The sequence below is a fragment of the Mycobacterium sp. Panama NTM2 genome (assembly GCF_054355555.1).
Genome location: NZ_CM135953.1, coordinates 5288395 through 5342628 on the forward strand (window position 1 = coordinate 5288395; position 54234 = coordinate 5342628).

A 54234-nucleotide genomic window follows, 5' to 3' on the forward strand; every position below is an offset into this window, starting at 1 on the left:
ACCCAGCTGCTGGGCACCGCGGAACTCGACGTCGATTTCACCGTCCCGTTCGATGCGATGCGGGCCGAGCTGGACCGGTTGCTGCGCAACAACGACAAGTGGGATGGCCGCGTGGGCGTGCTGCAGGTGACCGACGCCGTCGACGGAGTCGTGCGGGTTCGCATGTTGGTCAGCGCCTCGAACGCGGGACAGCTTTTCGACCTGCGCTGCGATGTCCGCGAGGGAATGGTGGCCTGGCTGCAGCGCAGCAACCCCGGTGCGCTGCCGGTGCGGCGCATCGAGCACCAGACCGACAGCGACCGGGCAGGCCTTCGGAACAACGGGTATCACCATGGTCCACAAGCAGATTCGGGCCTGTTCAGCGGCAGCGCGGATGCCGAGCGCCGGAACCGGGCTTTCGAGAAGACCGGTTAGGCGAGCGGCGTGACCGTGGTGCTGTTGCCGGAGCCCGTCGTCAGGTACGGCGTGCCATCGGCGCCGATCACGACGTAGTACACGGGCATGCCGGCAACGAAGGGGATGTCGAGCAGCGTGCTCACGCCCGATGCCGACAGGGCGTACACCGCACCGCCGCTCGGACCGTAGTCGACGACGTAGCCCGTGCCGTCCGGGGCGAACAGCAGGGGTTTCGTGCCGTCGACCGCGAGCGGGTCGGCCAGTGTCAGGCTCGTGCCCGTCGCGCCGAGCGCGTCGAAGCCGGTGACCGTGATGCTGCTCGGCGAACCTGCCCTCGTCAGGAGGTAACCGGTTCCGTCGGGCGCGAACTGGATGTCGACGAAGCCCGGGTTGCGCCCGTCGGGTACGGACGGGGTGAGGGTGTCTGTCGACAGAGACAGGACCTGGGTGGCCAACGTGCCCGGGGGCAGGGTGCCGGCGGGGTACCTCACCACGGCATAGGGCGTGCCGTCGGGCCCGAAGATCACCGGACCGTCGACGGTGGCGCCCGCCGGCAGGTCGACGGTCCGCACCACGGTCCCGTCGGCGCCCAGGACTGCGACATGGTCGGCAACGCCTGCGGAGTACCTGACGTAACCGAACTCGTCGGCATGCGGGCCGGCGCCGATTGCCTGAACGAATCCGGGGTCGGCGGGCGTCGTGCCGGGCAGGACGATCGTCGTGCGGTTGCCGGCGGAGTCGAACACCGCAACGGCAGTGGTGTCCGCGGTCGGATCCACGATGGGGGCGTACACGGCTCCCGCCGGCGTCACCTGGAAGCCTGTCAGCGTCGAGATGCGGCCGTCGATCGGGTCGAGGGTGTCGATGCTGGTCCGGGTGAGCTTCGAGATGTAGGTGGTCCCGTCGACCCCGTTGTCCTTGGCACCGTCGAAGGTGTGCGTCTCGAGGTAGACGCCGTCGTCGGTCACCACGGTGAAACCTGCCAACCCCGACAGGGTTCGCACACTGCTCGAGGTGCCGTTGACCGTGTACAGCCGGGTGGTCTGGCTGCCGAACAGTCGGACGTCGGCGGTCAGATAGAGCGTGCCGTCCGGACCGACCACCGGCTCGCCCAGCGCGGAGGCCGAGTAGGGCACGAAGATCGCTTTCGACTTCCCGGCGGTGTCGAATGCCCGCAGCGTGGAGCTTCCGAAGCCGCTCGACAGCAGGTAGGCGGTGCCGTCCTCGGCCAGCGTCAACGAGGTGCGGGGCGGCAGTGACCGCACGGTGTCATCAGGCGAGATCCGGACGAAGCGGTAGGAGTACGAGCCGTAGGGGATGAAGGGCACGGTGATCGTGGTCTCGGTGTACACCGACCCGTCCGCACCCACGGTCAGGCCACCCGCGCCGCCGACGAGACGTGCAACGGTGGTGACCTCGCCCTGGTTGTCGACCGCCGAGATGGTCGACCGGTTCCTCAGGCCGCCGTTGACCGTCGACACGAGCAGCGTGCCGTCCGGCCGCGCCGCGATCGAGTCGACACGCGAGTTCGCCGTCCCGCCCGGCAGATAACCCGTGGTGGTGACGACGTTCCCGTCGCTGTCGAGGATGCTGACCCGTGTTCCTGTGGCGTCGGAGGTGACCTGATACAGGGTTCCATCGGCGCCGACGACGACCGGACCGTTCGGTCGGCCCGGGACGGCCACCGATGCAGCCTCCGCGGCCAACGTCTGGGAGGTGCTGGTCTGCGGGCCGGTGGTCCCGACGTCACTGCCCTCGGCGACCTGCCGTCGGGCTTGGGCGAGCATCGTCCAGATCAGCGGCGCAGCAGCCGGGGCGTCGGGCTCGTCGGAACCGTGTGCGGGGGTGTGCGGCGCGAACAGCGACCTCAACACCGTGACGCCGGGATGTGCCTGTGCAGCGGGGCCGGTCGAGTCCGGTACCGAGGACGAACTCGCAGGCGCACTCGAGGAGATGGGCAAACTGGCGGCGACCGATCGCCGCGGCGTGGGCCGAGGTGCTGCGTCGTCGCGGTCGGAGGTGCCTTCGACCCCGTGGTCGGCCTCCGGGGTGGCCCGCCGAGTGGCCTTGGGACGATGTGCGTGCCGGGTGACGGTGCCCTCGGCGGCGGAGTCGCCGGATTCTGCGGTGGGATGTCCGGATTCTGCCGTTCCGCCGCCGACATCGGTTTTTGACGGTCGCGCAGGCTTTTTCGGGCCGCGCTCACGCAGAGGGTGGGCGACACGGTTGGTCATGCCGTCAGAAGCGGCGGACGTGCCTGCCCCACTGCTCGTGTCGGGTGCCGCCCACGCCACGCCCGATGAGGCCGCGACCGCGTACCCGATGCCGAGCGCGACCGCCAGCGCCCCTACCCGACCGATGTGCTCACTCGATGCCATTGCCAGACTCCCCCCGTGTTGCCTGGCAAACATAACGCCTCCCGGGGCCGAACACCCGCACATCGCGAAGGTCGGCTAACGGATCGTGTAGCCGCCGTCGATGAGCAGGTCTGCGCCGGTGATCATCGCCGCCGCGTCGGAAGCGAGAAAGACTGCCGCTGCAGCGATTTCGTCGGGATAGGCGAAGCGACCGGCGGGGATCTGCTTTTTCAGCTCGTCGCCGCGCGGGCCGTCCCAGGCCTTGCGGCCGAGTTCGGTGAGCACCACCGTCGGTGAGATCGTGTTCACCCGCACCCCGCGCGGGCCCCATTCGGAGGCCAGCACCTTCGACACCCCGACGACGCCGAACTTCGACGCGCAGTACGCGACGTGCTGGTCGAGCGCCACCGTCGCGGCCTGCGACGCCATGTTCACGATGGCGCCCCCGCCCGCCGCGAGCATGTGCTGTCCGACGGCCTGGCAGACCAGGAACGTGCCGGTGAGGTTGACCGCGATGGTCTTGGTCCACGCGTCGAGGCCGAGATCCTCGGCGGGGGCGAGCATCACGATGCCGGCGCTGTTGACCAGGATGTCGATGCGGCCGAACGCGGCGACGACGTCGTCGACCGCCGCGGTGACCGACGCGGGATCGGCGACGTCGGCGGCGAACCCGCTGCTGTCGGCGCCGAGGTCGGTCGCCCGCGCCCGGGCCGCATCCCCGTCGAGGTCGACGACCGCGACGCGGGCACCCTTGGCCGCGAACGCGGCGGCGATGGCTGCGCCGATGCCCGACGCACCTCCGGTCACCATCGCGGTCTTCCCGGTCAACGGGAAGTCCAGGTCGACTACCGGCTCGGTCATGGTGAAGTCCTTTCGCTGTGTGGGACGAGGTCCTCATCCAGGACAGCGGCCGCGATCTCGGTGTCGGTCACCAGGCCGGAGATCAATCCGGAGCGCAGGACGGCGCGGGTGGCGACGATCTTCTCGGCTCCGGCGCAGATCGCGATGACGGTCGGGATGGCGCGCAGACCCGCTTCGGTGATGCCCATGCGCCGCTCGTCGAGACCGGCGATGCGCCTGCCGTTCTCGTCGAGCAACAGCCCGCAGGTCTCGGCGCGCACACCGGCGTCGTACAGCGCGGCGGCCTCGTCGTCGGGCACCGAGGTGTACACCTGCGACGCCTCGGCGGTCCAGCCGCCGACGGAGACGAGGGCGCAGGTCACCCGGGAGTGGTTGGCGAACGCGTCCTTGATCGGCGAGGTGCTCGCCAGGCTGCGCGCTGTGCGGGCGTCGGCGACGACGTAGGGGGCGTAGAGCGGCCACGACTTGCCACCGGTGACCTCGGTGATGCGCCGGGTCAGGTCGGCGCCGTTGGAGGTGAGCCCACCGGCCAGGCCGGTCAGCTGCACGACGTCGCACCGCGGTAGATCGTGCAGGTAGGGGGCGATGCGGGTCATCGTGCGGCCGCAGTCGATGCCGATCACATCGCCTTTGCGCAGGACGGAATGCAGCAGGTCGGCCATCGCCTTCGCGACGGCTTCGACCCGGTCGGCGGTGTTCTTGGACTGACCCACGACGGCGTAGGCGTGCTGCAGCGAGTAGCGCTTCTGCAGAGCGGTGGACAGCTCGACGTCGATCGCACCCGGATCGTGGATCGTGATCTCGACCATTCCGGATTCCAGCGCCTCTTCCAGCATGCGGGCGACTTTGAAGCGGGACAGCCCGAATTCCTCGGCGATCTCGACGCGGGTGCGTCCCTCCAGGTAGTAGCGGCGGGCGATGACGGCGCGCTGGAACAGCTCGTCCGGTCCCATCTCGCCTCCCTGCCCACCCGATCATCAACACTGCTCATATGAGCACAGCCGCTTGACATGTGAGCATAGCCCAGAGAATGATCCACATCACAAGCATCAAATGAGCGGTTTGTGTAACAGATGAGCGCGAGGGAGTGCGATGTGACCGTGGCCAGTTCCGGGACCGTCGAATCGACCCCGGCCACCATGCGGGCCAGTGTCATGACCGGCGTCGGCGCCCTGCAGATCGAGGACAGACCGGTACCCACACCGGGCGATCACCAGGTTCTCGTCGAGGTCGCAGCCGTCGGCGTGTGCGGCTCGGACGTGCACTACTACCGGCACGGGCGCATCGGTGACTTCGTCGTCGAGCAGCCCATGATCCTGGGTCACGAGCTCTCCGGGCGCATCGCCGCGGTGGGCGCGGGAGTCGACCCGACCCGCGTCGGCCAGCGCGTCGCGGTCGAACCGCAGCACCCGTGCCGGCGGTGTGAACAGTGCCGGGCGGGCCGCTACAACCTGTGCCGTCACATCGAGTTCTACGCCACCCCGCCGATCGACGGAGCCTTCTGCCGGTACGTGCTCACCGACGATGACATGGCCCACCCGGTGCCCGATTCGATGTCCGACGATGCCGCCGCGCTGCTCGAGCCGCTGTCGGTCGCCATCGCGACCATGCGCAAGGCGCACGTGGCGCCCGGCACCTCGATCCTGATCGCCGGTGCCGGACCGATCGGTGTCATCTGCGCGCAGACCGCCCGCGCGTTCGGGGCCGCCCGCATCGTCGTCACCGACCTCGTCGCCTCCCGCCGGGAGAAGGCGCTGCAGTTCGGCGCGACCGAGGTGCTCGATCCCACCGCGGTCGACGTCGCGGCGATCGAGCCGGTGGACGCGTTCGTCGACGCCACCGGCGTGCCGGCCGCGGTGGTCAGCGGCATCAAGGCCGTCGGTCCGGCCGGGCACGTGGTGCTGGTCGGCATGGGCGCCGACGAATACCCGCTGCCCGTAGCGCACATCGCGAACAACGAGATCAACCTCACCGGCGTGTTCCGCTACACCGACACCTGGCCTGCGGCCATCCACCTGGTCTCCAGCGGCGCTGTCGACCTCGACGCGATGGTGACCGGCCGCTACGACCTCGAGCACGTCGGCGAGGCGCTCGACAGCGATTCCGACCCGGCCAGCCTGAAGTCGATCGTGGAGCCCCGATGAGCACCACCGGGAAAGCGCTGTTGCGCTGCAACGACATTCGCAAGGGCTTCGGCGGAGTGCCTGTGCTGCAGGGCATCACACTCGATCTGCAGCCCGGCACGGTCACCGCACTGGCCGGGGAGAACGGTGCGGGCAAGTCCACGCTGATGAAGATCATCAGCGGCCAGTACAGCGCCGACCACGGCACCGTCACCGTCGGCGACGCCACGCTGGCACCGGGCAACACCCGCGACGCGGTGCGCCACGGCGTGGCGATCGTGCCACAGGAACTGGCCTCGATCGAGAACATGTCGGTCTACGAAAACCTCTTCGTAGGGCGCGAACTCACCGTCGGCCCGTTCCTGAACCGGCGCGCGATGATCGACCAGGCACGCGACGCGCTGGCCGTCTTCGGCGTCGCGATCGATCCGTCCGCACGGATGGGGAGCCTGCCGGTGGGGTTGCGGCAGATCGTCGAGATCGTCAAGGCCGCCAGCACAGGCGCGCAGGTCGTCATGCTCGACGAACCGACCTCCGCGATCTCCGAACGCGAGGTCGAAGGCCTGTACAAGGTGGTGCGGCGGCTCCGCGAGCACGGGGTGGCGATGGTCTACACCACCCACAAGATGGCCGAGATCCGTGCGATCGCCGACCGGGTCGTGGTGCTGCGCGACGGCGGGCTGATCCTCGACAAGCCGATCGGCGACGTCAGCGACGACGACATCGTCACCGCGATGATCGGCCGCGAACTCGACGCTCTTTTTCCCGACCGCCCGACACCGGGCACCGACCCTGTTCTCGAGGTGCGCGACCTGCAGGTCGAGGGCGCCTCGGGACCGGTGTCCTTCACAGTGCACGCCGGCGAGATCGTGGGTTTGGCCGGTCTCGTCGGCGCAGGCCGCACCGAGTTGCTGGAGGCGATCTTCGGCGCCCGGTCCAGCAGCGCCGGTCAGATCACCGTGCGCGGCAAGACCGTCAAGCGCAATCAGCCCGCGGCGGCCATCAGCGCCGGCATGGCGATGGTGCCCGAAGACCGCAAGCTCTCCGGGGTGGTGCTCTCGATGAGCGTGCTCGACAACGGCACCCTGCCCCGGCTCTCGTCGTTCTCTCTGGCCGGCTGGCTGCGCGCCCGGGCCCGCAACAAAGCGGTGTCCGACGTGATGTCGTCGGTGCGGCTCAAGACGCACGGGCTGAGCCAGGAAGTCGGCACGCTCTCGGGCGGCAATCAGCAGAAGGTGGTGTTGGCGCGCTGGCTCACCGGCGACGTCAACGTCCTGCTGCTCGACGAGCCGACCCGCGGCGTCGACGTCGGTGCGCGTAGCGAGATCTACCGCATCGTCACCGAATTCGCGGCGAACGGGATGGCGGTGCTGATGGCGTCGTCGGACATGCCGGAGATCGTCGGGCTCTCGCACCGCGCATTCGTCATGCGCGACGGCAGGTTCGTCGGCGAACTCGACCGCGACGCGCTCGACCACCCCGAGGTCCAGGAATCGGTCTTCCGCCTGGCCACCGCCCTCGACACCCGATCAACGACGACCCCGAAGCAGGAGGCTTCATGAGTACCGACGTCGACAGCAGCGCGCAGCCGCCCGGCCCGTCGGCTGCCCCGACCGTCGTCTCGCCGATCACCGGCGAGCCGGTGAAATTGTTCTCGCGGCAATGGATCTCGGGCATGCTGCTGCGCTACTCGATGGTGATCGTGGTGCTGCTGGTGATCGCCTACTTCAGCTACCGCAGTGCACGCTTCTCCACCCCCGACAACCTGGTGACCATCCTGGTCGCCGCGGCGCCGTTCGCGTTGATCGCGCTCGGTCAGACGCTGGTGATCCTCACCGGCGGGATCGATCTCTCGGTGGGCAGCGTGATCGCGGTGTCGGCGATGTCGGCCGCGGCGACAGCCAAGGCCAACCCCGGCCAGGTCTGGCTGACCGTGCTGGTCGCCGTGCTGGTCGGCCTGGCCGTCGGCTGTGTGAACGGAATCCTGGTCTCGCGCATCAACGTGCCCCCGTTCATCGCCACCCTGGGCACTCTGACGGCGGGCTCGGGTCTGGCGTATGTGATCGGCGGCGGCGCACCGATCAACGGGCTGCCCTCCGAATTCGGCTCGATCGCCAACACCAAGATCCTCGGCCTGCAGATCCCCGTGCTGTTGATGATCATCGGCATCATCGCGCTGGCGATCATCATGAAGCGCACCACCTACGGCATGCGGGTGTACGCGGTCGGCGGCAACCGCAATGCCGCGGAGATCGCCGGCATCAACGCCAAGAACGTGCTGTTCAGCGTGTACGCGATATCCGGGCTGCTGGCCGGACTCTCGGGTGTCATGCTCGCCTCCCGCGTGATCTCCGGGCCGCCGAACCTGGGCCAGGGCTACGAACTCGATGCCATCGCGGCCGTCGTGATCGGCGGTGCCAGCCTGATGGGCGGGCGCGGCAGCATCTGGGGTACCGCGCTGGGCCTGTTCATGATCATGACCCTCAACAACGGCCTCGACATCCTGGTGGTGCCCGCCTACTGGCAGGACGTGATCAAGGGCGTGCTGATCGTCGCCGCGGTCGCGGTCGACGTCTGGTCCTCCAGGAGGCGTACCTGAGGCGAGCCGAATCACCCATCTCCGCACCACGTTTCACTGTCGAAATCGAAAGAAGAGAGAACCCATGAGATTGATCACCAAGATCGCGGCGATGGCGTCGGCGGGCGTACTCGGCGCCTCACTGACCGCCTGCGGGGCCGGCGACACCACGTCCAACGCGGACACCAAGCGCATCGGCGTCACGGTGTACGACATGAGCTCGTTCATCACCGCGGGCAAAGAGGGCATGGAGGCCTACGCCAAGGACAACAACATCGAATTGGTCTGGAACTCCGCCAATCTCGACGTTTCCACGCAGGCCAGCCAGGTCGACTCGATGGTCAATCAGGGTGTCGACGCCATCATCGTGGTGCCGATCCAGGCGGATTCGCTCGCTCCCCAGGTCGCCAGCGCGAAGGCCAAGGGCATCCCGCTGGTGGCCGTCAACGCCGCGCTGAACAACCCCGACGTCGCGGGCAGCGTACAGCCCGACGACGTCGCCGCCGGTGAGCAGGAGATGCAGATGATGGCCGACCACCTCGGTGGTAAGGGCAACATCGTGATCCTGCAGGGTCCGCTGGGCCAGTCCGGCGAGCTCGACCGCACCAAGGGCATCAACAACGTGCTGGCCAAGTACCCGGACATCAAGGTGCTCGCCAAGGACACGGCCAACTGGAAGCGCGACGAAGCCGTCAACAAGATGAAGAACTGGATCTCCGGCTTCGGCCCGCAGATCAACGCCGTCGTCTCCGAGAACGACGACATGGGTCTCGGTGCGTTGCAGGCACTCAAGGAGTCCGGCCGCAACGACGTGCCCATCGTCGGTATCGACGGCATCGAGGACGGCCTCAACGCGGTCAAGAGCGGTGAGTTCATCGGCACCTCGCTGCAGAACGGCACCGTCGAGCTGTCCGCCGGCCTGGCCGTCGCGAATGCGCTCGCCAAGAAGGAAGAGGTGAACACCAAGCCGGTGTACGTGATGCCGGCCATCACCAAGGACAACGTCGACGTCGCGATCCAGCACGTGGTGACCGATCGGCAGAAGTTCCTCGACGGGCTCTCGGAGCTGACCGCCCAGAACCTCAAGACCGGCGACATCGCCTACGAGGGAATCCCGGGCCAGAAGCAGCCCTGACACACCACCCCAAGTGGGGCCGGTCGCACCGCGACCGGCCCCTCTTTCGTCAGTCCTTCCCGGACGCCTGTTGCCCGTAGCCGGACAGCAGCCTCCCGACCTCGGCGATCTCGGCGTCGTCGAGGATCCGCACCGGCGCCCCGGTCGCCATCGCCCGCAGCTGCACGTCGCACACGTACTCGAGGTAGGGCACCAGATTCAGAACCTTGGGCAGTGCCGCACCGGCCAGCACGGCGCCGTGGTTGCCCATCAGCGCTGCGGTGCGGTCCCGCAGTGCAGCGATGACGTTGTCGGCCAGCTGCTGGGTGCCGAAGGTGGCGTACGGGGCGACGCGAACGGGGCCGCCGAACAGCGCCGAATAGTAGTGCGACGCAGGGACTTCGTCGACGACGGTGGACAACGCCGTCGAAGCCGGCGCGTGGGTGTGCACGACGGCCGTGTGCGCTGTTGAGCGGTACACCGCCAGGTGCAGGGCCAGCTCGCTCGACGGCGCGAGCACGGCGTCCACGGCGTTGCCGTCCAGGTCGTGGATGCCGACATCGCGCGCCGACATCGCCTCGTAGTCGACCCCGCTGGGTGAGATGACAACGATGTCGTCGACCCGGATCGACACGTTTCCTGCGGTGCCGACGACCAGGCCCGAGCGGCTGAGGTACTGGCAGGCGTCGACGACCTGCTGCCGCTGCTCTTCGAATTTCATGGTTCGAGAATGTATTTCGATCCGCGGCCGGCGGCCATGTCCTCCAGGCTGGGCACCAGGTCCGACAGCGGCCGACGCTCGGTCACCAGCATCGAGCCGTCCACCTTGCGGCTGGACAGCAACTCGACGGCGGTACGGACGTAGTTCGGCGTGTGGTGGAAGACCCCCTTGAGGGTGTATTCCTCGTAGTGCATGGCGCTGGAGTCGACGGAAAACGCTGCGCCAGCCGGTGTTCCGCCGAACAGCACCGCTGTCGCGCCGGGCCGCAGCGTACGCACGGTCTGCTCCCACACCTGAGGCAGGCCGACGGCTTCGATGCCGACGTCGGCGCCGCGGCCATGGGGGGTGTGTCGTTTGATCAGCGCGACGCGGTCCTCGAAGTCAGTCACCTCGGACAGGTCGATGGTGTCGACGGCGCCGGCCCGCAACGCCTGTTGCAGCCGCCACGGCGACTGGTCGACGGAGATGACGTTGGCCCCCCGCAGTGTGGCCAGCCGCACGAACATCAGCCCGATCGGGCCCGCCCCGTGCACCACGACCGTGTCGCCGAGTTCGATCCCCGTTTCGGCCATCCCGTGCACCACCGTGGCCAGCGGCTCGAGTGGCGCCGCGTCGGCGAAATCGAGATCGTCGGGCAGCGTGTAGGTGTTCCTGGCCACGATCGCGGCCGGGATCACCACTTCCTCGGCGAAGGCGCCGTTGAGGAATTCCAAGTTCTCGCAGAGGCTTTCGCGATGGCGGATACACGCCCAGCAGTAACCGCATGGCACGGTGTTGGCGGCGGTGACGCGGTCGCCGACCGCGAACGTGTCGACACCGTCACCGACCGCCGTGACGACGCCGGCGAACTCATGGCCGAACCGCGACGGCAGGGTCGGGAACAGCTTGGGGTGGCCGCGGCGGTACGACTTGAGGTCGGTGCCGCACGTCGCGGCGGCGCGCACCTCGACGAGGATCTCTCCCGGTCCGGGCTCGGTGGAGCCGATGTCCTCCAGCCTCAACTCGCCGGGACCGTAGAACATGGCGGCTCTCACGCGGGATTCTCCTTCGACAGCTGGTGCAGAGGTGTTTCGTGCAAGGTGTGCAACAGATCTCGGGTCTGCTGGTAGATCCGCTCATAGAGGGTGCGCAGCCGGCGGTAGGCAGCGGCCGCGTCCGGGCGCGGAGCCACCACGGCGTCGGTGACGCTCACCGCCGCCGCGGCTGCCGGCAGCGACTCGTAGGCGCCGACCGCCGTCAGCGCGATCGCGGCCGCGCCGAGCGCACTGACCTCGCCGGTCGCGCACACCTGCAGCGGCCGATCGAAGACGTCCGCCAGTATCTGCGTCCACAGCGGACTGCGCGCCCCGCCGCCGGTCGCCCGGATCACCTCGACGCGTTCGCCGCGCGCGGCCTCGAGTCCATCGAGCTGCAGGCGCAGTTCGAGTGCGATGCCCTCCAGCAGGGAGCGATAAAAGTGCGCGCGGGTGTGACATCCCTGCCAGCCCAACGTCACTCCCGAGGCCTGCCCGTCCCAGTGCGGAGTCTGCGCGCCGTTCCAGTACGGCAGCGTGACCAGCCGTTCACTGCCGATCGGCAGCGCCGCGGCCGCCTGCTCGAGCGCGGGATCCGGTGCGCCGACCAGACCGGGGTCACCGAACTCACGGCGGAACCAGGTCGACAGGTAGGTGCCCGAGGAGCTGAATGTCTCCACGGTGCACTGCCCCGGCATCGCCGAGATCATCGATCGGTACGCCCGTGCCGGAACGTAGGACATCGTCTCGCTGCCGATCACGACGGCCGTCCCGAGCACCAGGTAGGCCGCCCCCGGATCGGTCACCCCGAGGCCGATGCCGCCGGCCTGACCGTCGCCGGTGCCCGCGATCACCGCGACGTCGCGGCGCACGCCCCACCTGTCGGCGATGTCCGGGAGCACTGTGGCGATCGTGGTTCCGCTCGTGACCAATTCGGGCATCTGATCCCGCCGCACCCCCGCGACATCGAGCAGCTCGTCGCTGTAGTCGCCGGTGCTCTGGTCGATCACGGCCAGCGGATCGACCGACGCGGTGCTGGACACCCAGCGACCGGTCATGGCGTGCACCAGATAGGTGTGCACGTCGGCGACGCGGTGACAGCGCGCCATCGTGTCGGGTTCGTGGTCGCGCAGCCACAGCAGCTTGTAGAGCCCCGGGGTGATGTCGGCGGGCTTGCCCGACAACAGTTCCACGCGCTCGGTGCCGTAGGCACGGACCTCGGCCTCGGCGCGGCCGTCGAGCCACAGGATGGCCGGCCGTATCGGCACGCCGGCGCTGTCGAGGCAGACGAAGCTCTCCCGCTGATGGGTCACGCAGATCGCTGCCACCGTGCTGCGATCCGAAATCTGTTGCAGCGCAGCTGTGATCGCCGCATCGGTGGCAGTCCACCATTGGCGGCTGTCCTGCTCGAACCAGTGCGGGACCGGACTGCGTGTATCCAGCGCCTGGCTCGCCGAACCCACCACCCGGCCCGTGGCGTCGACCACGATCGCCTTCGCGGCGGTGGTCGAGCAATCGACCGCGATGACCAGCGGCGCCGTCGGGGAACTCACGGCCGGGCCACCAGGACGTTCACTCCGGCGTCGGCGAGACGACGGTGCTCGTCGGGGTCGATTCCGGCGTCGACGACGACGACGTCGAAGTCCGTCAGGTCGCAGACCCGATGAATGGCGCGGCGGGCGAATTTGGTGTGGTCGACCAGCAGCACGCGCAGCTCGGCGCCGTCCATGAAGGCGCGCTTGAGTTGCGCTGCGGCGCTGGAGGGATGAAAGCACCTGCCGCGCGAGAGCGCCGGCACCGACATGAACAGCACGTCGTAGTGCACGTCGTTCAACGCCCTGGTGGCCTGCGGGCCGAGGAAGGAGGAGAACTCGGGGACGAAGTCGCCGCCGATCGCGTTCAGATGGACCCGCGGGTCGGTCGCGAGGTCGTTGATCGCGGGCAGGAAGTTGGTGAACACGGTGAGCGGCAGGTGCGGGGCGAGCAACGGCACGACGTGCAGTGCGGTGGTGCTGTCGTCGAGTGCCACGGCCGTCATGTCGACACGGTCGGTGGCCCAGCCCACGGCGGCTCTGGCCACCGCCTGCTTTTCGTCGAGGTTCAGCATGCGGCGGAGCCCGACGTTGCGTTCGAACGCCTCACTGGGCGGCGCCTCGGCTCCCGAACGCACCTTGCGCACCATGCCGACCTGGTGAAGGTGGTCGAGGTCGCGGTGGATGGTCATGGTGCTGACGCCGAATTGGTCAGCCAGCTCGTCGATCCGGGCGGTGCCCTTGGCGCGGACGAACTGAGCGATCTCGGCGCGGCGGGAGGCGTTGCCGGTGGCGCGCGCAGGCGGCATCGCTGTCACCGCACCTCCTCGCAGGCCACGACTTCTCAGGAAACATCACAAAGCTAACAACTATGTTGTGACATCTGCAAGGAGGTGGCTGCTCGTCAGTTCGGTAGCTGATAGTCCATCGGCGGACCGCCGCCGTTCGCCGAGTCGCGATCGGCGATCGCGGTGGCCACCAAAACGCCGTCGCGGACGGCACCGACCACGACGACGTGCTGGGCGGGTCGCACCGTCGTCGATCCCGGGGGAAGCACGCGTGCGGTGTCCGGCGTGATGGCGAACGTCGTGGTCTTCCCGTCGGCATCCACGGTGGTCAGCGAGTGAGGTGACACGGCGGTCACCTGCCCGGCACGCTGGACGTCCTGGGTGACGGCAACGGGCGCCACCGGCTGCGGCATCGAAACGGTCGCCGGCTGTGCGCCGTCGGGCCCGGCGACGGCGAGCAGCCATCCCGCCATTCCACCGGCCACGATCATCGAGAGCAGGCCCCACCGCGGACCGGCGTGCGCCGGTGCGGTGGAGCGTCGATGCCTGCCGTGCAGGTGTGTCGTGACCATCGAGCACGGGCTACCCGGCGCGCCCCCGGCAGAAACACCGGCGTCGGCTCATCGCCACGCGAACACGGGCTGTTCCAGCTGGTCGACGGGATCGGCCCGGCCTTCCAGCCCCAGCCACCTCAGCTGCAGCAGCACGGCTCCGGTCGGGGCGTGGATCAGGTCATTGCCCAGCGGGATCTGTACCACCGGGCGCGGGCTCTCCGGGATCGTCACGAACCGCGGCGAGTCTGCCCTCAACAGCTGGTGAAGTCCCACCCGATACACCGCGACCACCTCGTCGGGCGCCGGGCGCAGGTCGAGCCGGCCACCGCCCCAGACCACGACGGGGGTGATGACGTACCCCGAGCGGGTCGGATAGTCGTCGAGCAGTCCGAGCACCGCGTCGTCCGGCAGCGCCACGCCGACCTCCTCGTCGAGCTCGCGCAACGCCGCGTCGACCGCCGTCTCCCCCGGGTCCAACCGACCTCCGGGCAACGCCCACTGAGCGGCGTGAGTCGACAGACGAGATGCCCTGCGGCACAGCAGGAAAGCCGCACCACCGGACACATCGACCATGCGGCCGTCCAAGTTCTCGGGCATCGGCCGCCCGGCGATCCAGTCGTCCACCGGAGCCGGATCCACCCGGTCCTCTCCGACCACGGAGTCGACCAGCACCACGGCCACGGCAGCGCGGCGCTTGTCAGGATCGGTGACGATGCGCCGCCGATGCCCGATCAGGTTGTCCCTGATGCGGTCCCGCAGCGCGTCGTCATAGCCCAGGGTCACCGCTCGACAGTAGCCCCGGCGACGGTTGAGGCCGGTGGTGACGGGTATGTCGGCCGACCATGACCAGTGTCCTGACCCGACAGAAGCGTGACCACACCGAACTCGATCGACTACTGCACGAGATCGAAGCCACCTCGGGAGCGGACCGGCAGGACGCGCTGAATCGGCTGTGCCGGCTGGTGTTCCCGCACGCATTCGCCGAGGAATCGGTGCTGTGGCCGGTTGTGCGCCGCGTTCTCCCCGACGGAGCCGAGCTCACCCTGACCATCGAGCAGGAACACCAGCAGATCAACGAGCTGTTCACCCAGCTGGAGAAGCACCCGCCGGATAGCGCAGAACACCGCGAATTGTGGTCCCGGATCGTGCCCCTGCTGCGTGAAGACGTCCGCGACGAAGAAGACGTCCTGTTCCCCAAGTTGGCGGCGGCGCTGTCGACCCGGCAGCTCGCTGCGCTCGGCCTGGCATGGGAAGCGGTCCGGCGCACCGCACCGACGCGTGCCCATCCCGTCGTCGCGCGCCGCCCACCCGGCAATGTGCTCGCGGCAGCGCCGCTGACCACGATCGACCGGCTCCGCGACCGGTTGGATGGTGCCGCGCGCAGTGGGTCGGGCACTCCTGCCGTCGTGGCCGAGCGGCTGTCCGGCGGACTGGCCCGCACCGCCGGGGTGATCGAGCACGCCCCGCCCCTGACCCGCGGCGAGGATCCCAGCACGGAGGCATCTCGATGACCGTCACCGACCAGGCCCAGTTCGACCGTCTCGCAGCGCAATTCGCCGAACAACTCGCCGCGGTGCAGGATTGCACGACCACCCGCTACGTGCGAGCCGACTGGGCACAGCGCAACGCGGACCTGGCCCGCTTCCTGCTGCCGGTACCACCGTGGGATTTTCTGCGTCACCCGGCCATCCGCTATCAGATGTTCGTCGGCGAACGCCTCCTCCCCGAGGAACTCCCCTACGTTCTGGCACATCTCGACGATGTGGAGCTGCTGGCCGAGGACCCGGTGGGCATGCCGCCGACGGTGGCTGTGCCGGACACCTCTGTCCTGACGTCGTCGAACACCGTCCACCAATTGCATCACCTGGCGCGCTATCAGGGGACCACCGGCCGAAGCCTCCGCGACGTGGACACCGTCGTCGAATGGGGTGGAGGATTCGGTAGCCTGGCCCGTCTGCTGGTCCGCTGGCATGGCAGCGGACCGACCGTGGTGTTGATCGACACGCCGGTCTTCTCCGCGCTGCAGTGGCTCTACTTGAGCGCCACCATCGGCGCGGACCGGGTTGTGCTGCATCAGAGTGCCCCGGTCGCTCTGAGCCGCGGCAAGGTCAACGTGGTCCCGATCGGCCTGGTGCCCGACGTGGACGTCACCGCCGATCTGTTCATCTCGATGTGGGCCTTGAACGAGAGCACGTCCGCGGCGCAGCGCGACGTCGTCCAGCGCGAGTGGTTCAGCGCCGAACACCTGCTCCTGGCGATGCACGCCGGGGACCCGTTCGCCGAGACCGTGCGCTCCCACGGGGCCCGCGACGAGTTGCTGGGCACGTTCATGCCCGGTCAGGAGTACCTGATCAGGTAGGGCTACCGCCCGAAGACCAGCGACACGTTGTGACCGCCGAATCCCAGCGTGTTGGACACCGCGTAGCGGTAGTCGCCGGAGCGGCGTTCACCGGCGACCACATCCAGATCGATGTCGGGGTCGGGAGTGTCGTGGTTCAACGTCGGAGCCAACACCCCGTCCCGCAGCGACTGCACGGCCAGTGCAGCGGCCACCGCGCCCGAGGCGCCCATCGAGTGGCCGAGTGCGGCCTTGGGGGCGGTCACGGCGGGCCTGTGGTTTCCCAGGACGGCGTGCAGCGCGCGGGCCTCGGCGAGGTCACCGACGCGCGTGCCGGCAGCGTGGGCGATCACCGCGTCCACATCGCCCGGGTCAACGCCGGCGAGCTCCAGCGCCCGGCTCAACGCCGCGGCGGCCAGCTGCCCGTGGGGTTCCGGCTCGATCAGGTCGACGGTGTCCGAGGTGGTGCCCACGCCGAGCAGCCGACCCAGGATGGTCGCCCCGCGTGCCCTGGCGTGCTCCTCGGTTTCGAGCAGCAGCAGCGCCCCGCCCTCACCGAACACCATGCCGTCGCGGTCCTTGTCGAACGGGCGGCACGCGCCCCCCGGGTCGTCGTTGCGATGCGACAGCAGGCCCATGTTGTCGAAGGCGGCGATGGGCAGCGGTTCGATCCGCTGCTCCACCCCGCCACAGATCGCGACGTCGGCCTCGCCCAGCGTGATCAGCCGCCAGGCCTCGGCGATGGCTGCCGCCCCAGACGCATCGCCGCTGGTGGGGGCGATGACGCCGGCCTTGGCGTGCCGGTCCAGGCCCACGGCGGCAGCCGGCGCGTTGGGCATGTGCATCTGAACCGCCAGCGGAGAGATCGCGCGAAGTCCGCGAGACTTGAACTCCTCGTATCCCGTCCACAGGTCCATCGTCGAGCCGTACGCGTGGCTCACCGACACCAGCAGGCGCCGGGTGTCGACCTCGGGTGCACCCGCGGCCTCCCAGAGCCGGCGGCTCAGCAGCAGGGCCATCTTCTGCGTGTAGGACAGGCGGCGGACCTCCACCCGGCTGAGCTGAGGATCGAGCTCCTCGCGGATCAACCCACCGATGGTCACCGGCAACGGGAACTCGTCGATGAGACGGTCGGCGATGGAGCCGATCCCGCTCTTGCCGTTGAGCAGCGCGGCCCACGATTCCTCGGCGTCAGCGGCCAGCGCCGTCGTCGCGGCCAACGCCGTCACCACGACGGCCGGCCGGTGAGCTGTGGCTGTCATCTCGTCCGATTCCCCTCGACCCGTCGGAATGTCACCAAAGATTCTCTAACGAGACGTGCAGGCAACGTCAAGGCAGCCCCTGCCGAAGGGCGTGCGCGACTGGTGAGACGCCGCCGGCGCGACACCCTGTGGGGGTCGCGCCGACGGGTTGCAAGCGTGCATGATCAGCTGATGCCGACCACGTCCTGAGCGATGGCGGCCAGGCGGGTCTGCGCGGCGGACACGACGCGCTGACGATTCTTGTGCGCCTCCTCGTAGGCCACGATCACGCGGATGTCGGAGGCCTCGGTCAGCTCCTTGACCGCGGCCACCGCATCGGTCTGGTTGAGCTCGTCGTACTCGGCGATCGGCAACTCGTCGCTGTCCAGGACACCGGCGGCGCCGCGCGCGGCGTGGATCACGTCGGCGACGTCCTGCGCACCCTGCTCACGCGTGATGCGCTCGGCGGCCTCCAGTGCGGAGTTCCGTGCTCCGGCGAACGCCTTCGCGGCGATCTCGCCGCTGCGGGCCCCGCGGTCGACGATGCCGCCAACCGCCGGACGCACAGAGCGCACCGCTTCCACGGCCCGGTCGGCACGTTCCACCGACCAGGTGAACGGCAGGTTCAGCAGCTTGACCGTAAGCCCCGCCGCGGCCTGCAGGGGGGTGCGGCGCAGCGCCGCCGGACCGCCGAGCGCATCCTCGGCGAGCACGGTGGTCAGCCAGTCGACGGTCGCCGAGTGGGCGGTGATCAGGCGGTCAGCCAGCTCCTCGACGTCCTTGTGCTTGGCGGCGACGGCCAGGGCCTTGACGTAACGAGAGCGGTCCAGGAGCTGATCCTCGAGCGCGAGGTCGCCCAGCAGCGCCTCGTCGAACGGCTCCGCCTGCTCGGTGAGCGCCTTCACCGCGGCAGCGGCGCGGCCCAGGAACGGCCCGATGACATCGGGGAAGCCGCCGAGGTCGCGGATCGCGGCCTCGATCTGCTCGGCGCGCGCCCGGCCGTTCTCGGCGTTCTGCGTCAGCTCGCGTCGCACCGCGTCGGTGCGCGCCTGCACGATGCGGGTCTCGGCGACCTGGATCTCGGTGTTCGTCAGATCGAGCAGCGTACGAAGCTGGGCGATCAGCGTGGCGGTGATGGATTCGGTGGTGACGGTGGTGGCCATGTGTCGTACACACTCCTTCGGGAGTCGGCTTCTTCTTCGGTCGCTGGCACTGGTGTGCGCCTGTTTCGTGGGCTACCCAGCGATCGGGGGGTCTGACAGCTGCGCTGCCGAAATGTGAAAAAGGCAGCACCAGGTGTGATCAAGACCCCCAAGTGGGTACGCGCGCACACCGTTTGGCGCGATGCCAGGGGGGTATGTCGCAGCCGTGATGCCGACGATGGTTCAACCCCTGCTGCCCGAACCGCGCGGGCCGATCTCGCTGTCCGTGATCGAGCTGCTGGCCGAGCGGGCACCCCTGCGCTACCTGACGAAAGTCGAGACGTCGCTGGCCGACGCCGATCCCGCGGGCATCGATCTGCAGCTGGCGCTCTACCTCTGCTATGAACTGCACTACCGAGGGTTCGCGGGAGTGGACGCCGGATGGGAGTGGAACCCCGGGCTGCTGTATCTCCGCGGTCGCCTGGAGGATCTCTTCCTGTCCGACGTCCACCGCGGCGTCGAAGACATCGAGCTCGGAACCAGCGCGCTCGCTGAGCTGGACGCTCTCTGCACCGAACCCGTCGGTGGCACGGGCCCGTCCTACTATCTGCGTGACAGCGGCACCTGGGATCAGATGCGGGAGTACTTCGCTCACCGCTCGCTGTACCACCTCAAAGAAGGCGATCCGCATGCGTGGGCGATCCCACGCCTGACCGGACAGGCCAAGGCGTCGTTCGTGGCCGTCGAGTTCGACGAGTTCGGTGCGGGCAAGGGGCCCAGATTGCATCAGCAGCTGTTCGCCGACCTGATGGCGGCCGCCGGGCTGGACACGACCTACCTCGGCTACCTCGCCGACGTCCCGGCGCAATCGCTGGCCGTCGTGAATCTGATGTCGATGTTCGGCCTGCACCGACGGTGGCGCGGCGCTGCCGTCGGCCACTTCGCAGCCACGGAGGTGACGTCGCCCCCCGGGTCCAAGCGCATGGTGGCCGCGCTGGAGCGCATGGGCGCACCCGAAGAGTGCGCGGCCTTCTACCGCGAACACATCGAAGCAGACGCGGTACACGAACAGGTCGTCCGCACCGATGTGGTCGGTGACCTGGTGGCCCGCGAGCCCGAGCTGGACGCGGACGTGGTCTTCGGCATCCGGGCCTTCGACCTCGTTGAGGGCCGCCTCGCCGATCACCTCATGGAAAGCTGGACCGCGGGGCGGAGCTCACTCCGCCGCACCCTGGACTGAATCCGCCTCCGCCGCCGCCGGGCGTTGCCGGCGGCGGTGGCTGGTGTCGCAGAGCGGATACGTCTTCGACCGCCGGCAGGCGCAGATGGCCACCATGAATCTGTCCGATTCCACCACCGCACCGTCCGGGAGTTCCACGCGCACAGGGCCTTCGATCATCACGGGCCCACCCGGCACGACGCGTACGGTACGCGGGGTTTGGTCACTCACGGTGCATCCGCGCGGATCACGACGATGCGTTCCATCGTGCAGCCCTGCGGGAGCAGGCCCACACCCATCAGCCACTGCGCACGCGCGGTCATCACCGGACCGAACGGAATGAGTTGCTGCGCAACGATGTCCGCCGTCATGCCCTGATGGCGCAGCGCGGCGAGCGTCCGATCGGCGTCCGAGCATTCCGAGTGCACGATGAGCATCGTGCCACCCTCGGCGAGCAGCAGCGGCGCTGCGGCGCACATGGGGTCGAGCACCAGACGCCCGTCGGCGCCGGCGTTCCATGCCTGCGCAGGTCCGGCGTCCACCGGGATCTCGTCTGTGTCGTCGATCGGTGCCTGCGGAACGTAGGGCGGATTGGCCAGCACCAGGTCGAAGGGGCCGAATTCGACTGCGCGCGCCCAGGACCCGCGATGGACCGACAGGTCGGCACCCGCGGTCAGCGCGCTGCGTCGCGCGTGGTCGACGGCTTTCGGGCAGATGTCGAACGCCGTCACCTCGGCCGCACCGGCTGCGGCGGCGGCCAGAGCGACCACACCGCTGCCGGTGCACAGATCGGCCACCTTGGCTCCGGGGGCAAGCCCGGCCGCCACCATCGCGTCGATCAGCAGCTGCGAATCTTCCTGTGGCGGATAAACTCCGGTCGGGGTGGCGCCTAAATCCGTGTATGCGGTGGTCACGTGTCCCTGATGCCCCCTCTCCAACCGGCCAAACCCCTGTTTGTCTGACCACGCCGCGGGAATCCCGCCCGCGGCGGTCGATCCGGCCGGCCCTACCACCTCAGAGAGGCTCCCCATGACCATCTGCGCGACGTGCGGCAACGACTACGACAAGGCATTCACGGTGACCTGGCCGGACGGTCGTTCTGCGACGTTCGACAGCGTCGAATGCGCCGCGATGCAACTCGCGCCGGAATGCGGACATTGCGGGTGCCGAATCCTCGGTCATGGCATCGAGACCGACGAGGGCATCTTCTGCTGCGCCCATTGCGCCCGCAAAGACACCAACGCCGACGTCAACGACCGCTATCCGGTGCCTGCGGGGGCGTGAGGCGTCAGAGCCGACCCACGGCGTACGCCGCTCCCTCGTTGACCATCCCGTTGACCGGGTACAGGGCGTGCGCCACGGTCGGGCCACCGTCAGGCGCGCCGGAGCAGATCGTGTCACCCTGCGCGCACAGCTGGAGGGTCTTGTCCGCATACCGCGGACCGATCGTGATGGCAGGTGCGCCGTAGCGCTCCAGGAACGGCCCTGAGGGCGTGCCGAACAGCACGACGGCGGCGACATGGTCGGCCACCTCCGGTGGCATCGGGCGCGGCGCGATGGCGGTGGGCACCATGTCGGGCACGACATCGATGTCGTGAAGCCGGTCACCAGAGCGCCCTGGGAGTAGCCACCGAGCACCATCCGGGTGTTCGGGCAGTTCGCCGCCATCGACTCCACGTGGTCGGCTTCGTCGCGGATGCCGTCGATCACGGTCTGCGCGATCTCGGTGCGCGCTGCGAAATTGTTCGACGCGGCGTAGTCCACCGCGTACACGCCCACCGTCCGAGGTGCCGCCTGCGCGCGCACCGCGTCCACGAAGGCCTGCCCGACGCCCCCGACACCGGGTTGCTCACTGGTCCCGCGCGCGAACACCACCTCGACGTCCGGACATCCTTGGGCGGCTGCGGTGGGTGCGGCGGCGCCGGCGGACACCGCGGCGGCACCCGCGATCAACGAGGCGGCGACTCGCGCCAGCCGGCGTCTTTGGGTGGAGGGTGTCATGGGGGCTTCCTCTCTCGGGCTGACGCGCGGAGAGCAGCGCCAGTCCATCAGTACCCCCGCGTTTGCTGGCCAAACGATCGGGTGCGGGACGCACACTCGCGTCGGTTACCGTCGACCCATGTCTGACACATCGGCCGACCCGACCTCTGAGGACCGCATCGACGACGTCGCCCCCGGTGACATCATCACCGCCGATCGTGGAGACGGGGAGCGGCAGTACAAGGTCGTCCACGTCGCCGCCGGCGACACCGGGTACGTGGTCACGCTCGAAGACGACGGCGACGGCGAGACGTTCCAGCTCGAGTTCGCCGCGGGCACCCGCGTCACCCGGTTTCTGGAGTCCAAGTGGGAGTCGGCGCAGAGCCCGACCCCGCACACCGACGGGACCGAGTCGGCCTGAGCCACTCGGGGGTTCGATCGTCGGGCACTGGGTAACCGCCAGCGGAGCCGACGAAAGGATGCCACTATGCCGAACGAACTCCAGGGTCGCAGGATCGCCTTTCTGGCCACCGATGGCGTGGAGAAGGTCGAACTCGAGCGGCCCCGCGATGCGGTCACCGAGGCCGGCGGTCGCGCCGAACTCCTGTCGATCACAGAGGGCGAGATCGACGCGCGCAATCACGATCTCGAACCGGCGGGCACCTTCTCGGTCGACCGGATGGTGAGCGACGCCGGCGTCGATGAGTACGACGCGCTGGTAATTCCCGGCGGCACGGTCAACGGTGACAAGCTGCGCCTCGACGATGCGGCCGTCGCATTCGTCGGTCAGTTCGTCCGCTCCGGCAAGCCGGTCGCCGCGATCTGTCACGGACCGTGGGTCCTGCTGGAAGCCGGCGTCGCCAAGGACCGCACTCTCACCTCGTATCCCAGCTTGCGCACCGATCTGCGCAACGCAGGCGCGACGGTCGTCGACCAGGAGGTCTGCATCGACGGCAACCTGATCACCAGCCGGTCCCCCGACGACCTGCCCGCGTTCTGCCAGGCCATCACCGACCAGTTCGCGGCGACGCCCGCCCACACCTGAGGCGGGGTGACCGCGCCGCAGGCACTCGGGCACTCTGCGTAGTCTCGCGGTCGTGGCGCGTGAGCTCATCGTCCTCGGCACCGCCAGCCAGGTGCCGACCCGGCGGCGAAATCACAACGGTTATCTCCTGCGCTGGGACGACGAGAGCATTCTCTTCGACCCGGGCGAGGGAACGCAGCGGCAGATGGTGTACGCAGGAGTCTCAGTGAGCCGTCTGACTCGCCTGTGTCTCAGCCACTTTCACGGCGATCACTGCCTGGGTTTACCGGGGGTCGTCGCGCGTCTCTCGCTGGACGGCGTGCGCAGCCCCGTCGACGCCCACTTCCCGGCATCGGGCAGTCGGTTCTTCGACCGGCTACGGCACGCCAGTGAGTTCCATGACGTCACCGACATCCGGCCACACCCGATCGATGCCGACGGGCTGATAGCGAGCGGATCGTTCGGGGAGCTGCACGCCCACCGGCTGGATCACTCGGTCGATGCGTTCGGTTACCGGCTCGTCGAGCCCGACGGGTATCGCTTCGATCGGACGGCGTTGAGCGCGTACGGGATCGGTGGTCCCTCGGTCGGCGAACTGCAGCGTGCCGGAGTGCTCGAGGTGGCCGGCCGAACCGTCCGACTGTCCGACGTCACGGCGCCCCGCCGGGGACAGCGGTTCGCCTTCGTGATGGACACTCGGCTCTGCGACGCGGTCTATGGGCTCGCCGAGGGTGCCGACCCGTTGGTCATGGAGGCGACGTTCCTCGACAGCGACGCCCGACTGGCCCGCGACTACGGACACCTGACCGCCCGGCAGGCCGCGACAGTGGCCGCCGAGTGCGGGGTGCGGCGGCTTGTGCTCACGCATTTCTCGCAGCGGTATCCCGACACCGAACGACATCGCGCCGAGGCGGCCGAGGTCTACTCCGGTGATCTGGTGATCGCGCAGGACCTGATGAAGGTCGATGTGCCCCGGCGACAGTCCATGTCGGAACAGTGACCTCTTGATCCCCGCGCGCATGGCTCACCCCCGCGCGGGTAGGCCGAACTCATGCATGAGCTGACGAAACACTTCATCGACGCGCTGGGCCGTCTCCACGAAGGCCGTGATGTGGAGCCATTGGTCGAGTTGTTCTCCGACGACGCGACCCTGACCAAGGCGGGTCTCCCCCACCAACAACGCGGCGCCGATGGTGCGCGCACTTTCTGGACGCAATACCGCGACGTGTTCGGCGACCTGTCGTCGGACTTCACCCATACCGTCACCGATGACGGCATCGCCTACCTGGAGTGGAGCTCGACCGGGACGCTGCGCGACGGTACCGACTTCAGCTACGACGGAGTGAGCGTGCTCGAGGGCGACGACCAGACCATCACCGCGTTCCGCACCTACTACGACACGGCGGCGTTCCTGCACGCGGAGAAGCGCGGGGAGTGAGCCTTACAGTGGCGCCATGAGCCTGGTCACCTACGAGCTCGACGATCACGTCGCCACGATCACGCTGAACCGCCCGGAGGCGGGCAACGCCATCAACGGTGCACTCCGACAAGAACTCAATGCGGCGTGGAACCGGTTTCGCGACGACGAGGACGCCTGGGTGGGCATCCTGACCGCCACCGGCCGGGTGTTCTGCGCCGGAGCCGACCTCAAGGACGGCGAGGGTGCAGTGGGGACGTTCGGCGGCACGTTCTGGGAAAAGCCGACCATCAACTCCTTCGAGAGCGGCATGGAGCTGTTCAAACCGACGATCGCGGCGGTTCAGGGACCGTGCGTGGGTTACGGTCTCACCGGAGTTCTGTTCTGCGACTTCGTGATCGCGAGCACCGGAGCGACATTCGCGTTTCCCGAGGTGACGATCGGCGTGCCCACGATCGTCGGTGCCATCCGGCTTCCGCAACGGCTGCGGTGGGCCGATGCGATGGAGCTGCTGCTGACGGGCCAGCCGATGACGGCCGAGCGGGCCAAGGACGTGGGGCTGGTGTGGAAGCTGGTGGAGCCCGACGAGTTGCTTCCCGCGGCACGGGAGTGGGCTCACACCCTGACTGCGGCTGCGCCGCTGGCGCAGCGGGCCACCAAGGAAGTGGCCTGGCGCACCGCCGACATGGGGTGGATCGAATCCGTGCGCTTCGGCGAGGTGATGCGCAAGGTGGCGGGTGCGACAGCGGATGTGGCAGAAGGTATTTCGGCGTGGCGCGAGAAGCGCCGCCCGCAGTGGAAGGCCCGCTGAAAGGTCAGGACGGGCGGGGCCGGCCGGTCAGATTTCGGATCGTCGCGATCTCAGCCGGCCGGTAGGGCGCTCCGTCACGGGTGAGCAGATCGTGGAACCATGGCGTCGGTTCGGTGGTGTACGGCCGATCCCACGAATCCCACGGGTAGTAGGTCTGCGTCTTACCCGCCACCAGGCCCCACGCGAACGCTCCGACGTTGCGACGCTTGGTGATCGGCAGGATGTTCTCGACCGTGCAGTCCAGCGATCTCGCCATGTACTCGGTGCACAACAGCGGGCGACGGGTGAACGCGAGCTCGCTGATGCGGGCGTCGAACCCGGCCGGGTCGTCGTAGCTGTGGAACGAGACGACGTCGGACTGATCGAGCTGGATGCTCGCGATCTCACTGCGCAGCCGGGCGTCGGCCCACGGCCCGTCCCACACGCCGCTGGTCAGCGGATGGATGGTCCCGACAGAACGTGCCCACCGGAACACCTGGGGCAGCAGGTCGGCGACGAGTGCGACTTTGTCGGCGCGTTCGGTGTCCCGGTACTGCTTGGCGGGGTTGTCGGGTTCGTTCCACAGATCCCACCCGAGGATGCGACGGTCGCCGCGGAAGCGGGTGAGCACACCGACGACGTAGTCGTGGAGCACGCGCTTGTAGCGCCGGTCGTCGAGATTCTCCGCCCCGGGGCTCTGCACCCAGCGGGAGTTGTGGATGCCGGGTCGTGGGGCGGCCTGCCTGCCGAGGGCGGGCAGCGGATCCCAGCAGGAGTCGAACAGGACGAACAGCGGCCGTATGCCGTTGCGTGAGGCGATGTCGACGACGTGACCGATGCGCCGCAGGAAGCCGGTCGGATCCTGTATCCACAGGAGGTCGTGCAGGAACACCCGCACGGTGTTCATCCCGGCCAGCCGCGCCAGCCGTAGCTCGGCGTCGATGCGCAGCGGATCGAACGTCCCGGGCTGGAACATCTCCAACTGGTTGACCGCGTTGCCGGCGATGTAGTTGGCGCCCACCAGCCAGTCCTGTTCCTGATACCAGCGGCCGGCCCGGTCGAGCGACCAGGGCCCGTCGTCGGCCGACGCACGGGGCACCGGCGTCAGTGTCATCGCCGCCGCAGCGACCACGGAGGCCTTGAGCGCGGTGCGGCGCCCCAGGGCACCTCCGGGGGCGGAGCTGACCTGTGCGGTCGGGCGGGTCAACGCATCATCCTTCGACAGGGGATTGGACCAGGAACAAGAACGGAGCCGAACACGGACCGGCCGCCCAGTGTATCGATCCGGGCCGACCGCCTGTTACGCCGAAAACCATGCCGCACTGGCGATTTCGCTCACTGGACAGGATGGGCGGTCAATGCTGGTAACGCGCCTGTGCTATGCAGATCGGGTGACGCTCGCGCGCGATGACCCCAAGAGAGACGACGCGGCGGGCCGGCGCGCCCGCGGCGCGCTGGGGCTGATGTTCGACCGTGTCTTCGGCGCGCTGTTCTGGGGGAAGATCTTCTCGGTCGTCGCGGTGTGGACGCACGGCATCGTCGCGGCGATCGTCATTTATGACGCCACCGGCTCGGCGCTGATGGTCGGCATGGTGGGCGTCGCACAATTCGGGCCGCAGCTTTTGCTCACCCCGACCAGCGGCAAGTGGGCCGACACCGGGAATCCGATTCGCCAGATCCTGCTCGGGCGGCTTTTCTGCGCAGCGGGCTCCGGTGTGGTGGCTGCGTGGCTGTTCACCGCGCCGTCGGCACGCGACATGTCGGCGGCGGTCGCCGTGCTGCTGGGCTCGCTGCTCGTCGGTTTCGGATTCGCCGTCGGTGGGCCGGCGATGCAGTCGATCGTGCCCAGCCTGATCCGGGAGGGCGAACTGTCCACGGCCATGGCTCTCAACAGCATGCCGATGACGATCGGCCGCATCCTGGGTCCCGCCGCCGGCGCCTACCTGGCCGCTCACCTTGGGCCGGCGTCCGCCTTCGCGGCGAGCGCGGGTCTGCACCTCGTGTTCGCGGCGCTTCTGATCGTGGTGCGGTTCCCGGTCCCGCCTGCGCGCCGCTCGGGCGCCGACTACCGGGTACGGGTCGCGGTCCGCTACGTCTTGGGTGATCGCCGGTTGCTGCTGGCCCTCCTCGCGGTGACGGTGGTCGGCGTCGCGTCGGACTCGTCGATCACCCTCACCCCGTCGGTGGCCGCTTCGCTCGGCGGGGACGCCCGGATGGTCGGCATGCTGTCGGCGGTATTCGGGGTCGGCGCCGCGGTCGGGATGGCACTGCTGGCGGTGCTGCGTGGCCGCATCGGTGCCGATCTCGTGTCCTGGCTCGGCCTGTGGGCTCTGACGGCCGGCTGCGCGGTGTTGGCGCTCGGCTCCGTGTTCGCCGTGGCCGTGGCCGGGTTCGCGCTGGCAGGCATCGGCTTCGGGTGGGCCATGACCGGGCTCGGCACAGTCGTACAGGAGCAGGCCCCCGAAGAGCTTCGCGGCCGCATCATGGCCCTGTGGCTGGTGGGTTTCCTCGGCTCACGCCCCTTGGCGGCCGCCGTGCTGGGCGGCACCGCCGACGCGGTCGGTGTCTACGCAGCGTTCGGGGTCGCCGCCGTGCTATGCGGCGTCGTCGTCGTGCTGTGCAGGCCCGGTCGCATGGCCGACCAGCCGCAGGGCGACAGCTAGCCGCAGCGGGCGCGGAAGTCGACCGAGGGTTGCCGGATCGCGCGCAACGAGTCGCCGACGTCCGGTCGGCCGGCGATGTAGCTCTCGACCGCCGTCTTCATCTCGTCGCGGCTCTTGCCCCGCAAGCTGGTGAAGAAGTCGTTCACGTCCGGGTGGGTGAACAGGTAGGCAGACGTCGAAGCGGTGACCCCGGCCATCACGCCGGCCAGATCGGCGGCCGTGCAATTCGGCGGGGGTGGCGGGGCGGGCTGTGCGGACGCCGGGACCGCGACGGTCAGCAGTGCCGCTGCCGGCGCGATCGCCGCGAGGGCGGCACGGGTGAGGAGAGTGCTCATGGTGCTCCTGTCGTTGTCAGTTGCGGCCGGGCGTGAAGATGATCGAGAGCCCGCCGTCGTTGCAGTACCAGTCGTATTCGCAGGGGTACGGCCACGCGGGTCCGGTGTCGAGCGTCCCAGGACCCTGCCCGTTGTCGGTGCCGCGCACGCTGCCCTGCGAGCAGACCGTGGTGCCGTTGGAGCTCACACACTCCGCAGCGGCCGGCGCTGCGACCGCCAGCGCACCCGCGACCACGGCCGTCGGCCCGCACAACAGCGCGGCGGATCGCCGCCTAGACACAGCCGCTCACGGTGACCCGACGGCCGACGCTGGCGCAGACGTTCACGTTCGGCGGCGGGGGCGGCGGGGGCGGGGGCGGGGGCGCCGCGTAGTCCTCGGGCAGCGGCGCGTAGGCCCCGGGTGGCGGTACCCACGGTGCGACCGCGTCGGCGACGTTGCCGCAACCGCTCACCGAGACGAAGCGGCCGCCGACGCTGCCGCACACGTCGGCCGACGCAGCAGGCGCACAGACCACGCCGCTCAGCAACGTCGCACCCAGTCCGGCCAACACGCCGACGCGGCGATGACTCAGCAGGCAGTTCATACGTGAGATTCTGACGCTGCTGTCAGCCTTCGTCCACGTTTCGCGCGCATCGGTGACGTAGTGCCCTTCGGCTACCGTGCGGATGGCAGACATGCGCACCGGGAGGGTCGATGACCGAGTCCACCACCGCGGACGCCGCCCCGTCGCGCGAAGGCGCACTCGACCTGTATCGGTCCGCGGCGGTGCTGCTCGTCGTGATCGGGCACTGGCTGCTGTCGGTGATGACGTACCGCGACGGCTCCTTCGGTCGGGACAACCCGCTCGTGCTGATGCCGTTCACCCAGTGGATCACGTGGTTCTTCCAGGTGGTTCCCGTGTTCTTCGCCGTCGCCGGATACGCCAGTGCGGCATCGTGGGAGAGACTGCCCGGGCAGGCGGGCACCGCGGCCAGGCAACAGTGGATCCGTCGCCGGGTGGCCCGCACGTTGGGGCCCACCGGCGTCTACGCGGGATTCATCGTGGTCGTGATGGCGATCCTGCTGGCGCTGGGCATCAGCGGCTCCGTGCTGGAGCTGGGCGGGTGGGCCGTCGCGATGCACCTGTGGTTTCTCGCCGTGTACCTGATGGTGGTCGCGCTGACCCCGGTGGCGGTCGCCGCGCACCGGCGTTGGGGGTTGCGGGTGCCGCTGGTCCTCGGGATCTGCCTGGTGCTGGTCGACATCGTGGGCATCGCGACCGACCACGCCGAGGTCCGGATGGCGAACTATTTCTTCTGCTGGGCAGCGATCTACCAGCTCGGCATCGCTTTCCACGACGGCCGACTGAGCAGGCGCGTGCTGCTCGGCACCGCGGCGATCGCCGCACTGGCCCTGCCCGCGCTGGTGACCTGGGGCCCCTATCCGACCGCGATGATCGGCGTGCCGGGTGATCGCGTGGAGAACAGCGCGCCGCCGTCGGCGGCCCTGCTGGCCTTGGCCCTGGTCCAGATCGGCGTGCTGTTCGCTCTCGTGCCGGTTCTGAACCGGGTGCTGGCACGCGGGGTATGGCCGCGCGTGATCGCCGTCGCCAACCAGAACGTGATGGCGCTGTACCTGTGGCACATGCTGCCCGTGATCATCGTGACCCTCGTCGGCTACCCCAGCGGGCTGCTGCCGCAACCGCCGCTCGGTTCGGGCGCGTGGTGGCTGGCTCGTCTGGAATGGGAAGTGGTGCTCGCAGTGGTGGCCGCTGCTCTGCTCGCGTTGTTGCACTGGCAACGCCGGTTCGTCGCGGCCGCGCTGCCGACGGTCACGGTCCCGGTGCCGGGCGCGCTCGCGGAGGCGACGCTGTACGCGGGGACTGCGGCGTGCGCGGTGGCCCTGGCGTTGCTGTCTGCACAGGGCTTCGCGCCCGGTGGTCGCCTCCCGGTGACGGCCGCGGCGCTGTTCGTCGGGGGCGCACTGCTGGTGGCCGTGCGCCCCCGCGACCGGATTCAGTCCCGGTCGGCGTCGGGCAGCCCCTCCGGCGGCGGCGTCGCGTAGGCGGGGTTGGCCGGCGGCACGTCGTGCTCGGAATCGGGGCCGGCGTCGTTCGGGTCGTCGGGCGTGGTCATCGCTGCTGCTCCTGATCTTCGGCCACCACGTCGCGCTCGTGCTGGGTGCGCCGGGCCAATTCGTCGTCGTCGAGATGTTTGGGCGTCTTGGCGTGTTCGCGGCGATCGGGATGAGCCTCCTCGGTGGGCGTCAGAACGGCGTCGAGGTCCTCGGGGTCACCGGTGCTGGATGTCATGGCCAACGCGGTACCCGCTTTCGCCCGAGCCACGCCTGCGGTGACGGCGCTCACTGTTCGCGAACTCACACGTCAGCGAGTTGATTTACGTGGAATTAACACGGGAGCATGTCGAGTTGTGCCTGCTGGGCGGGCGATCCTCGCCCACAGGCCACACCCCCAGCACCCCGGCACCCCGGGGAACCGAAAAAGGAGTACACGCACCATGTCTGTCGCGCAGTTCCGCGCCAACCTCAAGCTCGCCAGGGATCGGCGTCGCCTGTACGCGCGGATCCGTTCACTGCCGGATTCGTCCATCCGCGACGAACTGGTGGCCGTCGCCGAACGGTACGAATCCGCGCAGAGCTGACGCCCGCAGAGCAAAGCCGGTGACCTCGGGGTCACCGGCTTTTTTGGTGGTCGTCCATGGTGACGTCCCTGGCCGCCCACAGTGCCGAGACGGCCTGCGGAACCAGCGCCCGCGCAAGCACGGCCATCGCCACCGTCCATGACCCGGTCACGTCGTGCAAGGCACCGATGGCGACCGGGCCGACCGCCGCCACGCCGTAGCCGACGCTCTGTGCCATGCCCGACACCTGGCCGGTCTGGTCGGTCGAGGTGCTGCGCAGCACCATGAACAGCAGCGCGAGGCTGATCGAAGCGCCTGGTCCGGCCATCACCAGCATCGTCCACAGCGTCGGCGCCGACGTCGTCGTCAACAGGCCGACGAAGCCCACGGCGGTCAGCCCCAGCGCGCCCAGGGTGACCGCCCGCTGATCGGTGAACCTGCCCGCCACGATCGGCGCCAGCAGGGACATCACCAGCCCGGCCACCTGACCGAGGGCCAGCACGGCGCCGGCGCTGCTGGCGTTCATGCCCCGGTCCACCAGGAACTCCGGCAGCCAGGCGGTGAAGGTGTAGAAGATCAACGACTGCGCCGCCATGAATGCGGTGACAGCCCATGCGATCGGGTTGCGCCACAGCGACGTGGCCGGACGCCCGGCACGGATCCGGTGCACGCGGCGCAGTTGCGGTGTCCAGATGACCAGGGCAACCGCCGCGAACACACCCCAACTGGCGAGCGCGAGCCGCCAGTTGCCACCCAGCGCTCCGTCGATGGGAATGGTCAGTGCCGCGGCCGCCGCGGCGCCACCCGACAGCGTCATCGAGTACAGGCCGGTCATCAGCCCGGAGTGGTGCACGAAGTCACGCTTGATCAGCGACGGCAGCACGACGTTGCAGACGCCGATGCCCACACCCGCCAACGCGGAACCGGCGAACAACGCCCCCGGGGTGGGCAGGAGCCGAAACGCGCTGGCGGCGACCAGGACCGCCATCGCCGCGAAGACGGTGCGTTCGATACCGAAGCGCGCCGCGCACCGGGGTGCGAGCGGCGAGACGAGGCCGAACACCAGCACCGGCAGGGTCGTGAGGAGACCCGTGACCCCGCTTCCCCATCCGGTTGCCGCCTTGATGTCCCCGACCAGCGGCGCCACCGCCACCACGGCAGGCCGCAGATTCGCCGCGACGAGCATGATCGCGAGAGCGGACAGAATCGTCACAAGTCCCGATCGCGGCCGATGATGCGTTACCGTCGAGGTATCAGCTGTCGCGCCGGGGGCGGTGCTCACTTCTTGGCTCACTTCGTCCAGGGTGGTCCGACCGCTGCAGCCAAGGCAAATCGCTGAACCGCCGCACCGGCGTAGAGTGACCAACGACATCGAATGGGGGTTGACGTGCGGGAGAACGCCACCCCCGAGCTGGATGCCCCTGCTGCCGAGCTCACCTGGTCCACCACCTGGGACCACGTTCCCCATCCCGTGATCGTGGTGAACGCCGAGGGCACGGTGCGCGCCTGTAGTCCCGCGGCGCTGGCACTGTTGCCCGCCGCGACGCCCGGCGCATCGCTTCCCGACTGCGCCCCCGCCTGGCTGACTGCCGCCCACGTCGAGCTGCCTCTCACCGCCACCGGCGACGTCGCCGGCTGCGACGTGGAGGCGCGTCCGACGAAGCTCCCCGACGGTGCCGTCGCCTGGTGGTTGTTCACCGACAACGACCGGGCCCTGCGGCAGGCCCAGGACGCGGTCGGCCGCGAACGTGACCGGGCCGCATTCCTCGACGAGGCCTCCACGGAGCTGATGGCGTCGCTGAACGTCGAACGCTGCATGGAAGCGACGGTGCGGATGGCGGCGCGCCACCTCGCCGACGCCGCGGTGGTCGTGGCGCCCGCGACACGTCGACAGATCTCGCTGGTGTGCGCAGGTCCCGACGGCACCGTCGTCCGGCGCAGCGTCGACGGCGGGCCCGAGCTGGTTCCCGGCCTCGCGGAGGCTCTGCGCGGCTTCCCGCCGGTGCCGTCGCGGTGGATCGATCCGGCCACGGTGCCCGAATGGCTCATTCCGGCGGGCTTCTCCGGTCCCGTCGGCTCCATCGTGATCACCCCGCTGCCCGGCCACGGCGTGCCGGCAGGCGCACTGGTGCTGCTGCGGCAGACCTCGCAGATGGCGTTCAGCGACGGCGAGGAGGTGTTCGCTCGCCTCTTCGCGGCCCGCGCCGGTACAGCCCTGTCCGCTGCCCGCCTGTACGGCGAGCAGGCTGCGATCACCCGCACCCTGATGCGTGACCTGCTGCCCCCGCAACTGCACCGCTTCCATGGCATCAAGTTGGCAGGCGGCTACCGCGCCTCGGAGGACGACCACCTCATCAGCGGTGACTTCTACGACGTCCACCCAGCGGCGAACCCGGAGGACGAGACGCTGGTCGTGCTCGGCGACGTCTGCGACAAGGGTCTGGAGGCCGCGCTGGTCACCGGCAAGATCCGCAACACCCTGCAGGCGCTCGCGCCGCTGGCCGACGACCACGCCGGCGTGCTGCGGTTGCTCAACAGCGCGCTGCTGTCCGCCGAGCACACGAAGTTCGCGACGTTGGTGCTGGCGTCGGTGAGCCGCCGCGACGGGCAGGTGGCCCTGCGCCTGACCAGCGCGGGACACCTGGCGCCGCTGATCGTGCGTGCTGACGGGCGGGTGGAGGAAGCCGATACGCGCGGCACGCTGGTCGGCGCGCTGCCCGAGATCAAGTCGTCCACCTTTCTGACCACTCTGGCGCCGGGTGAGACCTGTCTGCTCTTCACCGACGGGGTGACAGAGGCACACGGCGGGCCGACCGGTACGGAGATGTTCGGGGAGCCGCGGCTGACCGCCGCCCTGCGCGAGTGCGCCGGCATGCCCGCCGAGGCCGTCGTCGAGCGCATCATGATGCTCACCTCCCAGTGGGTGAAGGGCCGCCCCCACGACGACATCGCCGTGGTGGCGATCACCTCGCCCCGCCGCACCCACCTCAGTGCGGTCGACGGGCACACCGCGGGCAGGTACACGGCGTCCGCATGAGCACCACCATCGACAGGCTCTGGGCCGCACTCCTCGACGGTGACGAATACGCCGCCGCCACAACGATTCTCGAGGCCGCCGACGCGGGTGTGCCCTGCGAGGAGCTCCTGCTCGAGGTGATCGCGCCCGTGCAGCGGCGAGTGGGCACGGAGTGGGCGGCCAACCGGATCACCGTGGTGCAGGAGCACGTCGCCACCGCGATCAACGACCGGGTGATCGCGGCCCTGGCCCACCACGCCGCATGCCGGTCGACGGAGACGACGATGGGCCGGGTGACCGTCGCGTGCGTGGACGGCGAGTGGCACGCGCTGCCTGCCCGGCTGCTCGCCGAGGTGCTGCGCCTGCGCGGCTGGCAGGTCGACTTCCTCGGCGCCCAGGTGCCCACCCCCCATCTGATCGCGCATCTGCACCAGCACGGTCCCGACGCGGTGGCGCTGTCCTGCATGATCCCGACCCGCCTGCCCACCGCGCATGCCGCGATCACGGCATGCCAGGCCGCGGGGGTTCCGGTCCTCGCCGGTGGCGCCGGCTTCGGCACGGACGGTCGCTTCGCATCGCAGTTGGGGGCCGACGCATGGGCACCCGATGCCAGGACCGCGGCCGTGCTGCTGGCCGACGGCGTCCCGCGCCGCACGCCGTGCGCGCCACATCAACCCATCAACGATCTGCCGCACCTGGCCGACCAGGAGTACACGATGGTCAGCACCACGGCCGGCAACCTGGTCGCGACGACGGTGACCGAGCTGGAGACCCGGTTTCCCGCGATGCGCGACTACACCGAGCAGCAGCGGCAGCACACCACCGAGGACATCGCGCACATCGTCGACTTCCTGGCGACCGCGCTGTACCTCGACGACGATGCCCTGTTCACCGATTTCGTCACCTGGACCGCCGAGATCCTGACCGCCCGTGGGGTGCCCGCGGCGTCGCTGCATCCCGCACTCGACGCACTGGCCGCCCACCTGTCCGAGTTCCCCCGTACCCAGCGCCTCCTCGCCGCGGCACACCGTGCCCTCGGCAGGGCCCCGATCGACCAGGCAGCATCTGCATGAACCTCACGCTGAGCACCGACATCGACGGCACCTCCGCCAGGTTGACCGTGACCGGCGACCTCGATTACGGGAGCACGGCCACGCTCGTGTCGGCCGTGTGCGATGTGCTGGCCGGTTCATCCGCGGTCACCGACCTGCGCCTCGACTTCGCCGGTCTGACGTTCTGCGATTCCGCCGGACTGTCCGGGCTGCTGCTCGTGCACCGCAAGACCTCCGCCGCCGGGGTACATCTGCACCTCGACCACCGCCCACCCCAACTGCAGCGGCTGTTGGACATCACCGGTGTGCTGGACCACCTCACCACCCGGCCCACCCGCGAGGCGGCGAGCGAATCCCGCAGCGTCTGAGACCGCGTGCCCGAGGGTGACACCGTCTACGCGCTGGCCCGCCGGCTCGACGCCGCCCTGACAGACCGGACACTGGTCCGCGGAGAGCTGCGCGTGCCGGCGCACGCCACCGACGACCTCGCCGGCCGTACCGTGATCGCCCATGTGACCCACGGCAAGCATCTGCTGACCCGGTTGTCGGGTGCCGTCACCCTGCACACGCACCTGCGGATGTCGGGGTCGTGGACGGTGTCGAACGCCGGGCGGTGGCTGCCGCGGTCGGTGATGCCCGACGTCCGGGTGCTGCTCCGTACCGACGGGCCCGCCGCCTACGGCGTGAAGCTGCCCGTGGTCGAGCTGGTGCGCACGGCCGACGAGGCGCGGTGTATCGGCCACCTCGGACCCGACCCGCTGCGTCAGGACTGGGATCTCGGCGAGGCGGTGCGTCGCCTCGGCGCAGATCGGCAGCGACCGCTCGTCGCCGCACTGTTGGATCAGCGGTGCGTGGCCGGGTTCGGCAATCTGTGGGCCAACGAGCTGTGCTTCCTGCGTGGTCATGATCCGTGGACCCCGGTCGGTCAGGTCGACACCACCGCGTTGCTGGAGCTGGGGGCGCGAGCGCTGCGCCACTCCGCGACCGTGCCGGGCGCGATGCAGGTGACGACCGGGGTGCGACGCAAAGGGGAGCAGCACTGGGTGGCCGGCCGGGCCGGTCGGCCCTGCCTGCGCTGCGGGACGACGATCCGGGTGGTCGCCGAAGCAGCGAACGACCCCGAGCGCCGCCGCACCTGGTGGTGCCCGACCTGTCAGCGATGAGTCGTTTGCGCCGAGGTGGGCACCCGGAGGGGATGGAGACCATCGAGTACGCACGCGGCCGCCAGGCTGACGTCTACGGCGAGCCGGGCGATACGCCCCTGCTGCTGTGGCACGGCACCCAGACCGACGCCCGCGCTACCGTCGGACGGCTGGCCACAGCGCTGGCCGAGCGGGGTTTCGGTGTGGTGGCGCCCGACTGGGATTCGCACGCGGCTGATCACGGACGGTCGGATCTGCTCGCGTCGGTCGACTGGGTGCGCAGCCGGACGGCCGATGCCGTCACGCTCGTCGGCTGGTCGCTGGGTGGTACCGCCGCCGCGGGCCTGACGTTGCACGCCGACGACCTGGACGTGCCGCTGGCGCACACGGTATGTCTGGCCGGGCGTTCATGGTGGCCGACCCGATCAGCGGGGCGCCGCCCGCCGATGCGCTGCCGCGCACCGGAACGGGCACACCGTTCACGCTGCTGCACGGCCGCGCCGATGACGTGGTGCCCCTACAGGCCAGCCGGGCGTTCGCGCAGGAGCTCACGTCGGCCGGGTGGCCGGTGCGGGTGGTGGAACTCGACGCCGACCACGGCAGCATTGCCGGCGCGCGCTACGACGAAGCAGCCGACCGCTACGCACCCTCTGACGACCCGGCCGCGCTGCACGACGCACGCCAGGTCGCTGATCTCATTGCGGCTGTGCGGCAATAGTTTCCAGCGCGGCGCGGATGGGGTCGGGGATCGGTACCGCCCTGCGCTGCTCGCGGTCGACGAAGACGTGCACGAAGCGGCCGTGGGCCAGCGGCTCGGCGTCGTCCGCGCCGAAGATCGCCACGCCCCAGGTGACCGAGCGCCGGGACATCACATCGACGCGCAGACCGGCGCGCAACTGGTCGGGATAGGCGGCCGGGGCACGGTAGGTGCACGACGACTCGACGACCAGCGCGATGACCGGCGAGGTGTGGATGTCGAGGCCGCCCTCGGTGATCAGGAAGTGGTTGGCGATTGTGTCGAAGTAGCTGTAGTAGGTCACGTTGTTGACGTGGCCGTACACGTCGTTGTCCATCCACCGGGTGGTGATGGGCAGGACGTAGCCGTAACCGTCGATGCCGGCCTCGGGCATGGGCTCAGGCATAGCTCAGAGCACCGCGGAAGATGGTGGCCAACAACGCTTCATCGACGTCGATCGGGGCGTTGCCGAGGAGCCGCTGCTGCGGAAACGCCCCCGCCGCCAACGACTCGACATCGCCGTCGCCGTACCCGACATCGGCGAGCCCGGCGGGCATCCCGACCGCGGCCATGATGCCGACGAGATGCTCCGCGAGCACCTCCCCCGCATCGGCCGCGGCGGCACCCCCGACGTCGGCGCCGAGGTGCCCGGCGGCGGCGAGATGACGGGCCGGGTCGGACGGCGCGGTGATCCGGAACGCGGCCGGCGCATTGAGTATCACTGACATCCCATGCGGCACAAGCGGTTTGTCACCGGGATAGCCGGAGGGACGGAACTCGCGAACCTGACCGGCCACGGCGTAGGCCATCGCGTGGGGAATGTGCACGCCGGCGTTGCCGAACGCGATACCGGCCAGCGTCGCCGCCCACATCGTCTGCTCGCGGGCCTCCCGGTCCGACGCGTCGGTCACCGCGCGCACCAGATAGCGGCCGAGCAGCGCCAGGGCTTCGCGGCTGCCCAGGTCACTCCACGGGTTGGCGCCCTGGCTCATGGGCCGGGCACTCGCCCGCGACGGCGCCGCCCGCCGGGTGAAGGGCCGCGCGGTGTAGGACTCCAGCGCGTGGGAGAGCACGTCGAGTCCGCTGCAGGCGACCACCTCGCTGGGCAGCGTGTCGGTGCTGTCGGGGTCGACGAGGGCTTCACTGGGCCGCAGCGCCGGGCCGGCGATACCGGTCTTGGCGTGCATCTCGAGCAAATCGAAGATCGCGATGCCGGTGACCTCGCTGCCGGTGCCCGACGTCGTCGGGCACGCGATGTGGGGTGCCAGCGGCCCCGGCACCGGGCGGCCTTCTCCGACGGGTGCATTGACGTACGCCGCGAAGTCGGCGGGGTGGGTGGCATAGAGGTTGGCGGCCTTGGCGGTGTCGATGACCGATCCGCCGCCGACCGACACGTACCCGTCGGGACGGGTCTCCGTGGCGAAAGCAGCTGCAGCGCGGAATGATTCGTCGGTGGGTTCGACGGAGGCCTCGGCGTAGGTCACGACGTCGAGGCCCGCGTCGGAGAGCGCGCGCCGGGCGGTGTCGAACAGCTCGAGCTCGGCCACCGACGGATCGGTGAACAGTGCGACCCGACGCATGCCCAGCGCGGCCGCCCGGTCCCCCACCTCGCGAATGCATCCGCGGCCGAACGTGATGCGGGAGGCATCGACGGTGAACGCGGTGTCGAATCCGGTGGCGTGCTGACAGCTCATGGCTCGATTGTGCCGCCGTCGCCGGTGCTGCTGCGGGCGGCCCGGGCACTGACCGCCAGAGCGGCCATCACCGCGGCGATGCCGGCGGCCTCGGCGGCGGTCGGCCGCTGCGCGAGAGCGACGGCGCCGACGACGGCCGCCGTGGCGGGCAGCAGTGCCAGGAGCAGCGCGAACCGGGCCCTGCCGATCGTGGCCAGCACCGGCTGATCCAACGCGTACGGGATGGCACTGGAGAGCAGCCCGATGCCCGCACCCCACAGCCAGGTCCGCGGCTCCGCGAGCACGGACACATCGACGGCGGCCTGCGCCCCCAGCAACACCGGTGCGCTCACCGCCGCGGCGACGGCCATGCCCACCGCCAACGAGTCCAGCCCCGTCCCCGCGTCGGCAACCCTCTTGCCGAGCACGATGTACCCCGCCCACAGCACGGCGGCGAGCACCGCGAAGGCCACGCCCGCCACGTCGACGCCGGACTGCACCCCGGCCACCAGATACACCCCCGTCCCGACCAGTGCCGCGGCCAGGTAATCGAGGGGACGACGGGAGCCGAGGAGGGACACGGCGATCGGGCCGGTGAACTCGATGGCGACCGCGGTGCCCAACGGGATGCGCGCGATCGCCTCGTAGAACGCGACGTTCATCGCGACGGTGACGGCGCCGAACGCGGCAGCCGTACCCACACTGCGTCTCGTCCAGCGCGTTCTCCATGACCCTTTGAATGGCCCTCTCCATGGCCGACGCCACGCGAGCAGGGCCAGCGCGGCGCCCGCCGCGCGCAGCCAGGCAACGGTCGCGGGCTCGGTGGTCGCGAACAGCCACACACCGATCGCCGCGCCGACATACTGGGAGACCGCGCCGACGACGAAGAACAGCGGCACGGACCAGGCCGGGATCGCACGCACCGGAATCGACGACACGGCTGCGAGTACAGCAGACTCAGGCTTCGACGAGATCCTTGAGGCGGCGCAGGGTCTCGTCCATCGTGCGGCTCACCTGACTGGCGGCGACACGGTCGGCGATCAGTCCCAGCAGCCCCCCAGGGGCCTCGTAGGCCAACCGGAACGTCACCTTCGTGCGGCCGTCACCGGCGTCGCGCATCCGGAACCGGCCCCGCAGCGTGATCCCGGTGATGCCGATCCATGCCAAGTCGCGCGGCTCGTCGAACTCGGACACCTCGATCACCCCGCCGATGGGGACGGAGCCCACCTTCCAGTGCACGGTGTACCGCGCACCCACGCCGGCAGGGGCATCGGTGACGGTTTCCCATCGCTCGAGGTTGGCCATGAATTCGGGATAGCACCCGGGATCGCTGATGTGTTTCCACACCAGGTGCGGTTCGACGTCGACGACGATGCTGCGGGACAGTCGCATCGCTCCCCCTATCCGATCACCGGGAAGCGGCGCTCGGCGCCCAGCCGATCGACTGCGCCCCGCAGGCTCGCCAGCACCCGGTCGTTGATGGCGTCGTCGTCGGCGTCGGCGATCTCGGCGGCCGCGATGGGTTCCTGGACTTCGATGACGACCTTGGTGGGCAGTGGCAGTCGCGGCACGAAGTCGCTGACCGTCAGCCCCCACGGCGGGGCCAACAGGATCGGCACGCTCTTGAGCCGGGCGATCCTGTCGACCATCAGCAGCTTCGCCAGCCACTGCCCGCGGTCGAGGAACAGCGCTGCCTCCTGGCCGCCGACGCTGGCGATGGGCACGATCGGCACACCCGCTTCCCGGGCGAGCTTCACATATCCCTTCCGACCGCCGAAGTCGACGTCGTGACGCTCCCAGGACGGCCGGAACACCTCGTAGTCGCCGCCGGGGTAGACCAGCAGTGCGGCACCGGATTTCAGCGCGAGCGTGGCGTTGTCGTGGTTGGCGGCGACGGTGCCGAACTTGCGCAGCGCGCCCAGCCCCGGCATGGAGACGACGAGGTTGTGCGCGAGTTGGTAGAACGGTCGCTCGACGCCGAAATACGAGCAGAACGCCAGCGTGAACACGAAGGTGTCCGGCGGCAGGTTGCCGCCGCTGTGGTTGCCGACCATCAGCACGGGACCGTTGGCGGGGATGCGGTCCAGGCCACGCACGTCGGCACGGAAGTACAGCGATGCCAGCAACCACAACCCGGGCAGTTGCTCGAGGATGTAGTCGGCGTCGCGCTGGTCCAGATCGGCTTTCGGTACACGCGCCGAGATCTCGTGTTTGAGCCATTCCAGCGCATCACCGAACCCGGGCATGGCAGTGAGATTGACCACCATGGACCGCGGGTAAACCTGCCGCCCGTCCGGCGGCCTGGCGAACGTCGGGCAAGATCGCCGGCATGGGCTCATCCCCGACCTCCTCGCTCGCCGACGTGCTCGCCTCGCTGGAGCTGACCCGCATCGAGCCCCGCTCGTTCAGCGGCGAGCAGCTGCCGGCACCCGCCAACCACATCCTCGGCGGGCACATCTCCGCACAGGCGCTGCTGGCCGCGAGCCTGACCGCACCCGGCCGTGCCCCGCACAGCGTGCACACGTATTTCCTGCGGCCCGGCGACGCGCGCCGGCCGGTCCGGTTCGACGTCGTCGATCTGCAGGAAGGCCGCACCTTCTCCGCGCGCCGGGTGACCGCCCGCCAGGACGATCAGATCCTGCTCGAGGCCATGTCGTCGTTCTCCGCGCTGGACTCCCAGGCGGGCGGCTATCAGCCGACGTGTCCGACGGTGCCGGCCCCGGAGTCGCTACCGGTGGTGCCGCCACACGTGGCGGAGTCCTCGGCGGCGACGGCCGGGCAGTGGGCCAGCCTGCGCTGGTTCGAACGGCGGATCGTCGACACCGGGGCCCCCGATGCGACGCCGCCGGCACGCAGTCTCATGTGGTGGCGGCCGGACGGCCCGTTGCCCGACCAGGCTCCGGTGCGCACGGCCGCGCTGGTCGCGTACCTGTCGGCGGTGACGCTCACCGAGCCGGTGTACCGAGCCCGGGGCAGGATCGGAACCTCACTGCAGCGCGACCACTCGGTGTGGTTCCACGCCCCGGCCGATCTGTCCGACTGGCTCCTCTACGACCAGTGCTCACCCAGCAGCACCGCAGCCCTGGCGCTGGGCACCGGCTCGATGTTCAACCGCGACGGCCGACTGGTGTGCACGGTGAGTCAGGAGCTGTACTTCGCACCGCCACGAGAGTGAGACCGCAGGATATCGGCGGGCTCTGAGCGGGTACCCGCGCGCGATGGACACCGACCAGCGCAAACTCGGCGACTCCGACAGCCCGATCGAGGACGCCCTCGAGCAGGCTTTCAATCGGATGGTCGACGAGGGCACCCAGCGTATGCACAGAAGTGTCCGCGAGGTACTCGTCACCGGGTTCTTCGGCGGCACCGAGGTGGCGATGGGTGTGCTCGCCTACCTGTCGGTGCTGCTGGCCACCGGCAATCCGCTGCTTGCCGGGCTGGCCTTCTCAGTCGGCTTCCTGGCGCTGCTGCTGGGCCGCAGCGAGCTGTTCACCGAGGGCTTCCTGGTGCCGGTCACCACCGTGGCGGCCAAGCGTGCGAGCGTCGGCCAGCTGTTCAAGCTGTGGGGCGGCACGCTCGCGGCGAATCTGGTCGGCGGCTGGCTGATCATGTGGCTGGTCATGACGGCGTTCCCCAAACTGCACGAGCAGACCATCGAGTCGGCGCAGCACTTCGTGGACGCCCCGCTGAACGCCGAGGCCGTCGCGCTCTCCCTGCTCGGCGGCATGGTGATCACGTTGATGACCCGCATGCAGCACGGCACCGACTCGATGCCGGCCAAGATCGCCGCGGCGGTCGCCGGTGCGTTCCTGCTGGCCGGTCTGCAGCTGTTCCACTCGATCCTGGATTCGCTGCTGATCTTCGGCGCGCTGATCGCCGGCGGCACCTCGTTCGGCTATCTGGATTGGCTGTCCTGGTTCGGCTACACCCTGCTCGGGAACATCGTCGGCGGGCTGGGGCTCGTCACTCTGCTGCGCCTGATTCGCAGCAAGGACCGGCTCAAGGAGGAACGCCGCGAGGCCGAGTCGCCAGGGGGCGAGGAACGCTAGAGGGCAGGCACGCGGTCGAACCAGGGCGCGGCACGCTCCAGCTGTGCGGCGAGGCGCAGCAGCAGCGACTCCCCGGCAAGCGGCGCCACGAACTGGACCCCGAGCGGCAGTCCGTCCGCGGTCCAGTGCAGCGGCACCGACATCGCCGGGCGGCCGGTGAGGTTCGCCAGCTGGGTGTAAGGCACCCAGCCGAGGTTGTCGTCGACCATGTCGTCGACGATCGTGGTGAACCGCAGCATCTTCGCGGTCCGGGTCTTCAGCAGCACGTCGGCGCCGCGGGCCAGCGCCGCGGGCAGGTCGAACGCGCCGATCACGGGTGGCGGACTGGCCAGGGTCGGTGTCAGCAGTAGGTCGTGGGTCGAGAAGAAGTCGGTGAGCCGGCGGGTGTGAACGTGGCGGCGGGCCACGGCGTCGACGTAATCCACGGCGCCGGTGGCCCGGCCCAGCGCCGCCATGATCAGCGTGTCGCGCTCGAAGGACCCGTCAGTGGCGCCGGTCAGCTTCTTCGCCTCGTCGACCTCGTAGGCCAGCGAGACGAACCAGGTCAGCAGGAAGTCGCGGGCCAGCGCCGCGTCGTCGAAGGGCGCCTCGGGCAGCTCCTCGACGTGGTGGCCCAACTCGGTCAGCAAGCGGACGGCCTTCTCGACGGCGGCGTAGGCCTCCGGGTGCGGCGACGGGGTGATCGACGACGGGACGCGCACGCCGATCCGCAGCGGCGCGGGTTCGGCGTCCAGGCCTGCCGCGAACGGCTCGGCGGGTATCGCGGGCTGGTAGGGCGCGCCGGGCTCGCCACCGCGCAGCACGTCGAGCATGGCCGCGGTGTCGCGCACGGACCGGGACACGACACCGTTGACCGCGGCGCCGTGCATCGGTTCGCCGGCCGCAGGGCCGGACGGCACGAGACCCCGGCCGGGTTTGAGTCCGAACAGTCCACAGCAGCCCGCGGGGATGCGGATCGACCCGCCGCCGTCGCTGGCGCCCGCGCACGGGACGATGCCGGCGGCGACGGCCGCCGCCGACCCGCCCGAGGAGCCGCCGGGGCTGTGCGCGAGGTTCCACGGATTGCGCGTCGCACCGTTCGCGACGGGTTCGGTGATCCCCTTCGCTCCGAACTCGGGTGTGTTGGTCTGTCCGAAGATCACCAGGCCGGCATCGAGCCAGCGGCGCACGACCGTGGAGTGCTCGGTGGCCGGTCGCGACGCCAGCGCCCGCGAGCCCGACCCCGTGGGCATTCCCGCGAAGTCCTGGCCCAGATCCTTGATCAGGAACGGCACCCCGCTCAGCGGGCCGTCGGCCGGCGCGGGAGCGGGCACGTCGCGCACGATCGCGTTGATCCGCGGATCGACGGCAGCGGCGCGCTCCCTGGCGACCGACAGCAGCTCCTCCGCAGCCACCTCCTTCGAGGCCACCAGCTCGGCCAGCCCCACGGCGTCGTACGTCCGGTACTCGGCGAAGTCCATCACGCGACCGTATCGCGGGAGGGGAATGTTTCGATCGTTATCAAGGTTTGTCTCAATTGTCACATGGGTAACTCCAGTAACGACGCGTTGCACGTGTCACCCACCACCGAGAAAGTGACGAATGGATCATCGGAATGAACACAATCCTGTACTTCAGCACCAAAGGCCTGGTTTATGAGACACGGGCCTACACCCGGGCCGACATCGACCGTCTCATCCACGACCGAGGCCTGCAGTCGCTGAGCAGCGCCGACCGTCACATCGACTTCTGGTTCAGTTCCTCAGCGGGGCGGTGCCAGCGCCGTGTCAACCGCCATGCAACCGAATTACTACTGGCGACAACCAATTTCACCGCCAAGAACGTGCCGCTCCTGCGGGGCGCCGTCGTCGTGGCGACCCACGACGCAGATGGCGACCTCGACGGGCTGAGTTGGCAGCAGCTCGACATCCTGGCCCAGCGCATGCGATCCATCAGTGATCGCGACGAGCGCCAGCTGACCCGGCGGATCGTGCGCGATGCACGGCGCCGCCGCCGCGTGGCCACGCCCGCGGCCGCCCCGACGCTGCCGGCGGGAGCACCCCGGCGCATCGCCGCCGCTCACTGACCTACCCGAACTGCGCCACCCTGTCGGCCAACTGGTCGAGGATGCGCAGCGAGTCGTCGAGCGGCTTGGTCGGCAGTAGCCGCCCCGCTTCTTCGAAGCCGAGATCCGCTGCCCCCTGCCAGTAGTCGGGGTCGTTCGGCGCCGAGAACAACCTCAGCGGCACGTCGTGGTCGGCACGGTCGCGGATCTGCGCCACGCGCTCACCCAGCTCAGGCAGCGGAATCGGGTTGGCCAACCAGCCCGCCCGGTGCCGGACGATCCGGGTCACCGTGGCCGCCGAGTTCCCGCCGATGAACACCGGCGGGTGCGGCGTGCGTACGGGTTTGGGCCGTAGGTAGGACGGTTCGATGTGCACGTGACGGCCGTGGTACTCCGCGGGTTCGGTGGTCCACAGCGCGATGATCGCCTCGATGCGTTCGTCGAGCAGCGCGCCCCTGGTCGCGGGGTCGGTGCCGTGCTGACGCATCTCCTCGAGATTCCACCCCGCGCCGACGCCGAAGACGAACCGCCCGCCGGAGATCAGGTCGACGCTGGCCGCCTCCTTGGCGGTGATGATGGGGTCGCGCTGGATCAGCAGCGCGATCCCGGTGATCAACTCGATGGACGAGGTCACCGCCGCCGCGGCGGCCAGGGTGACGAACGGGTCCAGCGTGCGGTAGTACACCGACGGCAGATCGCCGCCGCCGGGATACGGTGTGTCCCGGCTCGCCGGGATGTGGGTGTGCTCGGCGATGCCCAGCGACGTGAAGCCGCGTTCCTCCACGGCGCGCGCCAGCGAGACGGTGTCGATGGTGTCGTCGTTGACGAACGTGGCGATGCCGAACCTCATGTCCGCGAGCGTAGCCCCTCGTTTGGGCAGGCTAGGTTTGCTGGTGGCGGACTGGCGTTCTCGCTACGGTGGCCCGGTGAGCACCGACCCCCACCCTGACGAACCACATCTCGGTTCCGTTGCCGCCAAGCTGAATTGGTTGCGTGCAGGCGTCTTGGGAGCCAACGACGGGATCGTGTCGACCGCGGGCCTGGTGGTCGGCGTCGCCGCGGCGACGGCGGAGCGCGGCCCGATCCTGACCGCCGGCATCGCCGGGCTGGCCGCCGGCGCGGTGTCGATGGCGCTGGGCGAATACGTCTCGGTGAGCACGCAGCGCGACACCGAGAAGGCCCTCCTGAACAAGGAGCGCCGCGAGTTGCGCGACGATCCCGCGGCCGAACTGGACGAACTCGCCGCCCTGTACGAGGCGAAGGGGCTCAACCCCGCCACCGCACGCACCGTCGCCGAGGAACTCACCTCCCATGACGCCTTCACCGCACACGCCGAGGCCGAATTGGGTATCACACCTGGGGAATTCACCAATCCGTGGCAGGCTGCGCTGTCCTCGGCACTGTCCTTCACCATCGGTGCGCTGCTCCCCATCATCGCGATCCTGGCACCTCCGACCACGTGGCGCGTGCCGGTGACCGTGGTGGCCGTCCTCGCCGCGCTTCTGCTCACCGGCGCGGTGTCGGCCGCCCTCGGCGGCGCGCCCAAGCAACGCGCGATGGCCCGTAACGTGATCGGTGGCGGTCTCGCACTGCTGATCACCTATGGGATCGGGCACCTCGTCGGCGCGGCAGTGTAGAGATCTGCGCGCGGGGTATAGAGCCGCGGTGAGCCCCGATCTTCCGCCCGTGCCCGTCGATCTGCGCCGGTTGGCCGACGCGCACGGCGTCGCGACCTCCTACCGCAACGAGCGTCGAGAACCGGTGAACGTCGATGCCGAGGTCGTGATCCGCGTGCTCGGACTTCTCGACGTGGAGGCCGGTACCGAGGCGCAGCGCCGCGCCGAGTTGGCCCGCCTCGAGGAGCGTGAGCGCGCCGGGGTGCTGCCACCGACCCTCGCCGTGCGGTTGACCGGTCGGGCGCGGTCGGTTCCCGGGGCGACACTGCTGGTCGCCGAGGACGGCGTCCACATCGACGTGCACGACGAGATCCCAGCCGATCTGGCGCCCGGGTGGTATCGGCTGCACACCCGCGACGGCCAGGAAGTCACACTCGTCGCGGCGCCACCCACGGTGCCCACGGCCCCGGACACGTGGGGCTGGATGCTGCAGCTCTACGCGCTGCGCTCCGAACGCTCCTGGGGTATCGGCGACCTCGGCGATCTGACCGAATTCATCCGCTGGACGGCAGCCGAACACGGTTGCGGGGCGGTGCTTCTCAATCCGCTGCACGCACCCGGCCCGACCCACCCGGTGCAGCCCTCGCCGTACACGCCGTCGAGCCGCCGGTTCGCCAACCCCTTGGCGTTGCGTATCGAGGACCTGCCGGCCTATGCGCACGCCGACCCCACCACCCGTGCCGACGTCGACGCGCTCCGCGTCTCGGCGACCACGCCGCGCATCGACCACGATCTGGTGTGGGCGGCGAAGCGTTCGGCGCTGGAGCTGCTGTGGCACTCGGCGGGACGACCCGATCCGCTGGCCGGCGATGCGTCCGACGGCCTGCGCGACTGGGCCACCTACTGTGCGCTCGCCGAACGGCACGGTGGCCGGTGGAGCCGGTGGCCCGCACCGCTGCGCCAGGTGTCCGGCGAGGCCATCACCGCGGCCCGACGAGAGTTGGCTCCGCGGTTGGCTTTTCATTCGTGGGTTCAGGAGCAGTGCGCTGCGCAGCTCAGTGCGACGCGGGATGCGGCGAAGTCCTCAGGAATGGCGTTGGGGGTGCTTCACGACCTCGCGGTCGGCGTCGACGCGGACGGCGCCGACGCGTGGGCACTGGCCGATGTACTGGCGACCGGGGTCAGCATCGGCGCGCCGCCGGACAACTTCACGCCGCGCGGCCAGGACTGGGGGCTGCCACCATGGCGGCCCGACCGGTTGGCTGAGAGTGGATACGCACCGTTGCGCGACATGCTGCGCGCCGTGCTCTCCCATGCCGACGGGCTGCGCATCGACCACGTCGCCGGGTTGTGGCGGCTGTGGTGGATACCGCCGGGCGACGGTCCCGACCGCGGCACCTACGTGCACTACGACGCCGAGGCGATGCTGGCGGTGCTGGCGCTGGAAGCCCACCGCGCCAACGCCACCGTCGTCGGCGAGGACCTGGGCACCGTCGAGCCCGAGGTGACGCAGGACCTGGCGGACAACGAGATGCTCGGCTGCGCGGTCGCGTGGTTCACCCGCGACCTGGACGAGCCGGACGAGCCGCTACTGCCCCCGACACGATGGCCCGAGCGGGCGGCCGCGAGCATCTCGACCCACGACCTGCCGACTGCCGCGGGCTTCCTGCAGGGTGAGCACGTACGGGCGCGCGCCGACCTCGGCCTGCTCGACGACGTGCCGGCCGAGCAGGCGAATGCCGACGCCGAACGGGCGGAGTGGCTGGCGCTGTTGCGTTCCGAGGGGGTCCTCGGAGCCGACGAGACCGACGACGACGCCATCGTTCTCGCGATGCACCGGCTCCTGGCCCGCACCCCGAGCAGACTCAGGTTGATCTCGCCCTACGACGTCATCGGCGAGGTAAGTCAGCCGAATTTGCCCGGCACCGTGGACGAGTATCCGAACTGGCGGCTTCCGCTGCCGGAAACCCTGGAGGAGCTGCGGGCCGATCCGCGGGTCGCCGCGATCACCGAGGCGATGCGGAGGTCCTGACCGCGCCCAAACCGACGTTCGGGTGCGAAATCACGGCCATTCCCCGCCCGAACGTCGGTTTGGGCCGGGTGCAATGCCAGCCGAGCCGAGCCGCGTCAGCTGAACTGCGGCAGTACGTCCTGCTGCCAGCTGGTGAAGAATCCGTCGAGGTCCGGACCGATCTGCTGCACGTAGACCTCGTCCACCCCGGCGTCGACGTACTGGCGCACCTGGGCAGCGTGGGCATCGGCATCTGGGCCGCACGCCACCGACTCGGCCACCATGTCACGCGGGACCAGAGTCGACGCTGCCATGAAGTCACGCGGCCGCGGCAGCGTCTGCGCCAACTGACCGGGCAGTGCCTCGTTGGCCCACAGCCGGTGCGCGGCATCGAGCCCGGTGTCGGCATCGCGATCCCAACTCACCTTCGTGCCCGCCTGCACCGGCTTGTCGCCACCACCGGAGTCGCGGAACGTCGTGATCAACTCGGCGTCGGGCATCGTCGTGCAGAACCCGTCCCCGAGCCGTCCGGCGAATTCAGCTGCCTGCGGGCCGAATCCGGACACATAGATGGGCACCGGCTGCTCGGTGCGGGTGTAGATGCGCGCCTCCTGCACCTCGTAGTGTTCGCCGTGGTGGCTGACCTCGTCGCCGCGGTGCAGCAGGCGGATCACGTCGATCGCCTCTTCGAGCATCTCCAGCCGGACGCCCACCGATGGCCACGGATCGCCGAAGATGTGCTCGTTGAGCAGTTCTCCGCTGCCCACCCCGAGCACGAACCTGCCGTCGAGCTGCACAGCCGCCGTCGCGGCCGCCTGCGCGATGATCGCCGGGTGAATCCGCATCGTCGGACACGTCACCGCCGTGCTCACCGGCAGCGACGTGACCTGAGACAGCGCTCCGATCACGCCCCACACGAAGGGGCTCTGGCCCTGCTCGTCGTTCCACGGATGGAAGTGATCGGAGATCCACAACGCCTCGAACCCGGCGTCCTCGGCGCGTTTGGCCTGCTCGATCAGACTCGCAGGGGTGTACTGCTCACAGGACAGGAAGTAGCCGATCTTCGCCATGCGGGCGCGGTTACCCCGTCCCGGTGTCACTATGCATCGACATCGTGGAACGTGATTGGACGGGCGGCCACGGGGTAGTGCCCCGGCATGAATGCGCATGAGATCCTCGCCGGTGTCGAACGTTTCGATTCGCTCGATGGCACGGCCGGGGCCGCAGCGGACGTCGCGGACCGGATCGTCACCCGTACCGGGCTCGCGCGACTGCTGCGCGGCTCGTGGCTGGGGCACCCGGTTCATCCGCTGCTGGTCACGGTCCCGATCGGGGCGTGGTCGGCCTCGATGCTGTTCGACGTCGTGTTCGACGATCCGGAGGCTGCGCGCAGGCTTCTCGGCGTCGGTCTGGCCGCTGTTCCACCGACGGTGCTCGCCGGTTGGGCCGATTTCCCGTTGTTGAATCGCCGGCAGCAGCGGGTGGGTCTGGTGCATGCGGGCTCGAATGCGGTGGCCGTCGGGCTGTTCTCGCTGGCCTACCGCGCGTACCGACGCGACAAGCCGGCTGCCGCGCGCCGCTACGCCATCCTCGGGCTTCTGGCGATGGGAATCGGCGGCGCGCTCGGCGGCCATCTGTCCTATGCCCAGGGCGCGGGGATGTTCCGGTGGCAGTCGCCGCTACAGATCCAGCGCCAGCGGCTCGACGGGTGACGCGCAACAGATGAGCACGTTCCCGTCGGCGGGCGGTTCCAGCGGCTCGGGGTCGTAGCGCACCGACCCGGACAGCACGGCCGTCTCGCAGTTGTGACACACGCCGGTACGGCACGACCACCGGGTCGGCACGTCGCACGCCTCGGCGAGTTCGAGCAGGCTCATCCGATCGGGCCCCCACTGCACAGCGAGCCCGCTGCGGACGAACTGCACCTCGGGCCCCGGTCCCGGGTCGCCGTCGGGTTGGTGCGGAGCGACGGTGGTGGCGGCGATACCGGGCGTGAGGGCCGGGCCCGCACCGAAGATCTCGGTGTGCACCCGCGACGGGTTCAGGCCGTGTTCGAGCAGCGCCGCTTCCATCGCGGTCATGAACGGCTGCGGTCCGCACACATAGGCGCGGGCCTCGCGGGGGATGTTCAACACCTCGAGCGTCGCCGCCGACAGCCGACCCGACGCGCTGAAGTCGACCCCCACGCGGTCTGTCGACGCGGGCTGGCTGTAGACAACGTGAGACGTGCTGTGCGGCAGTGCTTTCAGTGCCTCATGGACTTCGGCCGCGAAGGCGTGGTCGGCGCCGTTGCGCGCGCCGTGCAGCCACCACACCGGCCGGGTGGACGCGGTGGCCACCAGAGCGGCCAGCATCGACAACACCGGCGTGACCCCGACCCCGGCGGAGACGAGGACGACGGGTGACTCGTCGTCGGCCAACCAGAACGTGCCGCGCGGCGCGGCGACGTCGAGCGAGTACCCGGGTCGCAGCCGTGTGTGCAGGTATTCGCTTGCGGCGCCGTGCGGTTCGCGCTTGACGCCGATGCGGTAGGCGGGACTGCCCGGCGCGTTGCACAGCGAATAGGTACGGATCAGGGCGGGCGCTTCGCCGCTGCGCGGCAACCGCACCGTGACCGATTGGCCGGCAAGCCATTTCGGTAACGGCGCGTCAGCCGGATCGGCGAGGACCACCGACCGTACCGACCGGCTCTCCTCGACGACGTCGCGTACGACAAGCGACCGGAAGCCGGTCCAGGCGGGCGGCGGACCGGCGGCGGCCAGGCCGGGGTTGCCGGAGGCTGCGGCGTCGTGTTCGGCAAGCGCCCGCAGGGAGTCCTGCCAGCCCGGGCTGAGTGCGGGGATGCGCAGCGCCCGGGCGAGTCCGTCGCGCGGGTGGCCGGGCAGGTAGAGCAATGCGTCGACCTCGGCGACGGTCATCTGCTCGGGGCCATCGGCGATCTTGACGATCTCCTGACCGGCTTCGACGTCGCCCTCCGTGATCACCCTGCAGTAGAACCCCGGCCGCCGATGGGCGACCAGCAGCGCGGCCATCCGCGGCTCCCCGATCCGCATCCCGGCGCGGTAGCAGGTGACCCTGGGCTGGGTCACCTCGAGGACCGCGTCGCCCACGCGGTAGCGGTCACCGATACAGACTTCGTCATCAGGGAGTCCTTCCACCGTGAGGTTCTCCCCCAGCAGTCCGGGCACCAGGTCGTCGCGCCCGAACTCGCGGGCCCAGTGCCGGTAGGAATCCATCTGGTACACCAGCACGGCGCGATTCTCCCCGCCGTGGCCGCCGAGGTCGCCCTGTCCGTCGCCGTCGATGTTGAGCCGACGCACCCGCCGCGGTCCGGAGACGGGATCTTTCCAGGCCCCGGTGAAAACGGTGCGATCGTTCCACGACACGTCGCGGGGCAGCCCCACGTTCACAGACACCAGGGTGGCCACCCGGCCATCCTCTCTCCCGCTGTCACAGCGCAGGGGAAACCGTCCGACGGGCGCATGACGGACGCCGTGTGGGGTAGGAGCTCGTGATGACCGCTCCCAGCCGCAGCCCGACATGGAGTTGGCCGGCATCTTCGCCAGCCTGGCCGGCATCTTGCTGACCGAGGACACCGTCACCACAGCGCTGGCCACCATGACGTCTGTGGCCGCCGACACCATCGGTCACAGCACCGGAGCCGGTCTGTCTCTGCTGGATTCGGACGGCAGGCGTATCACATCCGCCGCCACCGACCCGCTCGCAGAGCTGCTCGATGATCTGCAGTATCAGCTCGACGAGGGGCCGTGCTTGACTGCGTGGCGCGAAGGCCGCTTCATCCGGTCGGAGCCGGATGCAGACGAACAACGATGGCCGTCGTGGACGCGCGCGGCACGTGCAGAGGGAATGCGGTCCTTCATGAGCGCTGCCCTGCTCGTGGATGAGCGTTCCCTGGGGGCCCTGAAGGTGTACTCCACAGCGGCGGACGCATACTCCGACAAAGACGCAGACCTGTTGCGTCGCTTCGCACGTCAGGCGGCGATCTTCGTCGGCAATGTCCTGACGGTGCAGGCCGCGGAACGGATGAGCGACACCCTCGAAGACACGTTGCGCAACCGCGACGTCATCTCGATGGCCCGAGGGATCATGATGGCGCGCAACCAGATCGGTCCCGACGAGGCGTTTCGACAGCTCGTCCTGGAGTCCCACGGCAGCCGCCGCATCCTGATTCAGGTCGCCGAGCGGGTCGTCGCCTCGGCGACAGAAGGGTGAGCAGACAGATGGTCAGTCAGGGCGACGTACAACAACGATTCCGGCAGGCGTTCGAATCCGCAGGCCTCACGACTGCCGAACTGTGGTTGCGCTACTTCGCGTACGGCGGGATCGCGAGCCGGTTCGAACTCGACGCCTATCTCAACGGTGCGTTGGCGCTGCCTCCGTTGCAGCACGACATCGTGGCGCAGGCGATCAACGAACGACTCGATGAGATCGCGCCGCCACGTGCCCCGTACAGCGTCGAATTCACCGAGGCCGACGGCACGCTCGCGGACGACGATCCACAGGAAGGATGAGCAGAGCCACTAAACCGCCGGACCGTGGCAGCCACCCTGCGCTAAGACAGACAGATGCCCGACACCGTACGCCCGCCCGCTGCACCGACTGCATTCCGCTACCCCGAGGTGGGCGTCCGCCGCGCCCGGCTGCGTCACGGCCTCCGGCGGCTGACAGGAGTGGACCCGTTTCCGTCCGACACGGTGGCGCGAGCCTTCATCGCGGGCCTCACCGAGGGTGACCCGGTGGCCGAGCGCTTCGTGGCCGAGACCTACCACGGGCACATGGGCGCCCGGCGCGCGCGCGATCTGGTGGAGGAGGCCCAGCTCCGCGGCATCGACAGTCTCCCCGAGGCGCCTGAGTCGATGCGGGCGCTGTTCGCGGAGTTCGAGGAGATGCCCGACTGGCTGGACCCCGAGCTGGTCGAGCAGGGCGCCGCGGTCTGGCGACGATGGGCGTATGCGCTGGGCGCCCTCGGCAACGCCGGCACCACCGACACCTACACCGAGGCCTGGCTCGCGGTGCCGCTGTCCCTCTCGGGCGGGTACGCCGGCCAGCGCGCGCTGCACCGCTACCTCGAGACGTCGCGCTGGTGGATCGAGGTGTGCCGTCCGGGTGCGCTGTTGACCCCCGGCTCACTCGGTCGGAGCATCTCGCTGCACGTGCGCATCATGCACGTCAGCGTCCGGCAGCGGGTGCGGGAACACCCGGAGTGGGACGCTGAGCGCTGGGGCCTGCCGATCAGCCAGTCCGCGATGTTGCTCACGCTGCTCGGCGGCAGCGTGGCACCGGCGCTGGGGCTGTTCGCCCTCGGCCACCTCACCTCTCCCGCCGAGATGCGTGCGGTGCTGCACTTCAACCGGTATTGCGGACATCTCGTCGGCGTGCGGTGCGACGGCTACTTTCCCGAGACCGTCGCCGACGCGTGGCGGATCCTGCTGATGGCCGACTCCGCCCGCAGCCACGACAGCGGCGACAGCGGACGCGAACTCGTCGAATCCTTCGTGCCCGCCTTCGCCCCGACGGCCTCGCACCGTGGTCTGCGCCGGCTGCGCGCCGAGTACCACTACCGGGTGCAGGCGGGTTATCTCGGCCTGTACATGCTGCCGTGGAATCGCCGCCGCTACCGGCTGCCGTCGGCGCTGCCCGGCATCGCGCTCCTGCTGGCCCGCGCACCGGTGATCACGGCGCTGGAGATCGGGCGCCGGGTCAGCCCGCCCCTGGACCGGTGGTGGCAGCAGACGAATCTGCACCGCTGGGAGCGGTGGCTCTCCTGGCAATCCGCCGGCAAGGCGGCTCAGTTCGAGGCCGCGGCCCCGCTACGACGATGACCCTCATGGACACCGGGGCCGCACGCCTACGATGAACAGATGGCCGAGCAGTTCGCGATCCCCGACGTTCCGTTCACCCATGACCCCTGGGTGGCCTCGGCCCAGCGGTACAGCGAGATGCCCTACCGGAGGGTGGGCACCTCGGGGCTGCTGCTGCCGGCGATCTCGCTGGGGCTCTGGTACAACTTCGGCGACAACCGGCCATTCGACACGCAGCGAGAAGTGTTGCGGCACGCCTTCGATCGCG

Annotated in this window: 59 protein-coding genes and 2 pseudogenes (2 of these 61 cut by a window edge); 32 read left to right on the forward strand and 29 right to left on the reverse strand. The window is 69.6% G+C overall.

Going from position 1 to position 54234, the window contains the following annotated elements; all coding sequences use genetic code 11:
* On the forward strand, positions 1 to 414 hold the final stretch of the coding sequence (locus tag ACXYX3_RS25375) for a mechanosensitive ion channel family protein (protein ID WP_458609486.1). Its footprint begins 768 nt before the window's first position; the window shows 414 of its 1182 coding nt (coding positions 769-1182); its start codon lies beyond the left edge, outside the window; the stop codon is at positions 412 to 414.
* Here the strand turns inward: ACXYX3_RS25375 and ACXYX3_RS25380 are convergent.
* From ACXYX3_RS25380 to ACXYX3_RS25390, 3 genes are all read right to left on the reverse strand, one after another.
* The gene (locus ACXYX3_RS25380) at positions 411 to 2774 is read right to left on the reverse strand and encodes an NHL repeat-containing protein (protein ID WP_458609487.1); all 2364 of its coding nucleotides are present in this window, start codon (positions 2772 to 2774) and stop codon (positions 411 to 413) included. The genes ACXYX3_RS25375 and ACXYX3_RS25380 overlap by 4 nt on opposite strands.
* A gap of 75 nt (positions 2775 to 2849) precedes the next feature.
* Positions 2850 to 3614, reverse strand: coding sequence for a GolD/DthD family dehydrogenase (locus ACXYX3_RS25385; RefSeq protein WP_458609488.1), 765 nt, complete (start codon positions 3612 to 3614; stop codon positions 2850 to 2852).
* Positions 3611 to 4567, reverse strand: a complete 957-nt coding sequence (locus ACXYX3_RS25390; protein ID WP_458609489.1) for a sugar-binding transcriptional regulator — start codon at positions 4565 to 4567, stop codon at positions 3611 to 3613. Before ACXYX3_RS25390 ends, ACXYX3_RS25385 begins: the two co-directional genes overlap by 4 nt.
* A gap of 201 nt (positions 4568 to 4768) precedes the next feature.
* On the opposite strand from ACXYX3_RS25390, the gene ACXYX3_RS25395 reads away from it, so the two are divergent.
* The 4 genes from ACXYX3_RS25395 to ACXYX3_RS25410 all read left to right on the forward strand — a co-directional run bounded on the left by ACXYX3_RS25395 (position 4769) and on the right by ACXYX3_RS25410 (position 9450).
* Positions 4769 to 5758, forward strand: a complete 990-nt coding sequence (locus tag ACXYX3_RS25395; RefSeq protein WP_241204576.1) for an NAD(P)-dependent alcohol dehydrogenase — start codon at positions 4769 to 4771, stop codon at positions 5756 to 5758.
* Positions 5755 to 7299: a sugar ABC transporter ATP-binding protein gene (locus ACXYX3_RS25400; protein WP_458609490.1), complete on the forward strand. Its 1545-nt coding sequence runs from the start codon at positions 5755 to 5757 to the stop codon at positions 7297 to 7299. Before ACXYX3_RS25395 ends, ACXYX3_RS25400 begins: the two co-directional genes overlap by 4 nt.
* Entirely contained in the window at positions 7296 to 8336 is a 1041-nt protein-coding gene (locus ACXYX3_RS25405; RefSeq protein WP_241204531.1) for an ABC transporter permease, read from the forward strand. The genes ACXYX3_RS25400 and ACXYX3_RS25405 overlap by 4 nt, the downstream gene beginning before the upstream one ends.
* Positions 8337 to 8400: 64 nt before the next feature.
* Positions 8401 to 9450 (forward strand): substrate-binding domain-containing protein, encoded by a 1050-nt coding sequence (locus ACXYX3_RS25410; protein ID WP_241204530.1) that lies wholly within the window; start codon positions 8401 to 8403, stop codon positions 9448 to 9450.
* 49 nt (positions 9451 to 9499) lie between these two features.
* Here ACXYX3_RS25410 and ACXYX3_RS25415 read toward each other — a convergent pair whose 3' ends face one another.
* The 6 genes from ACXYX3_RS25415 to ACXYX3_RS25440 all read right to left on the reverse strand — a co-directional run bounded on the left by ACXYX3_RS25415 (position 9500) and on the right by ACXYX3_RS25440 (position 14820).
* On the reverse strand, positions 9500 to 10150 hold the full coding sequence (locus ACXYX3_RS25415) for a class II aldolase/adducin family protein (protein WP_458609491.1): 651 nt from the start codon (positions 10148 to 10150) through the stop codon (positions 9500 to 9502).
* The gene (locus ACXYX3_RS25420; protein WP_241204528.1) at positions 10147 to 11184 is read right to left on the reverse strand and encodes a zinc-dependent alcohol dehydrogenase; all 1038 of its coding nucleotides are present in this window, start codon (positions 11182 to 11184) and stop codon (positions 10147 to 10149) included. The genes ACXYX3_RS25415 and ACXYX3_RS25420 overlap by 4 nt, the downstream gene beginning before the upstream one ends.
* Positions 11181 to 12716, reverse strand: a complete 1536-nt coding sequence (locus ACXYX3_RS25425; RefSeq protein ID WP_458609492.1) for a xylulokinase — start codon at positions 12714 to 12716, stop codon at positions 11181 to 11183. The genes ACXYX3_RS25420 and ACXYX3_RS25425 overlap by 4 nt, the downstream gene beginning before the upstream one ends.
* The gene (locus tag ACXYX3_RS25430) at positions 12713 to 13504 is read right to left on the reverse strand and encodes a DeoR/GlpR family DNA-binding transcription regulator (protein ID WP_458612229.1); all 792 of its coding nucleotides are present in this window, start codon (positions 13502 to 13504) and stop codon (positions 12713 to 12715) included. The genes ACXYX3_RS25425 and ACXYX3_RS25430 overlap by 4 nt, the downstream gene beginning before the upstream one ends.
* Before the next feature lie 95 nt (positions 13505 to 13599).
* Positions 13600 to 14055: a hypothetical protein gene (locus ACXYX3_RS25435; RefSeq protein ID WP_458609493.1), complete on the reverse strand. Its 456-nt coding sequence runs from the start codon at positions 14053 to 14055 to the stop codon at positions 13600 to 13602.
* A gap of 48 nt (positions 14056 to 14103) precedes the next feature.
* Complete coding sequence (locus tag ACXYX3_RS25440; RefSeq protein ID WP_458609494.1) at positions 14104 to 14820, reverse strand: NUDIX hydrolase; 717 nt, start codon at positions 14818 to 14820, stop codon at positions 14104 to 14106.
* 59 nt (positions 14821 to 14879) lie between these two features.
* Between ACXYX3_RS25440 and ACXYX3_RS25445 the strand changes: the two genes are divergently transcribed.
* Entirely contained in the window at positions 14880 to 15548 is a 669-nt protein-coding gene (locus tag ACXYX3_RS25445; protein ID WP_458609495.1) for a hemerythrin domain-containing protein, read from the forward strand.
* Positions 15545 to 16396, forward strand: a complete 852-nt coding sequence (locus ACXYX3_RS25450; RefSeq protein WP_458609496.1) for a class I SAM-dependent methyltransferase — start codon at positions 15545 to 15547, stop codon at positions 16394 to 16396. Before ACXYX3_RS25445 ends, ACXYX3_RS25450 begins: the two co-directional genes overlap by 4 nt.
* 2 nt (positions 16397 to 16398) lie before the next feature.
* Here ACXYX3_RS25450 and ACXYX3_RS25455 read toward each other — a convergent pair whose 3' ends face one another.
* Positions 16399 to 17637, reverse strand: coding sequence for a KasA/KasB family beta-ketoacyl-ACP synthase (locus ACXYX3_RS25455; RefSeq protein WP_241204522.1), 1239 nt, complete (start codon positions 17635 to 17637; stop codon positions 16399 to 16401).
* 164 nt (positions 17638 to 17801) lie between these two features.
* Complete coding sequence (locus tag ACXYX3_RS25460) at positions 17802 to 18779, reverse strand: coiled-coil domain-containing protein (protein WP_458609497.1); 978 nt, start codon at positions 18777 to 18779, stop codon at positions 17802 to 17804.
* A 208-nt stretch (positions 18780 to 18987) separates the two neighbouring features.
* Here ACXYX3_RS25460 and ACXYX3_RS25465 point away from each other — a divergent pair, with 208 nt between their 5' ends.
* Positions 18988 to 19998: an iron-containing redox enzyme family protein gene (locus tag ACXYX3_RS25465; protein ID WP_458609498.1), complete on the forward strand. Its 1011-nt coding sequence runs from the start codon at positions 18988 to 18990 to the stop codon at positions 19996 to 19998.
* Here the strand turns inward: ACXYX3_RS25465 and ACXYX3_RS25470 are convergent.
* On the reverse strand, positions 19975 to 20208 hold the full coding sequence (locus ACXYX3_RS25470) for a CDGSH iron-sulfur domain-containing protein (protein ID WP_458609499.1): 234 nt from the start codon (positions 20206 to 20208) through the stop codon (positions 19975 to 19977). The two genes, ACXYX3_RS25465 and ACXYX3_RS25470, sit on opposite strands and share 24 nt — an antisense overlap.
* Complete coding sequence (locus ACXYX3_RS25475; RefSeq protein WP_458609500.1) at positions 20205 to 20891, reverse strand: HemK2/MTQ2 family protein methyltransferase; 687 nt, start codon at positions 20889 to 20891, stop codon at positions 20205 to 20207. Before ACXYX3_RS25475 ends, ACXYX3_RS25470 begins: the two co-directional genes overlap by 4 nt.
* Positions 20892 to 21006: 115 nt before the next feature.
* Here ACXYX3_RS25475 and ACXYX3_RS25480 point away from each other — a divergent pair, with 115 nt between their 5' ends.
* Positions 21007 to 21261 (forward strand): hypothetical protein, encoded by a 255-nt coding sequence (locus ACXYX3_RS25480; RefSeq protein ID WP_241204518.1) that lies wholly within the window; start codon positions 21007 to 21009, stop codon positions 21259 to 21261.
* 4 nt (positions 21262 to 21265) lie between these two features.
* Here ACXYX3_RS25480 and ACXYX3_RS25485 read toward each other — a convergent pair.
* A pseudogene (locus ACXYX3_RS25485) lies at positions 21266 to 21978 on the reverse strand (cutinase family protein).
* 118 nt (positions 21979 to 22096) lie between these two features.
* Between ACXYX3_RS25485 and ACXYX3_RS25490 the strand changes: the two are divergent.
* The 5 genes from ACXYX3_RS25490 (at position 22097) to ACXYX3_RS25510 (ending at position 25209) form a co-directional block, all read left to right on the forward strand.
* Positions 22097 to 22378: a hypothetical protein gene (locus ACXYX3_RS25490; RefSeq protein WP_458609501.1), complete on the forward strand. Its 282-nt coding sequence runs from the start codon at positions 22097 to 22099 to the stop codon at positions 22376 to 22378.
* A gap of 66 nt (positions 22379 to 22444) precedes the next feature.
* A complete protein-coding gene (locus ACXYX3_RS25495; protein WP_458609502.1) occupies positions 22445 to 23002 on the forward strand; it encodes a type 1 glutamine amidotransferase domain-containing protein in 558 nt (185 codons plus the stop codon).
* Between the two features lie 52 nt (positions 23003 to 23054).
* Positions 23055 to 23981 (forward strand): ribonuclease Z, encoded by a 927-nt coding sequence (locus ACXYX3_RS25500; protein WP_458609503.1) that lies wholly within the window; start codon positions 23055 to 23057, stop codon positions 23979 to 23981.
* A gap of 51 nt (positions 23982 to 24032) precedes the next feature.
* A complete protein-coding gene (locus ACXYX3_RS25505; protein WP_458609504.1) occupies positions 24033 to 24419 on the forward strand; it encodes a nuclear transport factor 2 family protein in 387 nt (128 codons plus the stop codon).
* A 16-nt stretch (positions 24420 to 24435) separates the two neighbouring features.
* Positions 24436 to 25209: an enoyl-CoA hydratase/isomerase family protein gene (locus ACXYX3_RS25510; protein ID WP_458609505.1), complete on the forward strand. Its 774-nt coding sequence runs from the start codon at positions 24436 to 24438 to the stop codon at positions 25207 to 25209.
* A gap of 4 nt (positions 25210 to 25213) precedes the next feature.
* Here ACXYX3_RS25510 and ACXYX3_RS25515 read toward each other — a convergent pair whose 3' ends face one another.
* Positions 25214 to 26350 carry a glycoside hydrolase 5 family protein gene (locus ACXYX3_RS25515; protein WP_458612230.1) on the reverse strand — a complete coding sequence of 379 codons (1137 nt, stop codon included), beginning with the start codon at positions 26348 to 26350 and terminating at the stop codon, positions 25214 to 25216.
* 301 nt (positions 26351 to 26651) lie between these two features.
* On the opposite strand from ACXYX3_RS25515, the gene ACXYX3_RS25520 reads away from it, so the two are divergent.
* Positions 26652 to 27851, forward strand: coding sequence for an MFS transporter (locus ACXYX3_RS25520; RefSeq protein WP_458612231.1), 1200 nt, complete (start codon positions 26652 to 26654; stop codon positions 27849 to 27851).
* Here the strand turns inward: ACXYX3_RS25520 and ACXYX3_RS25525 are convergent.
* From ACXYX3_RS25525 to ACXYX3_RS25535, 3 genes are read right to left on the reverse strand one after another with little or no spacing between them, the layout of a single operon-like run.
* The gene (locus ACXYX3_RS25525) at positions 27848 to 28186 is read right to left on the reverse strand and encodes a heme-binding protein (RefSeq protein ID WP_241204511.1); all 339 of its coding nucleotides are present in this window, start codon (positions 28184 to 28186) and stop codon (positions 27848 to 27850) included. The two genes, ACXYX3_RS25520 and ACXYX3_RS25525, sit on opposite strands and share 4 nt — an antisense overlap.
* 16 nt (positions 28187 to 28202) lie before the next feature.
* The gene (locus tag ACXYX3_RS25530; RefSeq protein WP_458609506.1) at positions 28203 to 28466 is read right to left on the reverse strand and encodes a hypothetical protein; all 264 of its coding nucleotides are present in this window, start codon (positions 28464 to 28466) and stop codon (positions 28203 to 28205) included.
* Entirely contained in the window at positions 28459 to 28770 is a 312-nt protein-coding gene (locus tag ACXYX3_RS25535; protein ID WP_458609507.1) for a hypothetical protein, read from the reverse strand. Before ACXYX3_RS25535 ends, ACXYX3_RS25530 begins: the two co-directional genes overlap by 8 nt.
* Before the next feature lie 110 nt (positions 28771 to 28880).
* Between ACXYX3_RS25535 and ACXYX3_RS25540 the strand changes: the two genes are divergently transcribed.
* Positions 28881 to 30230: an acyltransferase family protein gene (locus tag ACXYX3_RS25540; protein WP_458609508.1), complete on the forward strand. Its 1350-nt coding sequence runs from the start codon at positions 28881 to 28883 to the stop codon at positions 30228 to 30230.
* Positions 30231 to 30297: 67 nt separating this feature from the next.
* Here the strand turns inward: ACXYX3_RS25540 and ACXYX3_RS25545 are convergent, their stop codons facing one another.
* Positions 30298 to 30477 (reverse strand): hypothetical protein, encoded by a 180-nt coding sequence (locus ACXYX3_RS25545; RefSeq protein ID WP_241204507.1) that lies wholly within the window; start codon positions 30475 to 30477, stop codon positions 30298 to 30300.
* A 205-nt stretch (positions 30478 to 30682) separates the two neighbouring features.
* On the opposite strand from ACXYX3_RS25545, the gene ACXYX3_RS25550 reads away from it, so the two are divergent.
* Positions 30683 to 30826 (forward strand): hypothetical protein, encoded by a 144-nt coding sequence (locus ACXYX3_RS25550; RefSeq protein ID WP_162938453.1) that lies wholly within the window; start codon positions 30683 to 30685, stop codon positions 30824 to 30826.
* Between the two features lie 31 nt (positions 30827 to 30857).
* On the opposite strand, the gene ACXYX3_RS25555 is transcribed toward ACXYX3_RS25550, so the two are convergent.
* Entirely contained in the window at positions 30858 to 31991 is a 1134-nt protein-coding gene (locus tag ACXYX3_RS25555) for a CynX/NimT family MFS transporter (protein WP_458612232.1), read from the reverse strand.
* Between the two features lie 189 nt (positions 31992 to 32180).
* Here ACXYX3_RS25555 and ACXYX3_RS25560 point away from each other — a divergent pair, with 189 nt between their 5' ends.
* The 5 genes and pseudogenes from ACXYX3_RS25560 to ACXYX3_RS25580 all read left to right on the forward strand — a co-directional run bounded on the left by ACXYX3_RS25560 (position 32181) and on the right by ACXYX3_RS25580 (position 36733).
* On the forward strand, positions 32181 to 33842 hold the full coding sequence (locus ACXYX3_RS25560) for a PP2C family protein-serine/threonine phosphatase (protein WP_458609509.1): 1662 nt from the start codon (positions 32181 to 32183) through the stop codon (positions 33840 to 33842).
* A complete protein-coding gene (locus ACXYX3_RS25565; RefSeq protein WP_458609510.1) occupies positions 33839 to 34894 on the forward strand; it encodes a cobalamin B12-binding domain-containing protein in 1056 nt (351 codons plus the stop codon). The genes ACXYX3_RS25560 and ACXYX3_RS25565 overlap by 4 nt, the downstream gene beginning before the upstream one ends.
* Positions 34891 to 35241 (forward strand): STAS domain-containing protein, encoded by a 351-nt coding sequence (locus ACXYX3_RS25570; protein WP_458609511.1) that lies wholly within the window; start codon positions 34891 to 34893, stop codon positions 35239 to 35241. The genes ACXYX3_RS25565 and ACXYX3_RS25570 overlap by 4 nt, the downstream gene beginning before the upstream one ends.
* Before the next feature lie 6 nt (positions 35242 to 35247).
* Entirely contained in the window at positions 35248 to 36036 is a 789-nt protein-coding gene (locus ACXYX3_RS25575; protein WP_458609512.1) for a DNA-formamidopyrimidine glycosylase family protein, read from the forward strand.
* Between the two features lie 32 nt (positions 36037 to 36068).
* Positions 36069 to 36733, forward strand: a pseudogene (locus ACXYX3_RS25580) (alpha/beta hydrolase).
* Here ACXYX3_RS25580 and ACXYX3_RS25585 read toward each other — a convergent pair.
* From ACXYX3_RS25585 to ACXYX3_RS25605, 5 genes are read right to left on the reverse strand one after another with little or no spacing between them, the layout of a single operon-like run.
* Positions 36711 to 37157: an acyl-CoA thioesterase gene (locus tag ACXYX3_RS25585; RefSeq protein ID WP_458609513.1), complete on the reverse strand. Its 447-nt coding sequence runs from the start codon at positions 37155 to 37157 to the stop codon at positions 36711 to 36713. The pseudogene ACXYX3_RS25580 and the gene ACXYX3_RS25585 sit on opposite strands and share 23 nt — an antisense overlap.
* Positions 37150 to 38445 (reverse strand): hydroxyacid-oxoacid transhydrogenase, encoded by a 1296-nt coding sequence (locus ACXYX3_RS25590; protein WP_458609514.1) that lies wholly within the window; start codon positions 38443 to 38445, stop codon positions 37150 to 37152. Before ACXYX3_RS25590 ends, ACXYX3_RS25585 begins: the two co-directional genes overlap by 8 nt.
* On the reverse strand, positions 38442 to 39362 hold the full coding sequence (locus ACXYX3_RS25595; protein WP_458609515.1) for an EamA family transporter: 921 nt from the start codon (positions 39360 to 39362) through the stop codon (positions 38442 to 38444). Before ACXYX3_RS25595 ends, ACXYX3_RS25590 begins: the two co-directional genes overlap by 4 nt.
* Positions 39363 to 39381: 19 nt before the next feature.
* Positions 39382 to 39816, reverse strand: a complete 435-nt coding sequence (locus tag ACXYX3_RS25600) for an SRPBCC family protein (RefSeq protein ID WP_458609516.1) — start codon at positions 39814 to 39816, stop codon at positions 39382 to 39384.
* An 8-nt stretch (positions 39817 to 39824) separates the two neighbouring features.
* Positions 39825 to 40670, reverse strand: a complete 846-nt coding sequence (locus ACXYX3_RS25605) for a 1-acyl-sn-glycerol-3-phosphate acyltransferase (protein ID WP_241204499.1) — start codon at positions 40668 to 40670, stop codon at positions 39825 to 39827.
* Positions 40671 to 40753: 83 nt separating this feature from the next.
* Here ACXYX3_RS25605 and ACXYX3_RS25610 point away from each other — a divergent pair, with 83 nt between their 5' ends.
* On the forward strand, positions 40754 to 41599 hold the full coding sequence (locus tag ACXYX3_RS25610; RefSeq protein WP_458609517.1) for an acyl-CoA thioesterase: 846 nt from the start codon (positions 40754 to 40756) through the stop codon (positions 41597 to 41599).
* 43 nt (positions 41600 to 41642) lie between these two features.
* Complete coding sequence (locus ACXYX3_RS25615) at positions 41643 to 42473, forward strand: formate/nitrite transporter family protein (RefSeq protein ID WP_458609518.1); 831 nt, start codon at positions 41643 to 41645, stop codon at positions 42471 to 42473.
* On the opposite strand, the gene ACXYX3_RS25620 is transcribed toward ACXYX3_RS25615, so the two are convergent.
* Positions 42470 to 43933 carry an amidase gene (locus ACXYX3_RS25620; RefSeq protein ID WP_458609519.1) on the reverse strand — a complete coding sequence of 488 codons (1464 nt, stop codon included), beginning with the start codon at positions 43931 to 43933 and terminating at the stop codon, positions 42470 to 42472. The genes ACXYX3_RS25615 and ACXYX3_RS25620 overlap by 4 nt on opposite strands.
* 134 nt (positions 43934 to 44067) lie before the next feature.
* Here ACXYX3_RS25620 and ACXYX3_RS25625 point away from each other — a divergent pair, with 134 nt between their 5' ends.
* The gene (locus ACXYX3_RS25625; RefSeq protein ID WP_458609520.1) at positions 44068 to 44538 is read left to right on the forward strand and encodes a hypothetical protein; all 471 of its coding nucleotides are present in this window, start codon (positions 44068 to 44070) and stop codon (positions 44536 to 44538) included.
* 1 nt (position 44539) lies between these two features.
* On the opposite strand, the gene ACXYX3_RS25630 is transcribed toward ACXYX3_RS25625, so the two are convergent.
* Positions 44540 to 45367 carry an LLM class F420-dependent oxidoreductase gene (locus tag ACXYX3_RS25630; protein ID WP_458609521.1) on the reverse strand — a complete coding sequence of 276 codons (828 nt, stop codon included), beginning with the start codon at positions 45365 to 45367 and terminating at the stop codon, positions 44540 to 44542.
* A gap of 76 nt (positions 45368 to 45443) precedes the next feature.
* Here ACXYX3_RS25630 and ACXYX3_RS25635 point away from each other — a divergent pair, with 76 nt between their 5' ends.
* Together ACXYX3_RS25635 and malQ are read left to right on the forward strand one after the other, a co-directional pair.
* On the forward strand, positions 45444 to 46154 hold the full coding sequence (locus ACXYX3_RS25635) for a VIT1/CCC1 transporter family protein (RefSeq protein ID WP_458609522.1): 711 nt from the start codon (positions 45444 to 45446) through the stop codon (positions 46152 to 46154).
* A gap of 28 nt (positions 46155 to 46182) precedes the next feature.
* Positions 46183 to 48165: a 4-alpha-glucanotransferase gene (gene malQ, locus ACXYX3_RS25640; protein ID WP_458609523.1), complete on the forward strand. Its 1983-nt coding sequence runs from the start codon at positions 46183 to 46185 to the stop codon at positions 48163 to 48165.
* A 95-nt stretch (positions 48166 to 48260) separates the two neighbouring features.
* Here malQ and ACXYX3_RS25645 read toward each other — a convergent pair whose 3' ends face one another.
* Positions 48261 to 49214, reverse strand: coding sequence for a TIGR03557 family F420-dependent LLM class oxidoreductase (locus tag ACXYX3_RS25645; RefSeq protein ID WP_458609524.1), 954 nt, complete (start codon positions 49212 to 49214; stop codon positions 48261 to 48263).
* An 87-nt stretch (positions 49215 to 49301) separates the two neighbouring features.
* Between ACXYX3_RS25645 and ACXYX3_RS25650 the strand changes: the two genes are divergently transcribed.
* Positions 49302 to 49856, forward strand: a complete 555-nt coding sequence (locus ACXYX3_RS25650; RefSeq protein WP_458609525.1) for a DUF2231 domain-containing protein — start codon at positions 49302 to 49304, stop codon at positions 49854 to 49856.
* Here the strand turns inward: ACXYX3_RS25650 and ACXYX3_RS25655 are convergent.
* The gene (locus ACXYX3_RS25655; protein ID WP_458609526.1) at positions 49824 to 51572 is read right to left on the reverse strand and encodes an MOSC domain-containing protein; all 1749 of its coding nucleotides are present in this window, start codon (positions 51570 to 51572) and stop codon (positions 49824 to 49826) included. The genes ACXYX3_RS25650 and ACXYX3_RS25655 overlap by 33 nt on opposite strands.
* A 112-nt stretch (positions 51573 to 51684) precedes the next feature.
* Here ACXYX3_RS25655 and ACXYX3_RS25660 point away from each other — a divergent pair, with 112 nt between their 5' ends.
* The 4 genes in view from ACXYX3_RS25660 to ACXYX3_RS25675 are tightly spaced (at most 54 nt apart) and all read left to right on the forward strand, a layout consistent with a single transcriptional unit that may run on beyond the window.
* On the forward strand, positions 51685 to 52377 hold the full coding sequence (locus tag ACXYX3_RS25660) for a GAF domain-containing protein (protein ID WP_458609527.1): 693 nt from the start codon (positions 51685 to 51687) through the stop codon (positions 52375 to 52377).
* 8 nt (positions 52378 to 52385) lie between these two features.
* On the forward strand, positions 52386 to 52676 hold the full coding sequence (locus ACXYX3_RS25665; RefSeq protein WP_458609528.1) for a hypothetical protein: 291 nt from the start codon (positions 52386 to 52388) through the stop codon (positions 52674 to 52676).
* 54 nt (positions 52677 to 52730) lie between these two features.
* On the forward strand, positions 52731 to 53987 hold the full coding sequence (locus ACXYX3_RS25670) for an oxygenase MpaB family protein (RefSeq protein WP_458609529.1): 1257 nt from the start codon (positions 52731 to 52733) through the stop codon (positions 53985 to 53987).
* A gap of 39 nt (positions 53988 to 54026) precedes the next feature.
* Positions 54027 to 54234: the beginning of an aldo/keto reductase gene (locus tag ACXYX3_RS25675; RefSeq protein ID WP_458609530.1), read on the forward strand. Its footprint extends 863 nt past the window's final position; the window shows 208 of its 1071 coding nt (coding positions 1-208); it begins with the start codon at positions 54027 to 54029; its stop codon lies beyond the right edge, outside the window.

Coding starts and splice junctions, on each gene's coding strand:
- ACXYX3_RS25495 (WP_458609502.1), top strand. CDS start 22,445: ATGCCGAACGAACTCCAGGGTCGCAGGATCGCCTTTCTGGCCACCGAT.
- ACXYX3_RS25585 (WP_458609513.1), bottom strand. CDS start 37,157: ATGCCTGAGCCCATGCCCGAGGCCGGCATCGACGGTTACGGCTACGTC.
- ACXYX3_RS25590 (WP_458609514.1), bottom strand. CDS start 38,445: ATGAGCTGTCAGCACGCCACCGGATTCGACACCGCGTTCACCGTCGAT.
- ACXYX3_RS25505 (WP_458609504.1), top strand. CDS start 24,033: ATGCATGAGCTGACGAAACACTTCATCGACGCGCTGGGCCGTCTCCAC.
- ACXYX3_RS25610 (WP_458609517.1), top strand. CDS start 40,754: ATGGGCTCATCCCCGACCTCCTCGCTCGCCGACGTGCTCGCCTCGCTG.
- ACXYX3_RS25535 (WP_458609507.1), bottom strand. CDS start 28,770: ATGAACTGCCTGCTGAGTCATCGCCGCGTCGGCGTGTTGGCCGGACTG.
- ACXYX3_RS25445 (WP_458609495.1), top strand. CDS start 14,880: ATGACCAGTGTCCTGACCCGACAGAAGCGTGACCACACCGAACTCGAT.
- ACXYX3_RS25670 (WP_458609529.1), top strand. CDS start 52,731: ATGCCCGACACCGTACGCCCGCCCGCTGCACCGACTGCATTCCGCTAC.
- ACXYX3_RS25480 (WP_241204518.1), top strand. CDS start 21,007: ATGACCATCTGCGCGACGTGCGGCAACGACTACGACAAGGCATTCACG.
- ACXYX3_RS25625 (WP_458609520.1), top strand. CDS start 44,068: ATGAACACAATCCTGTACTTCAGCACCAAAGGCCTGGTTTATGAGACA.
- ACXYX3_RS25660 (WP_458609527.1), top strand. CDS start 51,685: ATGGAGTTGGCCGGCATCTTCGCCAGCCTGGCCGGCATCTTGCTGACC.
- ACXYX3_RS25600 (WP_458609516.1), bottom strand. CDS start 39,816: ATGCGACTGTCCCGCAGCATCGTCGTCGACGTCGAACCGCACCTGGTG.
- ACXYX3_RS25565 (WP_458609510.1), top strand. CDS start 33,839: ATGAGCACCACCATCGACAGGCTCTGGGCCGCACTCCTCGACGGTGAC.
- ACXYX3_RS25650 (WP_458609525.1), top strand. CDS start 49,302: ATGAATGCGCATGAGATCCTCGCCGGTGTCGAACGTTTCGATTCGCTC.
- ACXYX3_RS25460 (WP_458609497.1), bottom strand. CDS start 18,779: ATGGCCACCACCGTCACCACCGAATCCATCACCGCCACGCTGATCGCC.
- ACXYX3_RS25570 (WP_458609511.1), top strand. CDS start 34,891: ATGAACCTCACGCTGAGCACCGACATCGACGGCACCTCCGCCAGGTTG.
- ACXYX3_RS25430 (WP_458612229.1), bottom strand. CDS start 13,504: ATGCCGCCTGCGCGCGCCACCGGCAACGCCTCCCGCCGCGCCGAGATC.
- ACXYX3_RS25410 (WP_241204530.1), top strand. CDS start 8,401: ATGAGATTGATCACCAAGATCGCGGCGATGGCGTCGGCGGGCGTACTC.
- ACXYX3_RS25540 (WP_458609508.1), top strand. CDS start 28,881: ATGACCGAGTCCACCACCGCGGACGCCGCCCCGTCGCGCGAAGGCGCA.
- ACXYX3_RS25665 (WP_458609528.1), top strand. CDS start 52,386: ATGGTCAGTCAGGGCGACGTACAACAACGATTCCGGCAGGCGTTCGAA.
- ACXYX3_RS25465 (WP_458609498.1), top strand. CDS start 18,988: ATGCCGACGATGGTTCAACCCCTGCTGCCCGAACCGCGCGGGCCGATC.
- ACXYX3_RS25520 (WP_458612231.1), top strand. CDS start 26,652: ATGTTCGACCGTGTCTTCGGCGCGCTGTTCTGGGGGAAGATCTTCTCG.
- ACXYX3_RS25525 (WP_241204511.1), bottom strand. CDS start 28,186: ATGAGCACTCTCCTCACCCGTGCCGCCCTCGCGGCGATCGCGCCGGCA.
- ACXYX3_RS25435 (WP_458609493.1), bottom strand. CDS start 14,055: ATGGTCACGACACACCTGCACGGCAGGCATCGACGCTCCACCGCACCG.
- ACXYX3_RS25390 (WP_458609489.1), bottom strand. CDS start 4,567: ATGGGACCGGACGAGCTGTTCCAGCGCGCCGTCATCGCCCGCCGCTAC.
- ACXYX3_RS25630 (WP_458609521.1), bottom strand. CDS start 45,367: ATGAGGTTCGGCATCGCCACGTTCGTCAACGACGACACCATCGACACC.
- ACXYX3_RS25450 (WP_458609496.1), top strand. CDS start 15,545: ATGACCGTCACCGACCAGGCCCAGTTCGACCGTCTCGCAGCGCAATTC.
- ACXYX3_RS25550 (WP_162938453.1), top strand. CDS start 30,683: ATGTCTGTCGCGCAGTTCCGCGCCAACCTCAAGCTCGCCAGGGATCGG.
- ACXYX3_RS25560 (WP_458609509.1), top strand. CDS start 32,181: ATGGGGGTTGACGTGCGGGAGAACGCCACCCCCGAGCTGGATGCCCCT.
- ACXYX3_RS25555 (WP_458612232.1), bottom strand. CDS start 31,991: ATGCTCGTCGCGGCGAATCTGCGGCCTGCCGTGGTGGCGGTGGCGCCG.
- ACXYX3_RS25395 (WP_241204576.1), top strand. CDS start 4,769: ATGACCGGCGTCGGCGCCCTGCAGATCGAGGACAGACCGGTACCCACA.
- ACXYX3_RS25510 (WP_458609505.1), top strand. CDS start 24,436: ATGAGCCTGGTCACCTACGAGCTCGACGATCACGTCGCCACGATCACG.
- ACXYX3_RS25400 (WP_458609490.1), top strand. CDS start 5,755: ATGAGCACCACCGGGAAAGCGCTGTTGCGCTGCAACGACATTCGCAAG.
- ACXYX3_RS25545 (WP_241204507.1), bottom strand. CDS start 30,477: ATGACATCCAGCACCGGTGACCCCGAGGACCTCGACGCCGTTCTGACG.
- ACXYX3_RS25620 (WP_458609519.1), bottom strand. CDS start 43,933: ATGGACTTCGCCGAGTACCGGACGTACGACGCCGTGGGGCTGGCCGAG.
- ACXYX3_RS25645 (WP_458609524.1), bottom strand. CDS start 49,214: ATGGCGAAGATCGGCTACTTCCTGTCCTGTGAGCAGTACACCCCTGCG.
- ACXYX3_RS25455 (WP_241204522.1), bottom strand. CDS start 17,637: ATGACAGCCACAGCTCACCGGCCGGCCGTCGTGGTGACGGCGTTGGCC.
- ACXYX3_RS25605 (WP_241204499.1), bottom strand. CDS start 40,670: ATGCCCGGGTTCGGTGATGCGCTGGAATGGCTCAAACACGAGATCTCG.
- ACXYX3_RS25405 (WP_241204531.1), top strand. CDS start 7,296: ATGAGTACCGACGTCGACAGCAGCGCGCAGCCGCCCGGCCCGTCGGCT.
- ACXYX3_RS25415 (WP_458609491.1), bottom strand. CDS start 10,150: ATGAAATTCGAAGAGCAGCGGCAGCAGGTCGTCGACGCCTGCCAGTAC.
- ACXYX3_RS25490 (WP_458609501.1), top strand. CDS start 22,097: ATGTCTGACACATCGGCCGACCCGACCTCTGAGGACCGCATCGACGAC.
- ACXYX3_RS25380 (WP_458609487.1), bottom strand. CDS start 2,774: ATGGCATCGAGTGAGCACATCGGTCGGGTAGGGGCGCTGGCGGTCGCG.
- ACXYX3_RS25615 (WP_458609518.1), top strand. CDS start 41,643: ATGGACACCGACCAGCGCAAACTCGGCGACTCCGACAGCCCGATCGAG.
- ACXYX3_RS25385 (WP_458609488.1), bottom strand. CDS start 3,614: ATGACCGAGCCGGTAGTCGACCTGGACTTCCCGTTGACCGGGAAGACC.